The sequence below is a fragment of the Psychrobacter sp. 72-O-c genome (assembly GCF_904846605.1).
Lineage (GTDB): Bacteria > Pseudomonadota > Gammaproteobacteria > Pseudomonadales > Moraxellaceae > Psychrobacter.
The window spans coordinates 1-50,384 of the sequence record NZ_CAJHBI010000025.1 but is presented as its reverse complement, the minus strand read 5'-3'; the positions used below and the strand labels follow the sequence as shown (position 1 = coordinate 50,384).

Annotated in this window: 36 protein-coding genes, 6 pseudogenes and 1 CRISPR repeat array; of the genes and pseudogenes, 30 read left to right on the top strand and 12 right to left on the bottom strand. The window is 44.2% G+C overall.

The features are described from left to right. Positions 1–211: 211 nt before the first annotated feature. The 3 genes and pseudogenes from JMX97_RS10035 to JMX97_RS10025 all read left to right on the top strand — a co-directional run. A pseudogene (locus JMX97_RS10035) lies at positions 212–436 on the top strand (type II toxin-antitoxin system RelE/ParE family toxin); the annotation flags it as partial. A 10-nt stretch (positions 437–446) separates the two neighbouring features. After that, the gene (locus JMX97_RS10030; RefSeq protein WP_201557723.1) at positions 447–800 is read left to right on the top strand and encodes a HigA family addiction module antitoxin; all 354 of its coding nucleotides are present in this window, start codon (positions 447–449) and stop codon (positions 798–800) included. A 98-nt stretch (positions 801–898) separates the two neighbouring features. Next, entirely contained in the window at positions 899–1,069 is a 171-nt protein-coding gene (locus JMX97_RS10025) for a hypothetical protein (protein WP_201557735.1), read from the top strand. Here JMX97_RS10025 and JMX97_RS14040 read toward each other — a convergent pair. Both JMX97_RS14040 and JMX97_RS14035 read right to left on the bottom strand, forming a co-directional pair. After that, a pseudogene (locus tag JMX97_RS14040) lies at positions 1,047–1,130 on the bottom strand (IS5/IS1182 family transposase); the annotation flags it as partial. The gene JMX97_RS10025 and the pseudogene JMX97_RS14040 sit on opposite strands and share 23 nt — an antisense overlap. Before the next feature lie 166 nt (positions 1,131–1,296). Next, positions 1,297–1,485: pseudogene (locus JMX97_RS14035) on the bottom strand (transposase); the annotation flags it as partial. Between the two features lie 49 nt (positions 1,486–1,534). On the opposite strand from JMX97_RS14035, the gene JMX97_RS10015 reads away from it, so the two are divergent. Further along, positions 1,535–1,840 (top strand): ankyrin repeat domain-containing protein, encoded by a 306-nt coding sequence (locus JMX97_RS10015; RefSeq protein WP_201557725.1) that lies wholly within the window; start codon positions 1,535–1,537, stop codon positions 1,838–1,840. A gap of 299 nt (positions 1,841–2,139) precedes the next feature. Here the strand turns inward: JMX97_RS10015 and JMX97_RS10010 are convergent, their stop codons facing one another. After that, positions 2,140–3,087 (bottom strand): EamA family transporter, encoded by a 948-nt coding sequence (locus tag JMX97_RS10010; protein WP_201557722.1) that lies wholly within the window; start codon positions 3,085–3,087, stop codon positions 2,140–2,142. A gap of 190 nt (positions 3,088–3,277) precedes the next feature. Between JMX97_RS10010 and JMX97_RS10005 the strand changes: the two are divergent. Continuing rightward, a pseudogene (locus JMX97_RS10005) lies at positions 3,278–3,819 on the top strand (transposase); the annotation flags it as partial. Positions 3,820–4,273: 454 nt separating this feature from the next. After that, positions 4,274–9,104: a CRISPR direct-repeat array (repeat unit 28 nt; unit sequence TTTCTAAGTCACCTGAGCGGTGATGAAG). 44 nt (positions 9,105–9,148) lie between these two features. Here JMX97_RS10005 and JMX97_RS14030 read toward each other — a convergent pair. Continuing rightward, positions 9,149–9,268: pseudogene (locus JMX97_RS14030) on the bottom strand (subtype I-F CRISPR-associated endonuclease Cas1); the annotation flags it as partial. Between the two features lie 456 nt (positions 9,269–9,724). Here JMX97_RS14030 and JMX97_RS10000 point away from each other — a divergent pair. From JMX97_RS10000 to mmsB, 8 genes are all read left to right on the top strand, one after another. Continuing rightward, a complete protein-coding gene (locus tag JMX97_RS10000; RefSeq protein ID WP_265089453.1) occupies positions 9,725–10,903 on the top strand; it encodes an MFS transporter in 1,179 nt (392 codons plus the stop codon). A 250-nt stretch (positions 10,904–11,153) separates the two neighbouring features. Next, on the top strand, positions 11,154–12,824 hold the full coding sequence (locus JMX97_RS09995; protein ID WP_201557720.1) for a fatty acid--CoA ligase: 1,671 nt from the start codon (positions 11,154–11,156) through the stop codon (positions 12,822–12,824). 219 nt (positions 12,825–13,043) lie between these two features. Beyond that, positions 13,044–15,086, top strand: a complete 2,043-nt coding sequence (locus tag JMX97_RS09990; RefSeq protein ID WP_201557719.1) for a propionate--CoA ligase — start codon at positions 13,044–13,046, stop codon at positions 15,084–15,086. A gap of 378 nt (positions 15,087–15,464) precedes the next feature. Then, positions 15,465–16,949, top strand: a complete 1,485-nt coding sequence (locus JMX97_RS09985) for a CoA-acylating methylmalonate-semialdehyde dehydrogenase (RefSeq protein WP_201557717.1) — start codon at positions 15,465–15,467, stop codon at positions 16,947–16,949. Between the two features lie 256 nt (positions 16,950–17,205). Further along, the gene (locus JMX97_RS09980; protein ID WP_201557715.1) at positions 17,206–18,366 is read left to right on the top strand and encodes an acyl-CoA dehydrogenase family protein; all 1,161 of its coding nucleotides are present in this window, start codon (positions 17,206–17,208) and stop codon (positions 18,364–18,366) included. A 78-nt stretch (positions 18,367–18,444) separates the two neighbouring features. Beyond that, positions 18,445–19,227 carry an enoyl-CoA hydratase gene (locus JMX97_RS09975; protein WP_201557712.1) on the top strand — a complete coding sequence of 261 codons (783 nt, stop codon included), beginning with the start codon at positions 18,445–18,447 and terminating at the stop codon, positions 19,225–19,227. Positions 19,228–19,292: 65 nt separating this feature from the next. After that, positions 19,293–20,540 carry an enoyl-CoA hydratase/isomerase family protein gene (locus JMX97_RS09970; protein WP_201557710.1) on the top strand — a complete coding sequence of 416 codons (1,248 nt, stop codon included), beginning with the start codon at positions 19,293–19,295 and terminating at the stop codon, positions 20,538–20,540. Positions 20,541–20,689: 149 nt separating this feature from the next. Beyond that, positions 20,690–21,682, top strand: a complete 993-nt coding sequence (gene mmsB / locus JMX97_RS09965) for a 3-hydroxyisobutyrate dehydrogenase (RefSeq protein ID WP_201557708.1) — start codon at positions 20,690–20,692, stop codon at positions 21,680–21,682. Between the two features lie 189 nt (positions 21,683–21,871). On the opposite strand, the gene JMX97_RS09960 is transcribed toward mmsB, so the two are convergent. Beyond that, complete coding sequence (locus JMX97_RS09960; protein ID WP_201557699.1) at positions 21,872–22,630, bottom strand: IclR family transcriptional regulator; 759 nt, start codon at positions 22,628–22,630, stop codon at positions 21,872–21,874. A gap of 635 nt (positions 22,631–23,265) precedes the next feature. Between JMX97_RS09960 and JMX97_RS09955 the strand changes: the two genes are divergently transcribed. Then, positions 23,266–24,072: a hypothetical protein gene (locus tag JMX97_RS09955; protein ID WP_201557697.1), complete on the top strand. Its 807-nt coding sequence runs from the start codon at positions 23,266–23,268 to the stop codon at positions 24,070–24,072. Positions 24,073–24,201: 129 nt separating this feature from the next. Here the strand turns inward: JMX97_RS09955 and JMX97_RS09950 are convergent, their stop codons facing one another. The 3 genes from JMX97_RS09950 to JMX97_RS09940 form a co-directional block, all read right to left on the bottom strand. Continuing rightward, positions 24,202–24,945 (bottom strand): 4'-phosphopantetheinyl transferase family protein, encoded by a 744-nt coding sequence (locus JMX97_RS09950; protein WP_201557695.1) that lies wholly within the window; start codon positions 24,943–24,945, stop codon positions 24,202–24,204. Between the two features lie 234 nt (positions 24,946–25,179). Beyond that, complete coding sequence (pal, locus tag JMX97_RS09945; RefSeq protein WP_201557687.1) at positions 25,180–25,731, bottom strand: peptidoglycan-associated lipoprotein Pal; 552 nt, start codon at positions 25,729–25,731, stop codon at positions 25,180–25,182. A 326-nt stretch (positions 25,732–26,057) separates the two neighbouring features. Further along, positions 26,058–26,681: a DUF6231 family protein gene (locus tag JMX97_RS09940; RefSeq protein ID WP_201557685.1), complete on the bottom strand. Its 624-nt coding sequence runs from the start codon at positions 26,679–26,681 to the stop codon at positions 26,058–26,060. A 463-nt stretch (positions 26,682–27,144) separates the two neighbouring features. Between JMX97_RS09940 and pepN the strand changes: the two genes are divergently transcribed. Then, the gene (gene pepN, locus JMX97_RS09935) at positions 27,145–29,802 is read left to right on the top strand and encodes an aminopeptidase N (protein WP_201557684.1); all 2,658 of its coding nucleotides are present in this window, start codon (positions 27,145–27,147) and stop codon (positions 29,800–29,802) included. 208 nt (positions 29,803–30,010) lie between these two features. Here the strand turns inward: pepN and JMX97_RS14025 are convergent. After that, a pseudogene (locus JMX97_RS14025) lies at positions 30,011–30,130 on the bottom strand (helix-turn-helix domain-containing protein); the annotation flags it as partial. Between the two features lie 443 nt (positions 30,131–30,573). Between JMX97_RS14025 and JMX97_RS09925 the strand changes: the two are divergent. The 9 genes from JMX97_RS09925 (at position 30,574) to JMX97_RS09885 (ending at position 38,108) form a co-directional block, all read left to right on the top strand. After that, positions 30,574–31,086 carry a Na+/H+ antiporter subunit E gene (locus JMX97_RS09925; protein ID WP_201557676.1) on the top strand — a complete coding sequence of 171 codons (513 nt, stop codon included), beginning with the start codon at positions 30,574–30,576 and terminating at the stop codon, positions 31,084–31,086. Further along, positions 31,083–31,367 carry a monovalent cation/H+ antiporter complex subunit F gene (locus tag JMX97_RS09920; protein ID WP_265089452.1) on the top strand — a complete coding sequence of 95 codons (285 nt, stop codon included), beginning with the start codon at positions 31,083–31,085 and terminating at the stop codon, positions 31,365–31,367. The genes JMX97_RS09925 and JMX97_RS09920 overlap by 4 nt, the downstream gene beginning before the upstream one ends. Beyond that, a complete protein-coding gene (mnhG, locus tag JMX97_RS09915) occupies positions 31,354–31,653 on the top strand; it encodes a monovalent cation/H(+) antiporter subunit G (protein ID WP_227671546.1) in 300 nt (99 codons plus the stop codon). The genes JMX97_RS09920 and mnhG overlap by 14 nt, the downstream gene beginning before the upstream one ends. Beyond that, on the top strand, positions 31,641–32,591 hold the full coding sequence (locus JMX97_RS09910; RefSeq protein WP_201557673.1) for a hydrogenase subunit MbhD domain-containing protein: 951 nt from the start codon (positions 31,641–31,643) through the stop codon (positions 32,589–32,591). The genes mnhG and JMX97_RS09910 overlap by 13 nt, the downstream gene beginning before the upstream one ends. After that, a complete protein-coding gene (locus JMX97_RS09905) occupies positions 32,591–32,905 on the top strand; it encodes an NADH-quinone oxidoreductase subunit K (protein ID WP_201557671.1) in 315 nt (104 codons plus the stop codon). The genes JMX97_RS09910 and JMX97_RS09905 overlap by 1 nt, the downstream gene beginning before the upstream one ends. Further along, a complete protein-coding gene (locus JMX97_RS09900) occupies positions 32,902–34,353 on the top strand; it encodes a complex I subunit 5 family protein (RefSeq protein WP_201557670.1) in 1,452 nt (483 codons plus the stop codon). Before JMX97_RS09905 ends, JMX97_RS09900 begins: the two co-directional genes overlap by 4 nt. Beyond that, positions 34,350–35,861 carry a complex I subunit 5 family protein gene (locus JMX97_RS09895; protein ID WP_201557669.1) on the top strand — a complete coding sequence of 504 codons (1,512 nt, stop codon included), beginning with the start codon at positions 34,350–34,352 and terminating at the stop codon, positions 35,859–35,861. Before JMX97_RS09900 ends, JMX97_RS09895 begins: the two co-directional genes overlap by 4 nt. A 128-nt stretch (positions 35,862–35,989) precedes the next feature. Further along, complete coding sequence (locus tag JMX97_RS09890; protein ID WP_201557668.1) at positions 35,990–37,819, top strand: Na/Pi cotransporter family protein; 1,830 nt, start codon at positions 35,990–35,992, stop codon at positions 37,817–37,819. A 1-nt stretch (position 37,820) separates the two neighbouring features. Beyond that, positions 37,821–38,108: a hypothetical protein gene (locus tag JMX97_RS09885; RefSeq protein ID WP_201557666.1), complete on the top strand. Its 288-nt coding sequence runs from the start codon at positions 37,821–37,823 to the stop codon at positions 38,106–38,108. Between the two features lie 72 nt (positions 38,109–38,180). Here the strand turns inward: JMX97_RS09885 and JMX97_RS09880 are convergent, their stop codons facing one another. Further along, complete coding sequence (locus JMX97_RS09880; RefSeq protein ID WP_201557664.1) at positions 38,181–39,263, bottom strand: 3-deoxy-7-phosphoheptulonate synthase; 1,083 nt, start codon at positions 39,261–39,263, stop codon at positions 38,181–38,183. A 406-nt stretch (positions 39,264–39,669) separates the two neighbouring features. On the opposite strand from JMX97_RS09880, the gene lpxB reads away from it, so the two are divergent. From lpxB to JMX97_RS09865, 3 genes are all read left to right on the top strand, one after another. Next, positions 39,670–40,971: a lipid-A-disaccharide synthase gene (gene lpxB, locus JMX97_RS09875; protein WP_201557662.1), complete on the top strand. Its 1,302-nt coding sequence runs from the start codon at positions 39,670–39,672 to the stop codon at positions 40,969–40,971. A 30-nt stretch (positions 40,972–41,001) separates the two neighbouring features. Continuing rightward, entirely contained in the window at positions 41,002–41,886 is an 885-nt protein-coding gene (locus tag JMX97_RS09870; protein WP_201557660.1) for a ribonuclease HII, read from the top strand. Positions 41,887–42,259: 373 nt separating this feature from the next. Continuing rightward, positions 42,260–43,474 (top strand): CAP domain-containing protein, encoded by a 1,215-nt coding sequence (locus tag JMX97_RS09865; RefSeq protein ID WP_201557658.1) that lies wholly within the window; start codon positions 42,260–42,262, stop codon positions 43,472–43,474. A gap of 28 nt (positions 43,475–43,502) precedes the next feature. Here the strand turns inward: JMX97_RS09865 and JMX97_RS09860 are convergent, their stop codons facing one another. After that, a complete protein-coding gene (locus tag JMX97_RS09860) occupies positions 43,503–44,186 on the bottom strand; it encodes a DUF924 family protein (protein ID WP_201557656.1) in 684 nt (227 codons plus the stop codon). A 167-nt stretch (positions 44,187–44,353) separates the two neighbouring features. Between JMX97_RS09860 and nspC the strand changes: the two genes are divergently transcribed. Together nspC and JMX97_RS09850 are read left to right on the top strand one after the other, a co-directional pair. Next, positions 44,354–45,610, top strand: coding sequence for a carboxynorspermidine decarboxylase (gene nspC / locus JMX97_RS09855; protein WP_201557654.1), 1,257 nt, complete (start codon positions 44,354–44,356; stop codon positions 45,608–45,610). A 261-nt stretch (positions 45,611–45,871) separates the two neighbouring features. Then, a complete protein-coding gene (locus JMX97_RS09850) occupies positions 45,872–47,155 on the top strand; it encodes a saccharopine dehydrogenase family protein (protein ID WP_201557653.1) in 1,284 nt (427 codons plus the stop codon). Positions 47,156–47,421: 266 nt separating this feature from the next. Here the strand turns inward: JMX97_RS09850 and JMX97_RS09845 are convergent, their stop codons facing one another. Further along, positions 47,422–48,060 (bottom strand): DJ-1/PfpI family protein, encoded by a 639-nt coding sequence (locus tag JMX97_RS09845; protein WP_201557652.1) that lies wholly within the window; start codon positions 48,058–48,060, stop codon positions 47,422–47,424. Positions 48,061–48,301: 241 nt separating this feature from the next. Between JMX97_RS09845 and JMX97_RS09840 the strand changes: the two genes are divergently transcribed. After that, positions 48,302–49,981 carry a GMC family oxidoreductase gene (locus JMX97_RS09840; RefSeq protein ID WP_201557650.1) on the top strand — a complete coding sequence of 560 codons (1,680 nt, stop codon included), beginning with the start codon at positions 48,302–48,304 and terminating at the stop codon, positions 49,979–49,981. Positions 49,982–50,384: the final 403 nt, after the last annotated feature.

Sequence of the window (50,384 nt, the reverse complement as noted above, 5' to 3'; positions counted from 1 at the left end):
TTGGATTTGTTGTTCTATATTGGTTTGGATCTGTTTAACCCGTCTTGCCAGACAAACAAAGAGAACGGTATATCAATTAAAACATGGCTTACTTGATAACTACCTCTGCGAGCAGCTGCGCTCGCCTGGGTTGTTGGTTGCGTAAGTCCTAATTATGATTGCCTAATTTGCTAATAAGGCAACTGTAGCAGTTTATTTTGGTAAAAGAGCCAAACGTATTGTCCCCGATATTTATAGTCGTGCAAGAGCAAAATTGCATGCATTAGATATCACAGACAATCTTGACGACTTGCGACTACCGCCGAGCAATCACCTTGAAAAATTAACAGGTGATCGTAATGGTCAATATAGTATTCGCATCAACCAACAATGGCGCATCTGCTTTGAATGGCATGATGGTCACGCTGAGAACGTCGAGATAGTCGATTACCACTAAGGAAACCCTCATGTCCATCACCATGCAAGAAGCTAAAAATATGGATTTTAGTGATGTTGCTGATACAACGTTATCTAACATTCCATTGTTAACACCGGGTGAATATCTCAAAACCGAATTCCTAGATGAACTGGGTTTATCAGCATATGCGCTTGCTCGTGCTACTCATATGCCTGGCTCACGATTGAGTGAAATCATCAATGGCAGACGGGCGATTACAGCAGATACAGCACTACGTCTAGCAAAATACTTTGGTATGTCTGCGCAGTTTTGGCTTAATCTACAAAGCCATTATGATCTTGAATTGACCCGCCAAGAAGTGGCAGACGATATCGATAATATCGAACCTTATGACATGGCATAGCTCATACCATAAGCTTTGCTGTTTGGCCTAACATTTCAGTTTACGCTGGCATAAAAATCTATAAATAACCTGCTTATCTAACTGCTAAAGGTTGCATGATGAAACTCGTTTATAAAATGAGCACGTCAGCTATCATGGCTGCCATGCTATTAACTGGTTGCTCTAACGTGAGTACCAACAGCGATACTAGCACAACGCCTGTGGTACAGGCAGATCAAACGGCACCTATCCCCCAAACTGGCTATCGTATCTGGTGGCTACTGCTCTGAACCGTTTTAAGTGTGCAAACGCATTTTCAACTAAGTGGCGAGCTTTGTACAAGTCCCAGTCCATATGATTGTTATCAGATTTTGTATTCTTTTTTCTAGGAAAATTATCACAGCTCCCTGCTTGATATGCTCTCGTAGCGCGTCAGAGTCGTAGCCTTTATCGGCACATAAAATATCCGTATCGCTTAAATTGATCTTATCGACTTATTACTGCGAAACTAGCGCTAATAAGCTTTGTAGACGGTGTTAGGCTTGCCAAAATAAGCGGGTAGATCACGCCAAGGACAACCGACACGCATTCGGTACAGTAAGCCTTCAAAGGTACGTCGAGGATTTCCTTTGTCATAGATGTTAAGTTCTAGTAGTATAGGTTTTAGTCTTGTCCAGTTCTCATCTTTGAGCATTGTACGAGGCATAGCGAACGGTATCTTTGTTGTGTGAGAACTCAAAGGTTACCGCTTCGCTATTTTTTTTGCCACTCATTTATTACTGTTATTTCACCAATGTTCAACAGACTCTAATGTAGTCAAAAAAGTATACAATTTATTAAATGCTGAAAATCCGGTAGACTTAAATGACCAAACCCAAGAGAGCGATTGTGAAACTATAATTATGGTTGCCGCTAGTAATAACCGAATTGAAACTGTGAAATACTTACTATCTAAAGGCGCTAATCCCAATTTGGTTGCTACGACTAACGATAAGAGTAAAGGGTCTTATAACCAAGGCGCTTATTCATATGCGTGTACACGTGGTCATGTGAAAATGTAAAAGCTACTGGCATCAAATGGTGCTATTAGACATCGTACTGGTAAGGCCAGCTGTGAATAAGCGTTTTAATGGCGTTAAAAAGAAGAGTTAATCATAAGGCTGCTAATATTAATAGTGGCCTTATTTTTTTGTTTAAATTTAAGTCAATATTCCAGCTATTAGCAAATCCTATTTAAAGGTGAGCAAGGAGAAGTAAGTGTCTGGGAGACACTTACCCGCAGCGCAAGGCGAAAAGCTATGCTTTGAGTGTGAACTGCTCATCTAAAATTGGCATGATTACCCAGATAATGACGTGCTAATTAGGGCTTTCTACCCAAACCTATCTTCACATTTGCCAGTAATAATCCTGACAAGATCAAGATCATCGCCAACATCTTCCACCATGTCACCACTTCCCCTGTGAGCAGCACTGACGTTACCATACCAAATATCGGCACCAGTAGAGCAAACGGCATAACTTTGGAGGCAGTATTTTGACTAAGCAAATGCGCCCACAATCCAAAGCCAATAAGGGTTGAGGTGTACACGATAAATCCAAGCGCCAGCCAAGACTTGAGCGATGCCTCCGTAAACGTCGCCAACTGCCATGCGTCGGTCTCAAATATCAGAGAAGATAGGGTCAAAATCACACAAGCGATCAGGCCGCCCCATACCACCAGTGCTAGAGAAGACAACGCGGATGCCTTATTCTTCCCAGTGGTAGGCGAGACAATAGACACGCCAGATCTCTGCTGCGTTGCCTTTATGGCGGCTTGCATTGACGCCTGCTTTGATGCGATGTTGCCAAAGCTCCAGCCTATTGCCGCAATTAAGATGCAGACAAACCCAACCAAAGGCATGTCACCGCCAAGATTTAGCACGATCACGCCTAGCCCTAGCACGCCGACTAGCATACCGACAATCTGTATACGACTCACAGCCTCCCCCAAAATGACATACGCCAGCAATACGGTGATAAAAATCTGAAGTTGTAGCACTAGCGCCGTCAACCCTGCCGACGCACCCAAATGCATGGCGGTGAATACAAAGGCATACTGCATAACAAACGTACCGATGGCATAGATAAATAACGTACGGTTAAACTTGGGTGGCTTGAGAAACAAAACCAGTGGCACGGCTGTAAAGAAAAAACGTAGGGCAGTGAGCATCAGCGGCGGAAAGCTTTCAAGCCCCCACGCAATAAAGGTAAAGTTCACGCCCCAAATAAAGGTAACTAATACAGCTAATGCGGTGTGTAAAGGGGTCATATAGTTGGCCTAGAAAATCATGACTAATTAGTACATTTATCAATTGGTTGGGTTATAGTGAATTTCATATAACACTGATACGGTATTAGCCTCCCTCACAGTATGAGCTATGCTGGAGAAACCGTAGAGGTAAACCTGGTAAACTAACGACTCGACCAGGAGTTTACCATGACTAATAAAAAGCAGAGCTATAGTACGGAATTCAAAGCAGAGCTATAGTACGGAATTCAAAGCAGAAGCAGTCAAGAAGATAGCAGACAATAACGGCAATCTGAGTGCAACTGCTCGGCAGTTAGGAATAGCAATGTAAACGTTATCTAATTGGCAGAACAAAACCAATCAAGGCAAGCTCAAAGGCACAGAACAATATGATCCTGAGCTTATGGCGGCTCTTGGAGAAATAAAGCAGCTCAAGCGACAGCTTAAGGTAGCCGAAGAGGAAAGAGAGATATTGAAAAAGGCCACCGCGTACTTTGCCAAACACAGCTCGTGAAGTACGTTTTTATAAAAACCAATCGGCAGATCTTTACCATAATAGGCATGTGCAGAGTATTAGCTGTCAAACCATCAAGCTACTACGACTGGATAAATCGCAGCATCAGTAATCAGCAGATCCATCGCAATCAGTGTGAGTTGCTAGTCAGAGTAGCTCATGATGAGACTAAACAGCACTATGGCTGTGAGCGACTACATGCTCACCTTGCAGAGCAAGGCCATCATATCAGTCAATACTGAGCGGTGATGTGAGACGAGGGTATTCTGAACATTTGGGAAATGTTCAGCTCGTTGCAAGGGGAAATCTATGATTTTCCTATTCTAATCTTTAGCAAATCCTATTTAAAGGTGAGCAAGAAGAAGTAAGTGTCTGGGAGACACTTACCCGCAGCGCAAGGCGAAAAGCTATGCTTTGAGTGTGAACTGCGCCCCTAAAATTGGTATACAATTTTTTAACGGTGCTCATAAGTCACCTGAGCGGTGATGAAGACATGTTGTAAGCCTTTTAGATAGTAGTTAATTTTCTAAGTCACCTGAGCGGTGATGTGAGACGAGGGTATTCTGAACATTTGGGAAATGTTCAGCTCGTTGCAAGGGGAAATCTATGATTTTCCTATTCTAATCTTTAGCAAATCCTATTTAAAGGATTTACTCTTGCGCATCTAAAATTGGCATGCAATTTTTTAACGATGCTCATAAGCCACCTGAGCGGTGATGAAGCTCATTTCGCTATAATCCTTTTATTGGTTATGTTTTCTAAGTCACCTGAGCGGTGATGAAGATCTATCGTAAGTCTCGTCCTGCATTTGGCCATTTCTAAGTCACCTGAGCGGTGATGAAGATTATTGATAAAACAGCGTATGACAAGCAAAATTTCTAAGTCACCTGAGCGGTGATGAAGGAGATTTTGGGTGCGGGTGTCGATTGGGTCATTTTCTAAGTCACCTGAGCGGTGATGAAGTCGCAGTGACCAAGGCAGGTGATTTTGTCATTTTTCTAAGTCACCTGAGCGGTGATGAAGCCGTGTGCATAGTTCAAATACCAACCATGCACTTTCTAAGTCACCTGAGCGGTGATGAAGTTAAGTTGTTGGTTTTGGAGTAGAGAGCCGCATTTCTAAGTCACCTGAGCGGTGATGAAGAAGTATGGCTTTACGGGTAATGATGTCAATCATTTCTAAGTCACCTGAGCGGTGATGAAGGCTTCGAGCTTCCATCTTGGTAGTGCCTTGCTTTTCTAAGTCACCTGAGCGGTGATGAAGAGTAGTTTCTTGATTGCGTGCTGTAAGCAGCCTTTCTAAGTCACCTGAGCGGTGATGAAGAGACACTAGATGACATGATGGCGGAGCTGCAATTTCTAAGTCACCTGAGCGGTGATGAAGGAGCTCAATACTTCGGTTGCACTGGCTGTAATTTTCTAAGTCACCTGAGCGGTGATGAAGGTCGAAATCGTTATTGGTTTGATGATGAGTATTTTCTAAGTCACCTGAGCGGTGATGAAGTTGTCAGCATCGTGCCTGTCCAGTGCTGTATTTTTCTAAGTCACCTGAGCGGTGATGAAGTTTGGTTACGCACAAGCAGACCCAAATACTCTTTTCTAAGTCACCTGAGCGGTGATGAAGATGTCCGGTGGCTTAATCGTGAAAGGTACGGATTTCTAAGTCACCTGAGCGGTGATGAAGGAAGTTTATTCAGCGGCTACCACTCGTGACCATTTCTAAGTCACCTGAGCGGTGATGAAGATACACATTGATGCTGTGCTGTTCTGCACACTTTTCTAAGTCACCTGAGCGGTGATGAAGTTATTTGCTTTGACATAGCTTATGCGACCACTTTTCTAAGTCACCTGAGCGGTGATGAAGATCTCATACCGATCAAAACTATCAACCACATATTTCTAAGTCACCTGAGCGGTGATGAAGCATAGCACCAAGCGTATGACTGTCAGCATCAGTTTCTAAGTCACCTGAGCGGTGATGAAGGGGTAAGTTTGCGGTGATTATTACTTATTTGATTTCTAAGTCACCTGAGCGGTGATGAAGGATAACCTGCGCGTGCAAATGGCCCATCATCATTTCTAAGTCACCTGAGCGGTGATGAAGAGCCTTCAGAAATTCTATTATCAGATGATGGTTTTCTAAGTCACCTGAGCGGTGATGAAGGGGTTCGAGTCCTTCATGGCATACCAATTATCTTTCTAAGTCACCTGAGCGGTGATGAAGCGTCCGTCACGCCACTGGTTGACGTGTAAAGGTTTCTAAGTCACCTGAGCGGTGATGAAGAGCAAGACTGATACCGTTTACCGCGCATTTAATTTCTAAGTCACCTGAGCGGTGATGAAGCCTCTAAGCTGGCTTTCAAGCTTTTGCTTAATTTTCTAAGTCACCTGAGCGGTGATGAAGTATTTGCTAAAGTATTTATTGGGACGTTTACATTTCTAAGTCACCTGAGCGGTGATGAAGTGGTGGTGGTGCTGGTGGTTCGTGGGGTTCTATTTCTAAGTCACCTGAGCGGTGATGAAGGCACGTCTTTAATCTGCGTGCTGCTTAGCTCATTTCTAAGTCACCTGAGCGGTGATGAAGCACCAACGATCACTAAGTCACCATCTTGTATCTTTCTAAGTCACCTGAGCGGTGATGAAGGGTTAAGTGATGTTATTGATTCGGGCAACAATTTTCTAAGTCACCTGAGCGGTGATGAAGTCTAATAACGTGCGCTGCTATCTTGTCGTAATTTTCTAAGTCACCTGAGCGGTGATGAAGCATTTAATTCACGTATTGCTTCACAAGCTACATTTCTAAGTCACCTGAGCGGTGATGAAGAGGGTTTACAGATTGATCGTGCAGACCGTGACTTTCTAAGTCACCTGAGCGGTGATGAAGCGCACACTAGGATTAACCGGCACACAGTATCATTTCTAAGTCACCTGAGCGGTGATGAAGTCAACTGTCTAGTATCAATGTCAACGTATCGTTTTCTAAGTCACCTGAGCGGTGATGAAGCTGGGGTTTTTTGTGTGCTTGTTTTAAATTAGTTTCTAAGTCACCTGAGCGGTGATGAAGACTTTGCCCTCTATAGCTGTCAGCATTGAGCTTTTCTAAGTCACCTGAGCGGTGATGAAGATACGTTTTCCGCTGCGACCGGGTCAAATGCTTTTCTAAGTCACCTGAGCGGTGATGAAGCCAAGATTGTTGGTGCTGGTGGCGACACATTATTTCTAAGTCACCTGAGCGGTGATGAAGACTTATCTATTGCTGCAAAGTTAATCCAATCCTTTCTAAGTCACCTGAGCGGTGATGAAGTTACACGTGTAGGATTTAAGCGGGATTAATTGTTTCTAAGTCACCTGAGCGGTGATGAAGACCAATTGGGATTGGTCATGTCAGTTCGATGATTTCTAAGTCACCTGAGCGGTGATGAAGGATAAGGGCGCAGAACGATTAAAACTTAATATTTTCTAAGTCACCTGAGCGGTGATGAAGACGTCTGTTATCAATACTAAAATCTCTAGCTATTTCTAAGTCACCTGAGCGGTGATGAAGCAGGATCAGCCTCACTGCTGCCATACTTGGTATTTCTAAGTCACCTGAGCGGTGATGAAGAAATACAAGTGTTGGTGCATCTCTTGCTCTTTTTTCTAAGTCACCTGAGCGGTGATGAAGAGCCCCTTGGTCATCATAGCGCCATCAACACGTTTCTAAGTCACCTGAGCGGTGATGAAGCTTACTCCTTCGACCGCTTAGGCATTGCCAGTTTTCTAAGTCACCTGAGCGGTGATGAAGGAGTAATTTATGATCACTAAGAGAGATATCGTTTTCTAAGTCACCTGAGCGGTGATGAAGTTGCGAACACGCGTAAAGGCGCTAACTTCTGCTTTCTAAGTCACCTGAGCGGTGATGAAGCCACCGCTGTACTGATGCTAAGAAAGTCAGAATTTCTAAGTCACCTGAGCGGTGATGAAGACTACATTAAAAGAGAATTACAACCACGCGCTTTTCTAAGTCACCTGAGCGGTGATGAAGATGACTGATCTATAAATGTTCTTTCAAATATCTTTCTAAGTCACCTGAGCGGTGATGAAGAGTAATCGAAAATCAAGCGCGTTATTTTTTAATTTCTAAGTCACCTGAGCGGTGATGAAGAACAGTAGTACTATTGATAGCGCGTTCGATTATTTCTAAGTCACCTGAGCGGTGATGAAGCTACAGTCTTTGAGTAGCTTTCCGCTGGTAGTTTTCTAAGTCACCTGAGCGGTGATGAAGACCACGGCATCACCGCTCAAGAGTTGGTTCAATTTCTAAGTCACCTGAGCGGTGATGAAGCAGAAGCAAGTCTATTAGCAAGTGTAGCTGATTTTCTAAGTCACCTGAGCGGTGATGAAGCTTCAACTTCATTTACGGCCTTTAGAGCAGATTTTCTAAGTCACCTGAGCGGTGATGAAGGCGTAGCGCTTCAGTAGCTTCTTTTTCTCTTTTTTCTAAGTCACCTGAGCGGTGATGAAGGAAACTCTATCGTTTGACTATTCATCACTGACTTTCTAAGTCACCTGAGCGGTGATGAAGTTCAAGCTGAATCTTGGTAGTTTCTACTTGCTTTTCTAAGTCACCTGAGCGGTGATGAAGGCGGTAAGAATGAGCCTTGCAGTGTTTATTTGTTTCTAAGTCACCTGAGCGGTGATGAAGTTTCTAATTATTGATTGCACATATTTTTTGTTTTTCTAAGTCACCTGAGCGGTGATGAAGCTTGCATAGCCTTTAGATCGTCGGATTGCAGCTTTCTAAGTCACCTGAGCGGTGATGAAGACATTGCTCTAGCTTGTTCTGCCATCGCTCATTTTCTAAGTCACCTGAGCGGTGATGAAGAACTATACAGCCTGAGAACCGTAAACGCTCATTTTTCTAAGTCACCTGAGCGGTGATGAAGAGACGCAAAATAACTTTGATCGCAAGTACAATTTTCTAAGTCACCTGAGCGGTGATGAAGATTCTTTGTATGCTGAATAACTGTCTTCCATGTTTCTAAGTCACCTGAGCGGTGATGAAGGCTTGATATAAAAACCGCTACTTGTAATCAGTTTTCTAAGTCACCTGAGCGGTGATGAAGGGTTTGGTGTTTTGGTTTGGTGATAATTGGCATTTCTAAGTCACCTGAGCGGTGATGAAGGACATAAAAAAGCCCACGCTATTACTAACGTGTTTCTAAGTCACCTGAGCGGTGATGAAGCGTTAGTCTTACCTGCTACCCAGCCCTTCGTATTTCTAAGTCACCTGAGCGGTGATGAAGTAGAGCGCAAATTTTGGGAACTTGAGGTTGTATTTCTAAGTCACCTGAGCGGTGATGAAGCGTGATGGTGAGATCGAGCCAAGACGTAGTGATTTCTAAGTCACCTGAGCGGTGATGAAGCACGCCCACATACCAACCGCAGTGACTCATTCTTTCTAAGTCACCTGAGCGGTGATGAAGGATGGCGCATACTTCGGATCTCGACTATTCATTTTCTAAGTCACCTGAGCGGTGATGAAGAGAGCAGGAGCTAGGCAGCAAAGAAGCTTCATTTTCTAAGTCACTTTTTGCATGACGCGACAATGGGAGAGGTAGTAGATATTGGCACGTTTTGAGTGCAAGATTGTCTTAAGGTCTGAGCTGTCAAAAGCATTGTTGGTATAAGGATTACTAGGCTTTGCCACGTTGACTCCATAACCAAACGCTAACGTATACGCTTGATGTTGTATAATAAGGTGATGGGTTTGTTTTTTTGACAAACTTTTATGTTTGACTCAAAAACAACAACCAATTAATGTCTATAAAATTACCGTCTAATACCAGTGTAAGAAACCAATCAATAAAAAACAAGGGTCGAGTCTATCACGACGACAACTGCTGTCGTGACAGGTTGGATTTTTATTCTTAACGATTAAACTTACACCACACTTTGCGCCATAAGTCTGCCACTCAATGTGCTACCATAACAAGCTTATTGTCATGAATATAAATGATGATAAGTGTCGGCGTTTATCGCTCTATTTCTATCACCCACGCCCAGCTAAATCGCGTCTAACTGCTGTGGCACAACCAAAATAGTCAGCCTCCTCGTGAATAACTCTATAAACCAGACTCAAGATTCCGCTTCACCATCTTCATCCCTGCAGTCCAACTCGCCCTCATGGTTATTAAAAATAACTATCGGCTTAATTGGCATGTTTGCATTTTTACAGGTGTATTCGATCCAAGCGGTGTTGCCCGTACTAATGACGGATTTTTCTGCCACCGAAGTGCAAGCGGGTATGATCGTTGGGGCGACGGTGATGGCGATTGCTATCATGTCACCATTTTTGGGCATGCTCTCTGATGCTGTGGGGCGTAAGTCCTTTATCGTCGGGGCGTTACTTTTCTTAGCGATACCCACCGCTTTGATTGCTCAAAGCCCAAGTATGGGCTGGCTAGGGTTTTTTCGGTTCATGCAAGGATTGTCTGTTCCCGGTATTACCGTGGTGACAATTGCTTATATCGGCGAAGAGTTCGAAGGGCGTGCCGTTACCGATCTGATGTCATTTTATGTTTCAGGCTCAGTGTTTGGCGGCTTTATGGGGCGGTTTTTACTGGGTCATTTACATGAGTTTATTGGCTGGCGGCAGGGCTATTATGTGATGGCAGCAATGACACTGATCGGTGCTATCTGGGTCGGTAAGATGTTGCCGTCGTCACGCTGCTTTGAGGCCAATCCGAACTTTCGCTCAGCCATACAGACGCTTGGCGATCATCTGACCAACCGTTACGTGGTCACTACCAGCTTGCTTGGCGCCTGCGTATTATTCTCCTTGGTAGGCTGCTTTACCTTTATTAATCTACATCTTGCCAAGACGCCATACGAGCTGAGCACTGGCCAACTGGCCAATATCTTTGCGGTTTATCTGATTGGGGTTGTCATCACGCCACTATCGACCACGTTGCTACGCCGATTTGGTGCTGCGCGGACAGTTCGGGTGGCGGTGATTGTCTCGATGATAGGGGTGCTCTCAACACTCGTGACGCCGCTATGGGGTATCATTGTTGGGCTTGCCATCATGTCCACAGGTGTATTTATTACCCAAGCGGCGACTATCAGTTATATCGCAGTCAATGTCAAAAAAGGCCGCTCATTGGCCTCCGGTTTATATTACATGGGCTATTACGCTGGCGGTACCTTGGGCGCATGGCTGTGCGGATTGGCCTATGCCCGCGGAGATTGGCAATTAACCGTTTGGCTACTATTAATCGTACAAGTATTGGCATTATTGGTGGCAAGCTTTGGGATGATTAAAACAAAAACTCGCGCAACTTAAAGCAGCTTTGACATAGCACAATAAAGCGAGCAGTTAAACGCTAGATATCGAACGGGTAGGCCTACTACACTTACGTAAGCACGCTTTACATGGTACTGGTTTTTTCTTACTATCCATAAGCACGTTATCAAAAATATTTGTCTGTATGACAATAATCCGTTAGTCTTAAAACCAATTACAATGACTCAAAAGTTACTTGTCTATATTTTTATAACGTTACTCTTATAACATTCACAAGGAAGTCCAACCTATGTCAAACACTTATCCCAGTGCGCCGTCCGCCTATGAATTCCCACTACTTATTAAGCAATTATTAAACCGTGCCAAAACGGTATCGCTCGACCAAGAAATTGTTTATGCAGATAAAAAACGCCTAACTTATGCTGAGCTGTTTACCCGTATCAATCGTTTGGCCAATGTATTGGCAGATCTAAATCTTGATGCAGGAGACGTGGTTGCGGTCATGGACTGGGATAGCCATCGCTACCTTGAGTCGTATTTTGCCGTACCGATGTCACAGTATATCTTGCAGACCGTTAATATTCGTCTGTCGCCAGAAAAAGTCCTTTACACCATCAACCATGCGAAGCCTAAAGTTTTAATGCTGAACTCTGAGTTTGCTGAGCTGGTGAAGAACTATCAGTTTGAAAATTCTAGTATTGAACATATTATTTGGCTAGATGATAATGGCATGACCGTTGAAGGGGTGTTTGGTGGTAACCAAAGCCGCGTGGTTGGTGAGTATGAGGCATTATTAGACAATGCTGATGACACCTTTGATTTTCCTGACTTCGATGAAAATACCATTGCCACTACCTTTTATACCTCAGGTACGACCGGCGATCCTAAAGGTGTTTTCTTTAGCCATCGCCAATTGGTACTCCATACTATGGCGGAAGCGGCGTCACTCGGTATGTTGCCGAATAAGCAAGGCGTCAGTTATGGGGACGTGTATATGCCTATGACGCCGATGTTCCATGTACATGCATGGGGTTTCCCGTTTACTGCAACCATGACTGGTTTGAAGCAAGTGTATCCGGGCCGCTATGCGCCTGACACTTTGCTCGACTTAATTATCAATGAAAAGGTGAGTATTACTCACTGCGTACCAACGATTTTGCAGATGGTGCTCAAAGAAGCGCAAGACCGTGATGCCAGCTTTAATGGGCTGAAAATGATTATTGGCGGTTCAAGGCTGACCGAAGGCTTAGCAAAATCGGCATTGGCACAAGGGATTGAGGTGTATACTGGCTACGGTATGTCTGAGACCGCGCCACTGATTAGCTTGACCGACTTTAGTCTCGATGAGCCTGAGATGAGCGAGGAAGAAGATATCAATCGCCGTTGCATGACTGGCAAGCCGGTTCTAATGGTCGATGCGCAAGTTTGGGGCGAAGACAATCAGTCGGTTGCTACCGGTAAAGACCATACTGGTGAGCTGGTATTGCGCGCACCCTGGTTGACCCAAAGCTATCTCAAAAATGACGATGCAGGTATTGAGCTATGGGAAAATGGCTATATGCACACCCAAGATATTGCCTATATGCAACCTGATGGCACTATAAAAATTACGGATCGTCTCAAAGACGTGATTAAATCGGGTGGCGAGTGGATATCATCGTTAGAGATTGAGACCATTTTATCCTTGCATCCAGCGGTAGCTGATGTGTCGGTGATTGGGGTTCGTGATAAGCAATGGGGCGAGCGTCCGCTAGCGCTAGTAGTGCTTAAGCCTAACTGCCAAGATACCAGCACTGATGATATCAAGGCCATTGCTGACCAAGCGGTTAGTAAAGGCATTATTCCTAAATATGGCGTGCCCAGTCAGTTTAAGTTTGTCGATGAACTGCCTAAAACCTCGGTTGGCAAACACGACAAAAAAGTCATGCGCGAGATGTATGCCAATCAAACGGAAGTGTAAGTCATTAGTATTCTATAGGCTTAACAGTTGACCTTTATTGCTAGCTCTGCTACATTTTAAACCGATACATAACGTATCGGTTTTTCCAATTTTGGCATGGATAGCCAAAGTTCCATTATAATAAAGTTCCATTATAATAATGCTACGATGTCATTTAACAAGATTGTATTGCACTATATTTCATTTCGTTGTATTTCGTTTACGCTAAGGATAGCCACTATGAGCGAGCAAGCCACCAATCAAGTCTCTAATCAAACCTCTGAAAATACAGTAACCGCTAAGCAAACGCCCACCTTTGCTGATATCTATCAGTCATCTATCAATGATCGCGAGCACTTCTGGGCTGAGCAAGCAAAGCGTATCTATTGGCATAAAGAGCCAGAGCAAATCCTTGATGACAGTAACTTGCCGTTTGCCCAGTGGTTCGTCGGTGGTGAGACCAATTTATGCTATAACTGCGTCGATCGCCATCTGCCTGATCGTGCTGAGCAAGATGCTTTTATTTGGCTGACATCAGAAGTTAATCAAGAATTAATAGAGACTTATCCAGCGATTGTTGATGCCTTTAATGATTTAGGTAACAACGTTGAGTTTTATACCGATTATACCAAGCGCCGTCTGACTTATAATGATCTATATAAAGAAGTAAATTACTTTGCTGACGTGTTGCAAAGACAGGGCGTTGGAGAGGGTGACCGAGTCATCATCTATATGCCGATGATTTTAGAGGCCGCTTATGCCATGTTAGCTTGTGCGCGGATTGGTGCCATCCATTCAGTGGTATTTGGCGGCTTTGCGGCGCACAATTTAGCCATTCGCATGGATGATGCCGAGGCAAAAATGGTCATCACCGTTGATGCTGGCCTGCGCGGTGGTAAGGTCATTAATTATAAAAATCTGGTCAATCAAGGGGTAGAGCAAGCGACGGTCAAGCCTGAGCATGTACTGGTCGTTGATCGCGGTATTTTACCCTTTAAACCGCAAGCGCTCGATGTCGATTATGCGACTGAACGCCGTATTAGCTGCGAGGCCAATGCCATTGTCGATCCAGTGTGGCTAGAGTCCAATACCCCGTCGTATTTGCTTTACACTTCTGGCACGACCGGTACGCCAAAAGGGGTACAGCGTGATACAGGGGGTCATGCCGTGGCGCTGACTACTTCTATGGACTATATCTATGATGGTAAGGCCGGCGAAACCTTTTGGGCGATATCGGATATCGGCTGGGCAGTGGGTCACTCTTATACTATTTATGCACCGCTGTTGGCAGGCATGACTAGCGTCATGTATGAAGGGTTACCGCATCGTCCGAATCCGGGTATCTGGTGGCGCATTGTTGAGGCCAATAAGGTCAATATCTTATTTACCGCACCCACGGGCGTGCGCATGCTCAAAAAGCAAGATGAGACTTGGATGACACGTTATGATGTCTCCAGTCTCAAATCCTTCTTTTTAGCCGGCGAGCCACTTGATCAGTCCACAGCAGATTGGTTAAAGAAGCATCTGGGCGTACCAATTTTAGACCATTATTGGCAAACAGAATCGGGCTGGCCGATTCTGAGTAACACGCCGAAATTCGATCATAAACCGCACAAACAAGGCTCACCCGGTTATCCGATGTATGGCTATGATGCGCACGTGATCAATGAGGAAACTGGTGAGCGTTGCGCTGCGGGCGAAAAGGGCTTGCTGGCCATTACTGCACCCTTACCTCCTGGTTGCTTGACTACCGTGTGGCGTAATGATGAGCGCTTTATTGACAGCTATTTTAGCTTGTCTGATGGCAATGAGTACTCTACTTCAGACTATGCGGTAACTGATGAGGACGGCTACTTTTATATTTTAGGTCGTACCGATGATGTCATCAATGTCGCTGGTCATCGTATTGGTACCCAAGAAATCGAAGAGGCTATCAGTACCCATCCAGAAATGGCAGAATGTGCGGTTGTGGGTATTCATGACGAGCTTAAAGGCGAATTACCTATCGCGTTTTGTGTACTCAGAGATCATGATCAAGTAACGACGACCGAAAACCGCTTTCGCCTTGAGCAGCAAATTATTGGCGCAGTCGTCAAGTCGCTTGGGGGGATTGCACGTCCAGCAGCGGTTTATTTCCCGCAATCAGTACCAAAGACTCGTTCCGGTAAAATCCTACGCCGTGCTATTCGCGCTTTGGCTGAAGGCAAGACCACAGGAGATATGTCAACACTCGACAACCCTGCAGCGATCGATGCGGTGAAGCAGTCTATGAAAGATTATTAATTAATCATGAAAGCTTATCCTAACGATTAACAGTAAACATCTAAGCTCATGGGCAACCATGGGCTTTTTTATTAGCTTAATATTTTTTGACGTAGTTCACTTCAAATAAATTAGCCACTCTGTTGATAACAACATTGATAGCAACGTTGCTATTTATAAATGATCTACTTTACTAAAACTTCAACAAAGCACTTGACCCTAAAATTGGTTTATTGTTATAGTCAATAACGATACGTATTAAATCATTTTAAATATAGTTGATAATAAGAAAATCAGTTGTTAATAAATGATGTTTTACTCACCTTTTAATGAATAAAGAAACTGCCCTATAAGCGAAGTAGCTTAGCGGCAGTCTCGCAGACAAGATAAGGATATCTTATGCATCACGTCCAGCAACTCATCAATGGCCAATTCACCAAATCAAGCACTAATGAATGGCTTGATATCACTGATCCAGCGACCCAAGAGGTCATTGCGAAGGTGCCACAAACGACCGATGATGAGATTAATCAAGCGGTAGCCGCCGCAAAAGTAGCCTTTCAAACGTGGCGTAAGACGCCTATCACTACTCGTGCGCGTATCTTTTTAAGATACCAAGCCCTAATTCGCGAGCATATGGATGAGCTGGCAGAAATCTTAACCGCCGAGCAAGGTAAAACGATTGCCGATGCGCGCGGTGATGTGTTTCGCGGTTTAGAAGTGGTTGAGCATGCGGCTGGTATTGCTAACTTACAGATTGGTGACTATGTCGAAAACGTCGCTTCAGATGTCGATACCTATAGTGTTTGGCAGCCTCTTGGCGTCTGTGCTGGTATCACCCCGTTTAACTTCCCAGCGATGATTCCGCTATGGATGTTTCCGATGGCGATTGCTACTGGTAATACCTTTATCCTGAAACCTTCTGAACAAGATCCTATGGTCACTATGCGCTTGGTTGAGTTAGCAGTAGAAGCGGGTGTTCCTGAAGGCGTGTTGAACGTGGTCCATGGCGGTAAAGCGACGGTCGATGCTATTTGTGATCATCCCGATATCGAAGCGGTATCTTTTGTGGGCTCTACCAAAGTCGGCAAACATGTCTATGAGCGTGCCAGTCAGTCAGGTAAGCGCGCACAATGTATGATGGGCGCCAAAAATCATGCGGTTATCTTACCGGATGCCAATAAAGAACAGACCCTCAATCAATTGGCAGGAGCTGCATTTGGCGCTGCTGGTCAACGTTGCATGGCCCTATCAGTAGTAGTATTGGTTGGCGCAGCTGGCGAATGGGTTGATGAGATTAAGGCAAAAGCCGAAGGATTGATAGTTTCCGCTGGCAAAAATGATAAAGACTTAGGGCCACTGATATCACCTGCTGCCAAAGAGCGCGTTGAGCACTTGATTGCCACTGGCGTAGAGGAAGGCGCAAGTTTAATGCTTGATGGCCGCGGTCTTACCGTCGAAGGCTTTGAAAAAGGTAACTTCGTTGGGCCAACTATCTTTGATAACGTCACTAGCGATATGCAAATCTATCAGCAAGAAATATTTGGCCCGGTATTATGTATCATGCGTGCCGATAGCCTTGATGACGCGATAGAGCTGCTCAATGCCAACCCCAATGGTAATGGCACCGCCATCTTTACCCAGTCAGGAGCGGCTGCGCATAAATTCCAACAAGATATCATGGTTGGTCAAATCGGAATTAATTTACCGATTCCTGTGCCACTACCGATGTTCTCTTTCTCAGGCTCACGTGGTAGTAAGCTTGGCGCTCTCGGCCCTTATGGCAAGCAGGCGGTACAGTTTTATACCCAAACTAAGACCGTGACTGCGCGCTGGTTTGACGATGAGGCAAGCCGTGGTGTAAATACTACTATTTCAATGTAGTATCAACTCCAAAAAATAAACTAATTAACGCCAATGTTGTCAGACTTCGTAAGCCTACTTATAGTAGTGCTTACGCCAGTTTCCTTAGCTGTCTTTAGCTTTTAAAAATGGTATAAGATTATCTCACTATAGTTTCGGTACGGTGTCACCTCCGGTGTCGTCATACCGATTCTATATTGCAATAAAAATTTATTACACTATGCATTATACTTAGCCTTCTACTTATGTACCGTGCCTATAGCACAAGGATAACCCCATGGATTTTTCATTAACTGACGATCAAGTTGCCTTCAGACAGACCGCCCGACAGTTTGCTTTAAAAGAGCTTAAGCCCAACGCTGCTGAGTGGGATCGCACCTCGCACTTCCCAGTCGATGTGATTAAAAAAACTGGCGAGCTTGGTTTTTTAGGGCTATATACCAATCCAGAATATGGTGGCTTAGGGCTACCGCGCTTAGATTCAGCTATTGTCTTTGAGGAGTTGGCATGGGGTGACACTTCCGTAGCTTCTTATATGAGTATCCATAATATGGTGTCATGGATGATCGGTGAGTACGGCAGCGCAGAATTATGCGAGCAATATATACCTAAAATGGTCAGCGGCGAGTGGCTGGGCAGCTATTGTCTAACCGAAGCTGGCGCCGGTTCTGATGCTGCCTCTTTGCGTACCAAAGCAGATAAGCAAGGCGATCATTATGTACTAAACGGTGAAAAAGCATTTATCTCAGGCGCTGGCGAGACCGATGTATTGGTAATCATGGCACGTACGGGTGATAGTGGACCAAAAGGCGTCTCAGCATTCGTCGTCGATGCGCATAGCGAAGGCATCGAATACGGTAAAAACGAACATAAAATGGGCTGGAAAGCACAGCCAACGCGCACTATTAGTTTTAAAAACGTCAAAGTACCCGCGTCCAACCTGATAGGCGAAGAAGGCCAAGGCTTTCGTATCGCCATGAAAGGCCTTGATGGCGGGCGTATTAATATTGGTATTTGTGCGGTGGGTACGGCACAAGCAGCGCTAGAAACCGCAACCGATTATGTCAAAGAACGCAGCCAATTTGGCAGCCCGATTGCCGAGCTACAGTCGGTACAATTTAAGCTTGCTGATATGCTCACTCAAACGATTACCGCACGGCAAATGCTATATCTAGCGTCTAGCAAAGTTGATCAGAACGATCCGCAAGCCTCGGCCTATTGTGCCATGGCCAAGCGTTTATCAACCGATCTTAGCTTTGATGTCGCAAACCAAGCCTTACAACTGCATGGTGGCTATGGTTATCTGAATGAATACCCACTTGAGCGTCATGTTCGCGATTTGCGTGTCCATCAAATACTAGAAGGCACCAATGAAATTATGCGAGTGATTATCTCGCGCCAGCTGTTACAAGACGATGGACTCAGCAATTTGCGCTAGTGCTATTTTCTCTAAGGCCAGCGACCGCCTTAATACAATAAGCCATAGTAAGAATAAAGAAAAAATAAAGGATTATTTATGACGGATTATACTAATTTAAATTTATCCATTGATGGGCACGTCGCCACTTTGACACTGAATAACCCGCCTGCACATACTTGGACAATGGACAGTCTTCAAGCGCTTAAGCAGTTGATGAGTGACCTCAATGCTAATGATGAAGTTTATGCGTTAATCATTCATGGCGATGGCGAGAAGTTCTTTTCAGCTGGTGCAGATCTCAATAACTTTTCTGATGGTGATAAAGGTCGCGCAGTCAGTATGGCGATTGCTTTTGGTGAGGCATTTGAAGCCTTGTCGGCTTATCGCGGGGTCAGTATCGCAGTCATTAATGGCTATGCCATGGGCGGCGGGCTCGAATGTGCGCTAGCTTGTGATATCCGTATTGCTGAAGATCATGCACAAATGGCATTACCAGAGACGGGCGTTGGTTTATTGCCTTGCGCTGGCGGCACCCAAAACTTAGCATGGCTGGTCGGTGAAGGTTGGGCAAAACGCATGATACTGTGCGGTGAACGGATAGACTCAGCGACGGCGCTGCGTATTGGTTTGGTTGAAGAAGTGGTTGATAAAGGTAAAGGTTTGGAAGCGGCACAAGCTTTGGCTCAAAAAGCGGCTAAGCAGTCACCAGTTGCTGTCAGTCATTCTAAGGAATTGATTCAAGCCGCTAGGTATACGCCGCCAGCGCAAAACCTCATTAAAGAGCGCGAAGCGTTTGTTAAGTTATTCGATACTATGGATCAACGAGAAGGGGTTCAGGCCTTTTTAGACAAACGCGCGCCCAATTGGCAAAATAAGTAGCATCCGTTTGTAAATACTTAACACAGCAATACTTTTTGATTGTTCATTATTGATAGGTCACTACTATGACAGCAGCCGACAATACCAAGCAAACCACGCAACAACCATCCACCGCGCCAGAAGCGCCAGTTCTCTTTAATACGGAAGCAACTGATTGCGGACATCTCATTGGGATCATGACCTTAAATACGCCTAAGTCTTTGAATGCTTTGAGTGTTGAGATGTGTCAATTGTTATCGCATCAGCTTGAGCAGTGGCAAAGCGATGAGCAAGTGGTGGCGATATTATTAAAAGGGGCAGGTGATAAGGCATTTTGTGCGGGCGGTGATATCCGTAAGCTTTACGACAGTATGTCAGAAACCGCGCCGCTACCGAACCCTTATGCAACCGAGTTCTTTAGTCATGAGTACCGTTTATACCGCCAAATGCACTTTTATACTAAGCCCTTAATATTATGGGGTGATGGCATTATTATGGGCGGGGGCATGGGTTTGATGTCAGGTTGTAGCCATCGTCTGGTTACTGAGCGCACGCGTTTTGCGATGCCTGAGGTCACTATTGGCTTGTTCCCTGATGCCTCCGGCAGCTGGTTCTTGCAACGTATACCGGCCAAGATGGGTCTGTTTTTAGGCCTGACTGGCGCGCAGTGTAATGGTAATGATGCTTTACTGGCCAATCTTGCCGAATATGCAGTAGCCAGCAGCGACTACGATGCCATCATACAACGCTTAATCCAGAGCAATTGGCAAGCGGCGGTTGATACCAATCAAGCTGATACCGCGTATAGCATTACCAGCCATGCGTTGGCATCCCAACCAAGAGCGGACCTTCCCGATAGTAAGTTGGCGCTATATTGGCAGCCTATTCAGAAGTTGATGACTAGCGGCGGCTTGGCAGATATTGATGCCATGATGCGCGATGATGATGCACTGACGCAGCTCGATGCTGACTTTGCTCAGGATAGCTGGACGCAACGGGCGGTGGCTACCTATCGTCATGGCTGTCCAGTGACTGTAGCTTTGACCTATGCGCTATTCCATAAAGTAGCTGATCTTTCAATAGAGCAAGTCTTATATCTGGAGACTAATGTTGCTGTACATTGCGCCGCGAACCCTGATTTTAGGGAAGGCGTTCGTGCCTTACTTATGGACAAAGATAAAAATCCGCAGTGGTCGCGCTCATTAGTAGATTGCTTGAGCGTAGAAGGGCGTAAGTATATTGAGCAGCATTTTGACAACCCTTATTCTGAAGGTGAACATCCGCTCTCTGACTGGTTAGGCGCTGAGTCGTTGGCTGTTCAATATGTGCGTTAGATATCAATATGTATGCTAGATATCGATGATAGCGTTATAAATCTAATAAAATAAAGTAGCATACCCAAAATTATAAACACCCTCTAATAGTTTTTACTACTCAGTACAGATAAGCAGTGCTGACCACATAATCATCAAGGAGTGATGAGATGAGCGCAACGGAAACGGCAAAAAACAACGATAATAGCAGTGCCACAGCTAACGAAGGCACTAAGCCTAATATTGCCTTTATCGGTCTTGGTAATATGGGTGCGCCGATGGCAGAGAACTTACTCAAGGCGGGTTATACGCTAAGTGTGTTTGACTTATCTGATGCAGCGACGCAGCGTTTACAACAAGCAGGCGCACGCGTTGCCGACAGCCCCAAGGCCGCAGCTGCCGATGCTCAAGTGGTTATCAGTATGTTGCCCGCTGGCAAGCACGTACATTCTGTTTATCTAGGGAATGATGGTTCAGATGCGGCAGATGGTACCGCAGCCAGTGGTTTGTTATCGGACTTGCCAAAAGGCACACTAGTCATCGATAGCAGCACCATTGCCGCAGAGGACGCTCTTGTGGTCGCGGACGCTGCTACTAAGTTGGGCGTCAATTTCTTGGATGCCCCGGTTTCTGGTGGTACAGGCGGCGCTATTGCGGGCAGCTTAACCTTTATCGTTGGCGGTAGTGCTGAGGCATTTGCGAAAGCTGAGCCGATATTAGCGACAATGGGTAAGAATGTCTTTCATGCTGGTGATCATGGTGCCGGACAAGTAGCGAAGATATGTAATAACATGCTACTCGGTATTTTGATGGCTGGAACTGCAGAGGCAATCAACTTGGGTGTCAAGAATGGCCTAGACCCCAAAGTGTTGTCAGATATTATGCTACAAAGCTCAGGACGTAACTGGACGCTAGAGGTTTATAACCCTTATCCGCAAGTGATGGATAATGTGCCATCAAGCAACGGTTACCAAGGCGGATTTATGAGTAAACTGATGCAAAAAGATCTCAATCTTGCGATGAAAAACGCACAAGATACTGAGGTCGATACGCCGATGGGTGCTAAAGCCGCTGAGCTGTATGAAGAGCATGCTATCGAGCATGGTGATAAAGATTTTTCGAGCATCATGGCGCGTCATGACCGTTCAGTATTACCTACGTAATAGAGTGGTTTTCTTTAATCAACGTTAGCATTAAAGTAAATGAGCTTTAAAAACTTCAGCCTTGAGATTTAACCCTAAGATAATGGCCCTAAAAAAGTCCGCCTGCTCTATTGACCTTATTAAGGCTATAGCGCAGGCGGACTTTTTATAATTAGGATCGGTTTATTATTTTAGCCTATCACTTAACATTTAATTCTGTAATTCATAAACCAATGTTTGAATGTCTTGCGCGGCGGTACGTAAGCGCGGCACATGTGTTAGTAGCTCATCTAAAGACACTCGTATCGTCGGGGCATGCAAATACAGCGATGCCAAATAGCGTGACTTTTTATCTAATATAGGCACTGCTACTGCCACCATCTCAGAGATGAACTCTTCATTATCAATACCTATACCGGTTTCGGCAATATGGTCAAGCTCAGCATTTAAAGTATCAATATCAACAATCGTATTTTTGGTAAATTTACTTAGCGGTAAGCTCTGTAGCATTTTACGGCGATTGGATACGGGCAATTGGCTAAGATAAAGCTTACCAGTGGCTGTACACCACATAGGCGATTTTGCCCCAACGGGTAAATAAATCTGTAGTGGTAAGGTCGTTTGCGCGCGGTTGGTATAGATCATATCCATATGGTAAGGAATGCCAATACCACAAGTCTCCTTAGTTTCATCAACCAGCTTTTGCAAAATCATTTGTCGCTCATTAAAGAATAGCCGCTGCTGCCAAAGCTCGACGCTTAGATTGCGCACCCGCTTACCCGGAATGATACCGCCACCAATCTCAACCGCTACAAACCCTTCATCGACTAAGTTTTGAATTAACCGGTGGATGGTTGGCTTCGGAATCTCAAGTGTTTGTGATAGCTCAAGCGGTGAGATGGGTTTTGAGGCATAGGTCACCGCTTCTATAATCTCTAACACACGGGTAATTGATGATACTTTAGGCATATAAACAGCTCAATAAGAATAAAAAGAGAGACGCGGAAAACAGTGACAAGCAATAAACAATGAATTAATGGCTACTAGGAACCAGTGTTGAAAAATAAGCACTATTGAACAGGCACTATAAGAATAAAATGCTAATAGTTAGTTTAGCATAATGTGAACTTCAGCATCCTATCCAGTATAACTAAACTGTAGTGTGTATTGGGTGATTATAGTGCTATTGCTTCGATTGGCGAATTTTGTTTCTATCAGCAACTAATGATACATCAACTCACAAACCACAACAAACTGTAATAATAAGCCATATAACTGTCATTGAGTAATTTTGAGGGTTACGTCATTATGATGACATATTTTGTAATATCCTTACATGAACATTAAGCTTTTTGATGTTCATGTTTATGCTGTTTAGTTACTTTGAGAGTATTATGTAACTGAAAGACAGTTTTATACAGATTGGTGTAGCAATTATTACAATACCTACGCAATCTTTACATAATGGCAAACAAAAAACGCGTCCATAGGGGTGACTTTTTGAGCCAAAGTTGTTTTAATCTTCTCATCAAAATGATGGTTCTAAAAAATCTAAATTATCATTTTTATGGGCAAGTTATTTCACATATTTTAGGAGAGTAAGCATGAAACTTATCAAATTAACTGTACTATCTGCCGCTGTTCTAGCGTCAACTGCTGCTTTGGCTGCTGATCCTATCGTTGTTGTTGACAATGATAATGCAATGTCATACGAAACGGCTCCTGCTAGCCAATATAACAGCGACGCTGGTATTATCCGTAATACTACTGGTGCTATTTTTGGTGGTACTAAGACTCTATTCAATACAGCGATCAATCCAGCATCGGTTAGTGCTGAAGTAGGTTCTCTAGGTTATGGTGCTAGCGTAGGTTATTCACTTAACGACAAAGTCGAACTACAAGCTGGTTGGGCAGGTGGTGATGTTGCTGATTTATTCGGTGGTAACTTTGATGTAGAAGACGTTGAATATGATGTTGATTCTGACTTCAGCAACCCGTACTTGGGTGTTCAGTTACGTCCTGCAGCAAATTGGTTCACTGTGGGTGCTGGTGTTATTGTACCTGACAACGAGATTGACATTGAATCGAATGGCGATAACGGCAATTTTAAAATTAACGACCAAGAGTATCAGAATGTCGGCACATTGAAAGGTAGCATTAAGCATCGCAATGAGCTAGCACCTTACTTAACTGTAGGCTTCCGCCCTAACATTACCAATAACTTCGGTGTGTTTGGTGAAGTTGGTGCTGCATACTTAGGTGACGTTAACGCTAAGGTAACAGCTAGTGGAAATGGTGCTGGTCCTAATGGCGCCGCCGCCGCCGCCGCTGCTGCTAACAAAGAATTAGAAAATGAAGACTACTTAGAGTGGTTACCAATTGTTAAACTAGGCGCAACTTACCGCTTCTAATTTACAGAAGTCATTAAATTCTGTAAACAGTTCAGTAAGCTAAAAAAGAACGGCCCCTTCGGGTCGTTTTTTTTATGTGCAAAATAAAGTGTCGATTAACAATAAAAATACTAGGCTAATAAAAGGCCTTTAAAAAACAATCACCGTTTGTTGAAAAGGTAAAATGGCGATTTGATAACCTGTTTTGCTAGCGTTAATTATGATGGGTGAACGGCTCTCTTGAGTAAAGCTATTTATCAGCGCAGGAATAAGACACGTATAGTCCATTCCTAAGCCTTGCGCCAATTTATAGTGATATACCTTAATAAAGCTCTCTTTGATTTGCCATAAATATTTAGAGATGATAATTCGTTGTTCTATAGATAACTCAGCTAAAATAGCAATTTCAGATGGATGATAAAAGCGCTGAGCTACCTGCCATGCAACATCTTGGGTTTCGATATCGATGCCAACCGGGCGTCGGTGACTAATAACGACAGCGACTTTGTCATTTAGCCGACTGTTCACTGAATGACTGAAGCACACATAATATCTGCTATTTTTGAGTCGGTAAGGGAATTGGGAGTCATCCAACGTGTCAATGATAGCGAGCTTAGAGAGTAGGTTTTGCAGCAGCAGGCGAACACCATTACGTTGTTGTTGTCGCTTATTGGCGGCATCTTTTATCGCTGATAATGGGGTTTGAAAAGGGCAGTGTCGCCAATAGAAAGAATGGAGCTTGATAGGGTAGGAGTATAATATATTTGGTGCTAATGGCTGCTGTGGTTTAGACCCTAGTCTCAGCGGTAACTGTGAGCTAACTTTCGCAGTTGCGCACCACGTTGTAGGGTCAAGCTGGGTATAGTGGATATGACGTAAGGTCAAATTTTGCATAAGTTGTTTATATGAGTAACTATAAGGATTGTTGAGAAAAGGTTGTTGGTAGCTTCATCATTTTATTATGTTTGGTAAGCAATCATCAGAGCTTTTAAATATTTTGAATGAGGCCGAGTAAGAGCCAGTTGTTAAAAATAATAACTCATTAAAAGTGCTTAACTTAAAAAGCCCAGCAATACTTATATTGCTGGGCTTTTTTGATCAATATGCATTACCTGTGCTTAATAGCTATTAGTAAGACAGCTCAGCACGGCGGTTTTGTGCATAGGCTTCTTCAGTATTACCGGTAGCAACAGGACGTTCTTCACCGTAGCTAATCACACGAATATTACTAGCAGATACGCCTTGGGCAGCAAGGTAACCACTGACAGACTGTGCACGGCGCTCTCCCAATGCCATATTGTATTCACGGCTACCGCGCTCATCGGTATGACCAGCGATAAGCACGCCAGCATTTGCGTTTGAGTTTAACAGACTGGCGTGTTGATTCAGTATGCTTGCTGATTGTGAGGTAATCTCGCTGCTATCAAAACCAAAATATACCACAGCTTGTAAATTATCAGCGGCAGTAATAATGGCATTTGGATTATCCACAATAACAGCGCCCGTATATCCTACTTGACCACTTGGAATACCTAAAGGCGCAATGACAACCTCAGAGGTTGCACGCTTGGTAGCACAACCCGTAGTTAGCGCCACAGCACTTGATAATACGGCAAGTGCAGCAATTTTAGCGAAACGATTCTTTGACACAGGGTTAGATAAAACGACTTGAATAGACATGACGAGCTCCTAAATTTTTAAGCAAATTTGTTATTTTTAAACTGAATATAGAATATAGTAAAACTTGGGCAATTCCTACTCATAGTAGAACTAATGTTACGTTATGTAAATAGCATTACTGTAAATGATGTCAAATTTTGTCTATTATTACCCTATACAGTTAGTAATCTATATTAGGTCTGATTACCCTTCTAATTATAACGCTGTCCAGCGCTTATCATTCAAAGAAGGTTTTGCTTTGTTAGACTATCAATCTAACGAGAATAAAGAGAAAAAACAAGGTTTACTAGCAGGGATCATCAATTAGGGGTCATCAATAAAAACGACTACCAGCGACGTTTGTCCCAGTTTTCAGGATTGGCCCAATAATCAGCATTAAGCCAATTTGGCAGTTTTTTATAATCGTATAAATTAAACTGCCAAAGCGTCAATGATTTCGACGATTCCATGGGGTTAGTGGCATTATTTAACATTGCAGGTTGCTCGCTTAAGATATCAAACGGAGTAAGACCATAAGCCCGTAAGTCTATTGTACTGTCGAGGGCGATAAGCAGATGCGTAGCATACAGATCACGATAGCCCATCAGTAGCGGAATATACTGCTGTAGTAGCTCCTCTGATAGCGTGGGCAACCAAAAACAGGCAAGCTCATAACGTTCAAGCACAGGTTGTTGAGCAAGGGCTGGCAAGGTGGATAGATGCGAGCTACTCGCCTCACTGTCATTTTTATCATCTGTGTTTTGAATCAGCTGCGCGCGCCGCGCTAACACCTCAGCTTTGTCTTGTACGACCCACAACAGCTCTGCAGCGTTATCATGCTTATTATTAATCGTGTCTGTATGGTCGCCAGTATCTATTGGTATTTTGGTGATTGATGGCAGTAGTACCTCAACGTAGGCTATCAGTAATGGCAAAGTAATATTGGGACAGTTAGTAGGGTGGTTCATCATAAAATAGGCCGTTTATTCAAGGTGGGTCACCAGTAAGTCTATTAAATCACTTTAAGCTTTATAAACCAATGAATAACACACACTAATATTATCCTCATACTTTATGGTTATCGTCTCGATGTAGTTGATTTGCTTTAAAACAGAGACAGTGTGGCTGGGACAAATTAACACACCCATTTTATTAGCTACTATCTATACTAAGCCACTGCAGTTGTTTGTGGGGTTCAACGTATCGACACCTGGAACGTATCGAAACTTGAGTTGTCAGCGGTATAATAGCCAATAAGTTCGATTTTGTTGATGTTTGCTCTTGAAAATCTCGCAACTTAGGTCAAGGTAGCGATAAGGCTAACTATAATTAAACTTAGCTTATAAGCCAAGTTCATATAACTTTCATACGCTAACAGCCCTTTTTTCTTAATACAAAACAATTCTTTGCTAGTACACAATAATAGGAATAACCATGTCTATCGCTGAAAACGACGCCCAAATTATCAATCCTGAAATGCCTGATGCACCGCTACATGCTCCTAGCGAAATGAATAGTAAAATTAATCTACAAGACTATAAACCCCCCAGCTTTGATGTAGATACGGTTGATTTAGATATCAAACTGTTTGACGACTATGCGCAGATAGACAGTACCCTGAAAATGGTGCGACAGACAACTGGTGATCTGGTACTTCATGGTGATGAAGAGATGGAGTTGCTGACGATTATGCTGGATGGTGCGCCGCTTGCGCCTGAGCGTTATCATCAAGAAGCAGGCAAGCTGACGATTACTGATGCGCCTGATAGCTTGACCTTACAGCTGCAAGTAAGAATCTGCCCGCAAACCAATACCGCACTAGAAGGTCTCTATATGGCAGGCAGTGGTAGCGACACCATGTTTGTCACTCAGTGTGAGCCAGAAGGCTTTCGCAAGATTACCTTTTATCCGGATCGTCCTGATGTGTTAGCGATATTTACCACTCGTATTGAAGCCGATAAACGCTATCCAACGCTTTTGGGCAATGGTAATTTAGTCGAGCAGGGCGATGTGCCAGGTACCTCAGACCGCCATTATGCGATTTGGCATGACCCCACTAATAAGCCGAGCTATTTGTTTGCCTGTGTGGTTGCCGATTTAGATGTGCTGACTGATTCTCATACTACTAGCGAGGGTCGTGAAGTCACTCTAGAGCTGTATGCTAAATCAACCGATATTGATAAATGTCAGGTCGGTATGCAAGCATTAAAAGATGCGATGGTCTGGGACGAAGTTAATTATGGCCGTGCGTATGACTTAGATCGTTATATGATCGTGGCGGTCAGTCAATTTAATATGGGTGCCATGGAAAATAAAGGCCTTAATATCTTTAATACCGCTTGTGTATTATCGAGTCCAGAGACCACCACCGATGCGCGCAGCTTTAATGTGAAAGCAGTGATTGCCCACGAGTATTTCCATAACTGGACGGGTAACCGTATTACCTGCCGCGATTGGTTTCAATTATGCTTAAAAGAAGGCTTTACCGTTTTCCGTGATCAGTCCTTTTCAGCGGACCAGCAATCCAGTGCGGTACAGCGCATCGATGATGTGGCCACTTTGCGCGCGCATCAGTTTGCAGAAGACGCTGGGCCGCTGGCACATCCGGTACGTCCTGAGAGCTTTGTTGAGATTAATAATTTTTATACCACTACCGTGTATGAGAAGGGTGCAGAAATTGTGCGTATGCTGGCCAATACTCTAGGGCCAGACAATTTCCGTAAAGGCACAGATGAGTACTTTCGTCGTTATGATGGACAAGCGGTAACCGTTGAGGACTTCTTATCGGCGCTAAGCATTACCGACAGTAAGATTGAAGACTTTATCGATTGGTATCGTCAGCCGGGAACGCCAATGGTATCTGGTCATCAAAACTATGATAATGAAACCCAAACTTTAACCATTACTCTAAGTCAGCAGACCCGCCATGTTGCTGGGTTTGATGCACCAAAGCCGCTACCGATTCCAGTGGCGACTGCGCTGTTTGATAAAGGGACGGGCAATATTATCACTGAACGGTTGTTGATGTTAGATCAAGCTGAGCAAACCTTTAGCTTTGATAATGTCGCAAGCGAACCTGTGGTATCACTGCTACGCGATTTTAGTGCGCCGGTACAGCTGAATTATGATTATCAAGATGAAGATTTGGCATTTTTATTGACTCATGAAACCAGTGGATTTAACCGCTGGCAAGTGACCCAAATGCTGGTCAATCGTATTTTGTTACCAAGCCATGGTTCCAAAAGCAGCCCTGAGGTATATCTGCAAGCTTTGGCTGAGACCTTGCCAAAACTGGCTGCTGATGATGCTATGCTGGCAGCGCGCTTGCTTGACATTCCATCACCACAAGAGCTAGCATCGGCCATTCATCAAAATTATGATCCTGTGCTGATTAAGCAACAACGAGAAGGCTTGTATAAAAAAGTTGCTGATTCGCTAAAAGATCAGTGGACCGTATTATATGAGCAGCTACCGCTACAGTCCTATGAAGACAGCTCTGAAGCTCGTGGTACCCGCGCCCTGCGCAACGTAGTGTTAGATATGGCACTAACCGCGAAAGTAGCGGCCGCACCTAAATGGGCGCAACAGCAGTATGACGCCGCAAGCTGTATGACTGAACGTTTTGGTGCCCTAAAAACCATGGTCAATCATCAAGTTGCAGGTGCGAACGAATACTTAGCAGATTTTTATAACCGCTTTCAAGCCGATGATTTGGTCATTGATTTATGGTTCAGTGTGCAAGCTTCGGCAGACCACGTTAGCACGGATACTATTGAATACTTACTTGCTCATGCTGACTTTGACTGGAATACGCCCAACCGCATACGTTCAGTGATTAGTGCCTTTACCGCGCAGCCAGCAGTACTATGGACGCCAGAGGGTTTGGACATCTACATCAGTGTGATCAAAAAGTTGGATGAGGCTAATCCAGTCGTCGCTTCACGGCTTTTACAAGTGTTGGCACGTTGGTACACCTTAGTTGAGCCCCGTCGTCAAATGGCGCATGATCATCTGTTAGATTTGCAGCAGAATGCCACTTCTAAGCATGTTCTTGAAAGCTTAGATAGTGTGTTGGGTGCAGTAGGTAACTAGCATAAGCTGCTAACGTTGTATAATTAATAAACATAAAAAAGCCCATCTACGAAGATGGGCTTTTTGGGTTTTAGCCAGCGTATCTTTAACTTGCGTGACAGCGTTTTCATCATAGACTGGACATTTTTCTCAGTAATTATATAGATAGTATTCGATTTATTTATCATTTTTTCGCATTCTTTGTAAGGTAGAGCGTCTTTAACCTATGCTATGAAGTTTTTTTAAAAGCTTTTTGTACCTTTTCATCTGCTTTTGGGTACTGGCTACGGGCACTTATCCCGCTCATACCGATACGTTTTAACATCTCGTAAATACCGTTAACGGTATGGCGAACGCTATAGTGTTATTTGGCAATGTCGTTAGTGGCTTTGCCCATGCTATATTGATATAGAATGAGTAGACGTTAACGAGCTCTGGGATTACTCTCGGTCTTCGAGAGTTTGCCAAAGCCATAATCTTTTAGGGTGTATGTTTGTATAGCCATGTTTAAATTATACTGTATATTTTGGGTTTGGTATTATTTTGAATCTTTTATACTATAGGTGGTTCACAATAAAAAGGAGTCGTATATAGCAACGTGCTACTGGTATAAATTTTTCTGGCGTGCTGCGTGCTTCTAGACAGAGGCTGCAAAAAATTCATTCCAGCAACACTGTATCCTTTTCAAACTGAATCGACTATACGCGCTGTATGGTAGGTCACGTTACACGACCAGTGTTAATACAGTGGCGATATTTTTGAATGAATCATCCTAAATTGGGAATAGATTGCATGAGAATAAAGGGTCAAGAAATTGATGGTTCAGCGGTTGTATCGCGGCTTCTGCTATTTTCAATTATGTGGTGGGTGCTCTCCGGCGGTGAGGCTAGTTCATGGGTGATTGGTGCGCCTGCAGTTCTCTGCGCGGTGGCGGTCAGCATTGCGTTGTTGCCACCAGTGAGGGTTGTGTGGTGGCGATTGGTAGCGTTTATACCTATTTTCCTTTGGCAATCATTAAAGGGTGGTATAGAAGTCGCGCAACTGGCGTTTCAACCGAGCATGTCCTTAGCGCCGGAGCTTATTGAATATCCGTTGCGGCTGTCCTCAGGTTTGGCGCAAGTGGCTATGATCAATATAACAAGCTTGCTACCTGGCACGCTGAGCTCTGAGATCGAGGGAAATATATTAAAAGTGCATATACTTGATAGCCAAAGTAATTATTTAGCTGAGTTGCAACGCTTGGAGCAACGTTTGGGGCAGATATTTCCAAGCTTGTCTGAGCAGACTGGACGGGAGGATTCTTGACTATACAGAACTTATGCCTAGTACTAGCCTTGTTCCTGCTGCTGAATTTGGGCGTTGGAATGTGGCGAGTGTTGCGCGGACCTACCGCCGCTGATCGCATGTTGGCAGCGCAACTATTTGGTACTACCGCTGTGGCTATTCTATTGTTACTTGCTGAGGCCTCAAGCAGTGCAGCATTACGTGATGTGGCATTGGTATTTGCGCTGCTGGCGACGGTCACAGCGGTCGCTTTTGTACGCCGTGCTTGGGTATTTTTGGAGAATGATAATGACAGTAAGTGACTATTTTTCTGCATTCATGCTGCTCATGGGCGGCGTGTTCTTTTTAGCGGGCACGCTAGGTTTATTGCGTTTCCCAGATGTTTTTACCCGGCTTCATGCCCTTACTAAGGCCGATAATTTAGGGCTGGGCTTTATAGTGATAGGGTTGGCAGTACAAGCAGAATCTTGGCCTGTAGTGGCAAAATTAGTACTGGTTTGGCTACTAGTGCTGCTTGCTGGCGCGAGCGTATCTTATTTGGTTGCGCACGGGGCGTTGCAACGGGGTATTCGACCATGGAGACGCTGATTGGTTCTGCCATTGACATCGTGATTGGACTGATAGCGCTAGGGTTGGCTTGGGGGGCACTTAGCAGTGCCAAACTGTTTAAGGCTATTGTGCTGTTTATTGCCTTCGGACTGATGATGGCGTTGGCTTGGGTACGCTTAAATGCGCCAGATGTGGCTTTGGCTGAAGCGGCTATTGGTGCCGGTTTAACCGGAGCATTATTACTAACGGCTTACAAAAATTTGCATGCCAGTACATCAGTTACCAATTTGGAAAGCATAGAGCTTGGCAACCGTTTTAGCAGTGTCCGTACGCTCGCAAGTTTAGCGATTGCGGTGCTTGTCGCGACAGGACTGGGATATGCCGTTTGGATGTTACCACCGGAGGCTGCTGGACTCAGTATCAGTGTTGCTGCCGATTTAGGTAATAGTGGGGTCACTAATCCGGTGACAGCCGTACTACTGAATTTTCGTGGTTATGACACTTTGCTTGAGTTATTTGTACTGTTGCTAGCGCTGCTTGGCGTGTGGTCATTAGGTTTGCCACTACCACGACAAGAGACAGCACCAGGATTGGTTCTGGATACGCTATCACGACTGTTAGTGCCCTTACTAATTATGGTGGCGGCGTATTTACTTTGGGTGGGCGCTTATGGTCCCGGCGGCGCCTTTCAAGCCGGCGCTGTGCTGGCAGCTGCAGGGGTGCTGATGCTGTTGTCAGGCTCGCGGTTACCTGATGCATGGGTCGGTTGGCCTCTACGCTTGCTGCTGGTATTAGGACCGGCAACATTTTTGCTGCTGGGCATTATTACTGGGCTCCTAGAAGGCCGATTTTTACAGTTGCCAATCGAGTGGGCTGGAGTGCTTATATTAGTCATCGAAACGGCGGCTACACTTTCTATTGCAGCCGCGCTTATTGCGTTGTTTATGGGCACGCGCCCGAGTAAGGAGAAATGGTGATGAGCGCGGCGTTAATATATGGGCTGGCAGGTGTGGGGCTTTTTGCAATTGGCTTACATGGATTATTACGCTATCGTCATCTGCTGCGTAAAATTCTGGCGCTGAACATAATGGGTAGTGGGGTGTTTTTGTTGCTAGCAGCATTAGCCACGCGCACAGGCACTGCCATACCAGATCCGGTGCCCCATGCCATGATCATCACTGGTATTGTAGTGGCAGTTGCAGCCACCGCGCTGGCGCTGGTACTTATGCTGAAACTGACAGCAATTACCGGTCAGCCAGTGCTACCAAACAAGGAAGCAAACTCAGAATGATCGATATTTTATTGAGTATTCCATGGGCGATGATGCTAATTATTTTGCCGCTTATCACGGCGATGATGGTATTTGTGTGGCCACGTACAGCGCAGACACTGGTATTAACCTATAGCTTAGTGATGATAATCGCAGTGGCTGGTCTAGGCTTACAGATTTGGCAGCAGGGTGTGTTTCAGCATTCGTTGGGCGGCTGGGATGCGCCCCTAGGTATTGAGTTGTATGCCGATGGCTTAAGCCTAGTGATGCTGATGGCGACCGCTTTGGTTGGAGCCGGCTGTAGTATCTACGCTTCGGCGTATTTCAATGCCGAGCAAGCGCATCGGTTCTGGCCTATTTGGTTATTGTTGCTAGCGGCGTTAAACGCTTTATTTCTTTCGGCGGATTTATTCAATCTGTACGTCACGCTAGAATTAATGGGATTGGCAGCTGTAGCCTTAACAGCATTGTCTGGCAGCCGTGACGCCCTTGCTGGTGCCATGCGTTATCTGTTATCAACGCTGGCTGGGTCTATTGCCTATCTGTTGGGCGTTGTATTGCTGTATCACACCTTTGGCAGCGTAGATATCTCTATCCTGGCAGAGCGCATAACACCAGAGCCAGCAGCATGGGCCGCCTTGGTTCTGATGATAGTTGGATTAGCACTAAAAACCGCGCTATTTCCGTTGCATTTTTGGTTGCCACCTGCTCACGCCAGTGCCCCATCCCCTGTAAGTGCGGTGCTCTCAGCGCTGGTGGTGAAGGCCTCATTCTACATTTTGGTACGTTTATGGGTATCGCTGTTCGGGCCTATCTCTGGCGACATTGTGGCAGTGCTTCTTGGCGTAATGGGTTCGGTGGCTATTTTATGGGGTTCTGTTCAGGCCTTGCGTCAGACTCGCTTAAAGCTGCTGGTAGCCTACTCCACGGTGGCACAGATAGGCTATTTATTCTTAGTGTTTCCGCTAGCAGCTGCAGCGGGTGCGTGGCATGCGGCTGCAATACTGGCACTTTCTCATGCTCTGGCAAAAGCGGCTATGTTTTTAGCAGCCGGTAACCTTCTGCACTTTGGCAGGCATGATCGCATCAAAGATCTTGATCGTGTGGTGCAGCGCCTGCCACTAAGCGCTTTTGCGTTCGCTTTAGCTGGGGTTAGTATTATGGGTTTACCGCCCAGCGGCGGATTTATTGGTAAGTGGTTAATGCTAGAGGCTGCATTGGTGCAGGGGCGTTGGGACTTGGTGGCGGTAATGCTTATTGGTGGGCTGCTTGCCGCACTTTATATATTCAAAGTATTGGGGCGCTGCTTTACACAGGCTGAAGTGACCCACGAACCATCAAGGATACCTGCACGTATGGAATGGGCAGCATTACTATTGGCGCTCGGTGCTATTACGCTGGGCTTTTTGGCGGTACCCTTTTTGTCACTATTGCAGATTGGCGCACCTTTTAGTGGGAGTGGGTCATGAACTTAAGCGCTCTTTTGCCGTGTTTGGTGGTGTTGGGCTCACTGTTACCGGCAATTATCATTTTTAAGCTACCTGAAAAAAGCGTGCGTATTCGTACCGTGCTTAACTTGGCCGGTGCTACCTTAAAGCTTGTGCTCGTAGGTTGGATGCTATGGGGGGTTACCCAAGGTTATAGCTATGAAGCGCGATGGGTGCTACTACCAGGTATCGAGCTGGTATTGCGAGCTGATCCACTGGCACTGTTTTTTGTCACCTTATCCGCTTGCCTGTGGCTACTTACGACAATTTACGCTATAGGTTATTTGGAAAATGAGCCCCACCGTAGTCGCTTCTTTGGCTTTTTTAGTTTGTGCGTTACCGCCGCAATTGGCGTGGCCATGGCTGGTAATCTGCTAACATTTTTAATTTTCTATGAGCTACTGACCCTAACGACGTATCCGTTGGTGGTACATCGCGGTACTGAGGCGGCGCGCAAAGCTGGGCAAACTTATCTGATCTATACCCTCGGCGGCGGTAGTCTGATGTTGCTGGGAACGGTATGGCTCTATACCCTGACCGGCAATTTGGAATTTACCGAAGGTGGTTTTTTGAGTGGCTTAGGCGCGGAGCATCATACCTCGCTGGTTATTATTTTTATTCTACTAATGATTGGATTGGGTGTAAAAGCAGCGTTGGTGCCACTGCACGGTTGGCTACCAAAAGCCATGGTGGCACCTGCACCCGTTAGTGCTTTGCTGCATGCCGTAGCGGTAGTAAAAGCCGGCGCCTTTGGTATCGTCCGTGTGGTTTACGAGGTGTTCGGGATAGAATTCGCTCAGCAGCTAAAGCTGTTATTGCCATTAGCTATTTGGGCGTCTATAACTATCGTATGGGGTAGTTTGCTCGCTGTTTTCCAAGAAGACTTAAAAAAACGACTAGCGTATTCTACCGTGAGTCAAGTGTCATACATTGCCTTAGGTACTGCCTTGTTCGGTCCTGTTGGAACCATTGGTGGACTGGTGCATCTAGTACATCAAGGTGTTATGAAAATAACGCTATTTTTTAGTGCGGGTAATTACGCTGAAACGCTTGGTGTTTATAAAATTCGTGATATGAATGGAGCTGGCCGGCGCATGCCGCTAACTAGCATATCCTTTAGCATCGCCGCTTTAGGGATGATGGGTGCGCCCTTGACAGCAGGTGCTGTCACCAAATACTGGTTAAAAAATGGTGCTATAGCTGCGCAAATGGACTGGGTGGTTTGGGTACTATGGATTTCAACGGCGCTGAATGCCATATACTTCCTACCTATCTTATGGCGCCTTTGGTTGCTACCAGCACCGGCTCAGTGGCCGAGCAAAGTTACCGCCAAGAATCCTTGGCCAGTAACGCCTTGGCAATTACTGCTACCACCAGCGCTAACTGCCTTTGCAGTGGTCGCCTTTGGCATATTAGCAATGTACGATGTTGGTCCAATTGCTTGGGCGCAGTTTATTACTGATCGTGAGTATTTCAACACTGAGCCGTGATGATTTTGACTTAAATCTCTGGGTATAAGTGCATTTAAAGCGGCTGGGATTCTAATGGCTGGTGTGCCTGTTGTTAGTATCATTTTCTGAACATAATTGTTTTATCACTAAAATGGATAATCAATCGAATGTATAGAAAAATAATACTGTTAACTGTTTTTATTATCCTATCTTATGGCTTTTGGGTCAGTCCAAACCTAAAGCAGATCGCTGCGGGTGTGGCGATGTTTCTGCTGGGAATGTTAGCGCTGGAAGAAGGTTTCAAAGCTTTCACTGGTGGACTCCTAGAAAAAATTCTAAAAAAAACCACCAATAACTTATGGAAAAGCATGAGCTTTGGGATGGTAACGACCACTTTGATGCAATCGAGCTCTTTAGTTTCTATCATTGCTATCTCTTTTTTGTCTGCAGGCTTGATTACTTTGGCGTCAGGTATCGGTATTATCTTTGGTGCAAATTTAGGAACGACGACAGGCGCTTGGCTGGTCGCAGGTTTTGGCCTTAAAGTTGATATTTCGGCCTATGCGATGCCGATGTTGGTGTTTGGGGTCATTTTAATACTGCAAAAATCTAAAGAATTAAAAGGCATTGGCTATATATTGACCGGTTTAGGATTTTTATTCCTAGGTATCCATTATATGAAAGAAGGCTTTGAGCTGTTTCGTGAGCATATTGATTTAACCGCTTACGCTATGACCGGTCTCAAAGGATTGCTGATATATACCCTAATTGGTATTGTGGCAACGGTAATCATGCAATCTAGCCACGCCACATTGGTATTGATTATTACCGCCCTAGCAAGTCAGCAAATAACTTACGACAATGCTTTAGCACTGGCAATTGGCAGTAATGTAGGGACGACTATCACCGCGATAATTGGCGCGATGAGTGTGGGTGTCAACGGCAAACGGCTGGCGGCCGCGCATCTGGTTTTTAATGTGATTACCGGATTGGTGGCTATCGCCTTAATCTCACAATTAATGATTGCAGTTGATTGGTTGTCTGAGCGCCTAAACATAACTGCTGACAACTACACCCTTAAATTGGCTGTTTTTCACACCTTATTTAATTTACTGGGCGTTGTCTTGATGCTGCCTTTCATCAAGAAGCTAGGGGACGTCATCACCAAACTATTACCCGATAAAGACTATGACATTGCAGAACCTATATATCTAAAAGACTCCGCTTTAAACCTACCTGAACTTGCCGTAGAGGCGATACTTAATGAAACTCTTAATCTATATAATTACTTCTTTGGCATCCTCTGTCATGGCTTGAGTTTTAAAGTTGAAGACATCTATTCAAATACACCTATTAGAGAAGTTGTAGACTCTTTTGAAAAACCTATTCCCGTAAATCTTAATGAGGAATATACTAATAAAATCAAAGGACTCTATACAGAGATAGTCAACTTTATCGGGCGAACTGCTCACGAGAATATGTCTCAAGAGCAAAATAATGAGATGTTTGAGCTGCGCTCTGCTGGCAGAAGTATGCTAACTGGCATCAAAAATACCAAACATCTACACAAGAACTTATCCAAATATTTAAATGGCCCTAATCCCTATGTGCGCGTTGAGTACAATAAAATTCGCTATCGCTTAGGCGTTATCCTTAGAAGTCTTGCTGAAATGCAGGATGACCCAGATGAGCTGAGAACGATGATTTCGACCATTGAAGCGCTGAGAGTTGGTGTCACCCAAGCAGACCAGCAATTTATAGTCGATATCGATCAGCTCATTCGAGATAAAAAAGTCACGGGTGCTATGGCGACGTCTTTGATGAACGACAATAGCTACACCAATAACATAGCCAATCAGCTATTAGAAATTGCCGCGATTCTATTTAAGAGTGCTGATGCCAATATACATGAAGTCGAGCAAAGCTTAATGTTGGATGATCAAGAAATAGCGGATGCTATTGCCACTCGTAAAATCAAAGAACAAGGGAGTATCTGATATGAAAGCCAATGAATTGATAAAAATAGCAGAAGAATATCTGGGAGTAGAGAACAAGAAGTGTAAAGCAAAGATTAAGTACTTAAAGCAAGTCCTTAAGAAATTAAGCAAACGTGAAAAAGAGTTAGAGGTAAAGTTTGCAGAAGGTAATGGCAATAAAGAAAAAATATCTAACGAACTCGCCTTAATTCATGCGCACAGAAAAAAAGGCTTACAGCTGTTAAAACAACTTGAAGAAGAACGTAAGAAAGACAAAAAGGTTAAAAAAGAGAAAAAGTTAGAAGAATAGACCACAAAAAGCCCATCTATGCATAGACGGGCTTTGGGTTTTTCATAAAACTTATAACGGATGATTAGCTAACTAACGATTGGGCAATACATCTTTTACCATATCACGTAGGTTATGTATCGCAGTAACAGTACTATCCCAGTCGAGGCAACCATCGGTGATAGACATACCGTATTCTAAGGCATCCAAATCAGCGGTTAATTTTTGGCTACCGCCTTTAAGATGGCTCTCAATCATCATACCGATGATAGATTTATTACCGTTCTGAATTTGCTCAGCAACGTTGTTAATGACCATTGGCTGCAGGTAGGGGTCTTTACCAGAATTAGCATGACTTGAGTCGATCATAATCTTGCCACTGGTTTTGCCTTTAGCTAGTGCGTTTTCTACTTCTTCAACAGCCGTTTCATCGTAGTTAGGTTTGCCATTACCACCGCGCAATACTACGTGGGCGTAAGGGTTGCCTTTGGATTTGATGATACAAACCTTACCGTCTGATGACAGACCCAAGAAGCTATGGCCAGCTTTTACCGCTTGCATAGCATTGACAGCGACGGTCATGCCACCATCCGTACCATTCTTAAAGCCTACGGGACAAGATAAGCCTGAACTCATTTCACGATGAGTTTGGCTTTCAGTAGTACGTGCACCAATGGCTGACCAGCTGATCAAGTCTTGCATGTACTGCGGGGTATTGGGATCCAGTGCTTCGGTCGCGCAAGGCAAGCCTTTTTCATTCAAATCAATCAGTAGCTTACGAGCGGTACGCAGACCTTTTTCGATATCAAAGCTGTCGTTCATATCAGGGTCATTGATCATGCCTTTCCAGCCGACCGTGGTGCGCGGCTTTTCGAAGTAGACGCGCATCACTACAAAAATAGTGTCTTCAACCTCTTTTGCCAATATGGCCAAGCGGTCAGCATATTCGTGTGCTGCCTTAATGTCATGAATAGAGCAAGGGCCAATCACCACAAACAGCCGCTTATCTTTACCATCCAAGATATCTTGAATGGTATTACGGCCTTTTAAGACAGTATTATAGGCAGGTTCTGTCAGGGGCAGCTCAGTTTTTAGCTCAGCGGGAGTAATCAAAGGGATGAATTGTTCAATATTCACGTCATCAATATCTGCGTTATGAGTAGCTGGTGTGGTCATGATTATACGTCGTTTAGCTAATTTATAGGAATATTCATTATGCGGTGAAAAAGGCCAGTTGACAAGGGTAGTCGGCCAGTTAATTAACTGATAACTGGAATGAGGAAACTAAATTTTCGTTATGCTTGTTAGTTATTGGAACGTTTAGTCAAATTTTCGACTGTTATTTTCTGCTTGATTCGTTGACTGTCCATTATCTATTGAGGGGCTTTTTAAGCGGTCATCGGTTGCCCATAACCCTGCAATTTGGCTATTTGTATCGTCGTCACGTATGATGGCGATATAAACAGCATGACGCTAAAATAAGCAGTCATGCTTAGGGTAATATTCGTTATCGCCTAACAACAAACTGCTTGTGCTATATTTTATGTTGTCCATTATGCTTTGTTACTATTGAGAGCTTGTCATGACAGATTCTACTACCCCTCACAAACCTACTGATTTAACCTACCAAACCCATGCTCATGATGACCTGCAGCAGGTAACCGTCACGCCGCTAGTGATTGGAATTGTCGCAGGTGAAGTGTCAGGCGATAGCTTGGGTGCAGACTTTATGCAGCAAATGAATAATTTGCGCGATGATATCGTTTGGGTAGGCGTTGGTGGTACGAAAATGCAGGCACAAGGTCTACAAAGCATTTTCCCGTTATCACGCTTAGCAGTGATGGGCTTAGTGGAAGTATTGGCGCAATTACCTGACTTGCTTAAAGCCCGCCGTGAGTTGTTAAAAGCTTTTAAGACCGCTCATATCGATTGGTTTGTCGGTATTGATGCGCCTGATTTTAATCTACGAGTCGCCAAAAAACTCAAGCCCCAAGGCGTGTTCTGTGTACAGTATGTCAGCCCGTCAATATGGGCTTGGCGCGAGTCACGCATACACGGTATTAAGGAAGCGACCAATTTAGTGCTGTGTCTATTTCCATTCGAGCTATCGGTATACGAGCGTTATGACCATCCGGCGATATGTGTTGGGCATCCGCTACTAAGAACTATTGATCAACAATTAATAGACACACCAACCAATCAGCTGCGTAGTGAGCTGGTCTGGCACAACGATGGTCTGCAGCAATTTTTTATTGAGCGTTTCGATGAAGTTAGCCAGCTGATTTGTGTTATGCCGGGGTCACGGCGCGGTGAAATCACAGCTATCTTGCCACTGATGCTCGATGGTATCCAAAAGCTGATATTACTAGATCCTAAACTGTGTTTTATCATTCCAACCGTTGATCAAAATCACCAATATATCGTCCAAGATGTGATAGATAAGCGCTCAGAAAAATTGCGAGCGGCTATTGTCGTGGTCTATGATGACAGTCAGCCTGCCTTTAGCCAACAAGCGATGGCAGCATCAGATATGGTTATGCTTGCCTCGGGTACCGCCACACTTGAGGCCATGCTCCTTGAACGTCCGATGGTAGTTATTTATCAGCTAAATCAGCTGACCTATCAAATCGCCAAACGCTTGGTAAAAGTGCCCTACGTGGCGCTACCTAATATTCTAGCGGGTAAGGCGATTGTTCCTGAGCTTATCCAAGAGCAGGCGAGTGGCGAAAATATCTGCCGGACGGTTATGCAGCTGTTGCAGCCGCGCGCTTATATGGAGCAATTAAAAACCCTCGCTAGCACCAAACAAACACTACAGCAGCAAAGTAACCACGATCCTGCTAACAGCGTGATCGAGCAATGGTTTATTCAGAACAGTCGTTAATTAAATTAATAAACAAGAAATTATAAAGTTATGAGTATTGAGACCTGTCTAGAAAATCGTATTATTTCCATTAATAATGTTATTGAACACCTTGATATTAAAGGGCAGTATATTAATTTAGCAGCACCTATTGATCTGATTGGTCAACTAAACGTCTCTGAGCTGCTATCTGAACATCAAATAAACACAGATCCAAGTTTAGATAGACTAGCGCTACAAATTGGTGTCGATGAGGCAGGGCGCGGACCTTTGCTAGGCAGCGTAAATGTTGCCGCAGCGATATTACCTAGTGCTTGGTCAGGACTGATTGAAGCACAGCCGCTACAAGACACACCGCTTGCTATTCTCACAGATTCTAAACAGCTGAGTGAAAAAAAGCGCGATATCCTTTATCCGTTAGTGCAGCAGCATGCGATAGGCTATGTCGTTGCTGAGATTCCAGCGGCGGTGATTGATCAGGTGAATATCCTACAAGCAACTATGCTGGGCATGCGTTTATGTACTGAAGCGTTATTAGAGGCGATGGCCAGTCAGTTACAGTTAGCTAGTGTTATCAATGATGCGGCAGATGCGTCTAGCCAGATGCAAGCGCAAGTACTGTACGATGGTAATCGCTGTCCGGAGCTGGATTATTCCAAGCTAGCTACATTAGGCATTGAAAAATCCGCTATTGACTGCCAAGCCTGGGTAAAAGGAGATGCGCGTCATACCAGTATCGCTGCCGCCAGTATCTTAGCAAAAGTCAGCCGTGATCAGACTATGTATGAGCTGGACTCTCAACATCCACAATATGGTATTGCTAAGCATAAAGGCTATCCAACAAAAGCGCATGTGCAAGCTATCGATGATTATGGCGTCTTACCTGAGCACCGTCGTAGCTTTGGTCCAGTCAGAAGAGCGCTAGAGAATAAATAAAGTGCACCAAATAAATAATAAAATGTAAATAGAACACGGATTAAGATAGATAGCCTAAGCATATTTTAATAGTTTAAAGATAATTAACTTTAATATAATGCTTAAACATATTATTGTTTATAGGCAATTTTTTATTGAAAATGGATAAGAAAAATTTTATTATCCGTATGAAAGTATGAAAGTATGAAAGTATGAAAGTATGAAAGTATGAAAGTATGAAAGTATGAAAGTATGAAAGTTTAATAGATGATAGTCTGTCCCATATTCCTTAATGTAGCTCATTACATCACGGTATGACGCTAACTCATATCATCATGGTCAGTGTTATAGCAGTCTGCTAATAGAGGCCAAACAAAAACTAAGAGAATAGTCCATGAGGTCACTTTCATCAAGAAAAATCCTTGCCACTCTAATTTTTTCAACCATGCTATTGAGTGCATGCGGTGGAGGTTCAGACAGTGGCTCAAGTGATGTCTCTACTCCGCCAGAATCTAATGAGCCCGTAGTTCAACCTAACCTGCTGAAGCCGGATGTTGTTTTGCCAGTAAGAGATCCTGAGGTAAATATCAGTAGCGTTGATAGTAAAAACTACGATCAAGCGGCGCTAGTAGGTTCAAATTTAATTAGCCGACAAAGGCAGAGCTGCGGGCTTGGTGGGGTCGAGTATAACGAGGAGCTGACCAAAATTGCGACTCAACATGCTCAGTATATACAGTATGTGTTTTCCAACTCGACACCGACCATATTTGATGCGCATTCCGAAAATGAGATTGCCGACATCAAGAACTCGACTGGAACGAACAACCCGTTCTTTAGCGGTGTCAGTTTTGAAGAGCGCTTGCTCAAAGCCAGTTATCCCAATCTAGCTTATGGTGTCACTGAAAACATTGCACACACTAGGTCCGAAAGTTCTGCCGGTAGGGTGATATCACCTGAGTATGCCTCACATGCAATGACAAAATCACTATTGGCCGCGCCTTATCATCTGCGCATACTTATGACCCCTAATCTCAGCCAAACAGGGTCAGGTATGGTGGCGTATACTCCTCACAATAAGGCTGCAGATAAGTACCAAGGCTATGTTTTTGTCAACGCTTCAGCCGCGACCGAAAGCAGCGAAAATAATGCTGCCAATAATTTATTCACTTATCCTTGTGCTAATGTAACCGACACTAATACTGCGCTATATAATGAATCACCAAGCCCCGTCAAAGGAACAGGACGCAACTTACGAACAGATCCTATCGGACAGCCTGTCTATATCAGAATGCCAGCAGCCAAAACGATCCGTGTGAGCAATATTAAGTTTCACGATGTTCAGCGTAATGTAGATGTGCCAACGAACTTGCTTGATTATCGCCAAGACCCACATAAAGGCACTACCTCTGAGCTACCAAAAAACGAAGCATTTATTCTACCGCTTACCGATGCGCTCGAAAGCTGTGAAATCAAACGCACTACAGATCAAAGCCAGCAATGCGGGCTTTATGGCAATAGTGAATATAGAGTCAGCTTCGATGTCCTAGTAGATAATAAGGATTCGATTAATAAATCATTTACCTTTAAGACTGGCAATGTTAATTATTAAATAACGGCGCATTAGCTATTAGAAGTGTTTAAAAAGATGAATCCGGCTGCTCTAGAAACTCCTTTTCTGCAGCAGTCGAGGTTCGATTAAGTGCCGCATTACGGTGCGGATAACGTCCAAACTGCTCAATAATTGCTTGGTGAGCATGAGCAAAGTCCATTGAAACGGTATCATCTAGCTGCTCAAATAGAGATAAATAGCGTTCCTGAATCGCTGCTGATTCTGAATGCATAAATGGCATAATCATAAACTGACGCCATTTCCATGGTAGGTCGTTAAAGGCAGTCTGATGAATGGCTTCTTGCGCTAGTACTAATGCCATCTTATCTTGCCCAAAGGCCGATGCTTGCCCCCGACATAGATTACGCGAAAACTGATCTAACACAATAATCTCCGCTAAGCGTCCGGCTAAGTCAGTAGTCAAATCATCAGTATTGGTATAAGCTTCGATTTCTAACTGCCCCTCAGTACGCCGCCAATGTACGCATTCGCCCTGAGATGCTGCCTGCCATATCTCGCCAAACTTATCAGCGATTTTCTGATCAAACTTATCGTCTTTTAAAAACCAATAGGGCTCATTATCTTTATCGAACCAAAAGTCTAATACAGCGCGAGCATCAGAATGAAGGTAGTCTAAGTTGAGATCAGTTGAATCAAGCTGGGTTGAATCAGGCTGTTTTATCGAGGTAGAGTAATCGGTTGATAGAGACATAAACTATTCTAATGACGATGAATTTGTACTACTATAGCGCAATTATCTAGTCGCGTCATAACGCCGCCAATTATTGTGTATACTTCGTGAGTTTTCGCTTGTCTTTATCATCACTACTACGACAGTTATGCCTCTCATCAATATAAAAAGCTATTAGGTTATTCATTATGAATTCATCATCTACTGTAAAACGGATAAACGTACCAACCCCTTATTATTTGCTTGATGAGGCCGCAATTGTGGCTAATATGCAGATTATTGCTCGTCTATGTGAGCTATCCGGTGCGAAGGCGTTATTGGCGCTAAAATGCTTTGCTACGTGGGGCGTTTTTGACGTGATGCAACCGTATTTACATGGTACGACTTCATCGTCCCTTAATGAAGTGCGCCTAGGATATGAGACTTTTAGCAAAGGCAAAGACACAGGTAGTGACAGTGAGGATAAAAAAGAAACTCATGCCTACAGCGTGGCTTATAGCGAGGATGAAATCCCTGAAGTGCTCAGCTATGCTGATAAGATTATTTTTAATTCTATTTCACAATTAAATGCTTTTAAAGACCAAGCGAAGGCGAAAAATGTTCCAGTAGGGTTGCGGTTGAATCCTAAAACCAGTAATTCATCATTTATCATTGCTGATCCTGCGCGTCCTTTTAGCCGTCTTGGTGAGCATAACAAAGACAGTATCGCAGCGGTGCTGAAAGACATCACTGGAGTTATGATTCATAACAACTGCGAGAACGACAGTTTTGAATCCTTTAGTGACAGCTTGGCTGATATCGAAGCTAAGTTTGGCGACATTTTACAGCAGTTGGACTGGGTCAGCTTAGGCGGCGGTATTCACTTTATCGCCCCTGATTATCCACTTGAACACTTAGCACAGCGTTTGAAAACCTTTAGCGAAAAGTATAGCGTGCAAGTCTATCTAGAGCCAGGTGAAGCCAGTATTCATGGCGCTGGCACGTTGGTCACGACGGTTTTAGACGTTTTGCATAATGAAAAAAATATAGCAGTAGTGGATTCTTCTATTGAAGCGCACATGCTCGATTTGCTGATTTATCGCGAGTCCGCACCGATAGGGGCTATTAACGGTAAGCCAATTAGTATCGCGCCTATTGACATTGACCATAATAATAGTGCTCATACTAATAATATACCAACAACTGATCAAGCTAAGTCAGCTGATAGTACAATTATCTGTGGTCGCTCTTGCTTGGCAGGTGATATCTTTGGCGAATATGCATTGCAAAAATCCTTACAAATTGGCGATAAAATTTCCTTTGGTAATGCTGCTGGCTATACGATGGTTAAGAAGAATTGGTTTAATGGCGTCAATATGCCCGCGATTGTGATTCGTCGCCTTGATGGCAGTATTAAGGTTCAGCGTGAGTTTAATTATCAAGATTACAAGGCCAGCTTGTCTTAAGATTTTCTTAGCTTAAGGTTTTTTTAAAATTATCAGCTTTGTGACTTTCGCAAATAGCAAGGTTTCACTGATTTGCTAATTATTGCCGAAAGATGGGTAAAAATTGTTATAATTGCTACGGGCAAAAGCAGGTGAAGTTGCTCGTCGGGTGCGTGGGTTTTCCTCGGTCTTCCTTTTTAATTCACGCATATCATTCACTCGTTTCTGTTTTGAATAGCCAAGACCATGGTGGTGACAGGGACACAAAGGAGGATTGTTGTATTGAAATCAACTCAACATACCAAGAATACCAATCAAGCTAAAAAAGACGTACTCATTATCGGTGCTGGCGGCGTCGCACAAGTGGTCGCACATAAATGTGCGATGAATAACGACGTACTTGGTGCGATTCATATCGCCTCACGCACGCAAGCCAAATGCGATGCTATCGCCAAAAGTGTACGGGATAAAAATAGCTTTAAGCAATCCGCTACCTTACATACACACCAAATCGATGCCATGGATATTCCAGCGCTGACACAGCTGATTCAAGATACGGGTATTCAAATCGTGATTAATGTTGGTTCGCCTTTTATTAATATGAGCGTACTAGAAGCCTGTATAGAGACTGGCGTCGCTTATATCGATACTGCTATCCATGAAGATCCGCGCAAAATTTGTGAGACCCCGCCATGGTATGACAACTATGAATGGCAGCGTAAACAGCGCTGTGCGGATAATAATATCACCGCCATCTTAGGCGCAGGATTTGATCCCGGCATGGTTAACGCTTATGCCAGACTCGGCTACGACATGATGGATGCAGGCTCGGTCACTGACATTGATATCATCGACATTAATGCCGGCGACCACGGAAAATACTTCGCGACTAACTTCGACCCTGAGATTAATTTCCGTGAATTCACGGGTACGGTTTACTCATGGCAAGACAGTAAGTGGCAATCCAACAAGATGTTTGAAGTTAAACGTACGGATGATTTCCCCGTCGTTGGCGTGCAAAATAGCTATCTAAGCGGTCATGACGAGATTCATTCATTATCAGCCAATTTAGATGTGCCAAACATTCGCTTTTGGATGGGCTTTGGTGAGCATTATATTAATGTTTTCACTGTCCTTCAAAGCTTAGGTTTATTGTCCGAACAGCCCGTAACGACCGCTGAAGGCTTAGAAGTCATCCCACTAAAAGTCGTCAAAGCAGTCCTACCTGATCCAAGCTCACTGGCGCCAAACTATACGGGCAAAACCTGTATTGGTGACAAGGTTAAAGGTAAGAAAGACGGAGTTGATACTGAGGTATTTATCTATAATATCTCAGATCATAAAGAGGCTTTTGAGGCAATGGGCAGTCAAGGCATCTCTTATACTGCTGGCTTGCCACCGGTTGCCGCTGCCATACTTGTCGCTACTGGTGAGTGGGATGCGGGCAAAATGGTCAACGTTGAAGAGCTTGATGCCAAACCGTTTATTAATCTATTAAATGAGATTGGCTTGCCGACTCGTATTCAAGATGTGGATGGTGATAGAGCGCTGGCGTTTGATATTTAAGTAACTAGCTATAAGTAACTAGCTAATCGGTATAAAAAAAGCCTGTCTGACTTAATATAGAAGTCAGATGGGTTTTTTATGGATTTTCCTTAAGGTATAAGTTTTTAAAATAGGATAGGGGAGCCAATCTCGCCATCCGCTATTATCTACTTAGCTAGGCGGGAAGTGACACGGTTTGCAGTTTTTATATTGGTTCTAGCAGAAACGTCGTATTACTTTTCATGCTTGTCATGTTTCAAACTCTTTCACATACATAGTGGGTTGCGCTATGACTGTACCCACGCTATAGACTCTAACTTTTGGTCCCAATCAAATTCCATTCGATCAGCAGTAGCGTAAGCTGTCTGTGCATCAACTAACTTTTCTACGCAGTATAAACTTGCATGAATACCCGAACTAATACCTCCTGAAGTCACCAAACTAGATTTTTCATCACTTGCATCTACATAGCGTTTGTTAGCGATGACTTTGATATCAGGATAGGCCGTATTTAAATGATCTAAATCCATCCAATGCGTTGTCGCTTTTTTGCCCGAAAGCAATCCAGCCTCAGCCAATAAGAATACTCCTGTGCATACTGAAAGCGTGAGCTCAACATTGTTTGATTGGGCAGCTATCCAGTTAATAACAACAGGATTCTTTATTTCTATGGTTTCAGCTCCATAGCCGCCAGGTATGATCAGTACATCTAAAGTTGGATGAGTGTCAAAAGTATAATCGGGAATTACTTTTAGTCCGTTTCTAGCGCTTATGGGTGTTTGATATTGAGCAATAGTAACGACCTTAAAAATTTTTCCCCCTAATTCCGCATTCTCCACTAGTGAAAACACTTCGAATGGCCCTGCAAAAGCAAGCACTTCTACTTCATTAAATAATAGAATACCAACGGTACGTTTTGATTTCATAGTAGATCCTAAGTGAATGAATAAAGAGTTATTAATGAATGGGCAGCGACCTGTACTGTACTGAGAGGGACAATGTCTATTATATTTTTTTAATTAAGCAAATATAGTTGATAATGTCTGCTATAGTTAACTAAGAGTTGAGTTAATTTAGCTAAGCCATTACTATCAAGAATATCACTATCAAGGATGATAGTAGCGTGTCATTGAACTGATACTATCTATAAGCAAGGAGCTTTTATTTATGGAATTTGATTATATTATCGTTGGCGGCGGATCAGCAGGATGTGTCTTGGCAGGCCGCTTGTCAGAAGATCCCAGTATCAATGTCTGTCTATTAGAATTTGGCGGTGACGGCAAAGACCTTGCAGTGCGTGTTCCTGCAGCCGTTATTATGATGATGCGTGACAAGCCGGTGAAAATAAACAACTGGTGCTTTAGTACGGTGCCGCAAACTCACCTTAATAACCGTCTTGGCTATCAGCCGCGTGGGCAATGTCTGGGTGGCTCATCAGCTATTAATGCAATGATCTACACCCGAGGTAGCCACAAGGATTATGACCGCTGGGCTGACTTGGGTTGTGACGGTTGGGGGTATGATCAGTTACTCCCTTATTTTAAAAAATCAGAAAACAACGTTCACGGCGCAGATGAGCATCACGGCGATAGCGGACCTCTGCATGTCACTGAACTACTCAGTCCTCGCCCTATCTCTAGCGCCTTTGTTGATGCGTGCGTCGCCAATGGAATTGACCACAATACTGACTTTAATGGGGCCAAGCAAGACGGTGCCGGTCTGTATCAAGTCACCCACTTTCATGGGGACAAGCAAGGGGAGCGTTGCTCAGCTGCTGCTGCCTATCTGCATCCCTTTGAGGATCGCCCGAATCTTACTATTGTTACGGGCGCAATGGCATCACATGTCCTAATAGAAGATCAGCGGGCAACAGGCATGGTCTATCATAAGAGCGGCGAAGAATACACCATCAAAGCCCGTTCAGAAGTTATCTTGTGTGCAGGAACGTTTGGCTCACCAAAGATATTGATGCTATCAGGTATTGGCCCTAAAGATCATTTGCAAGAACACGGCATTAAGGTGGTCTATGACTCGCCCAATGTCGGTGAAAACTTGCAAGATCATCTCGACGTGGTCTTTGATTATGAGGTGAATACTAAGGATGTGTTTGGACTTGGCTTTGGTGCAGTGGGTAAATTGTTAAAGGCCTCGAGTCATTGGAGGAAAGACGGTACTGGGCTGTTGTCAACCAACTTTGCTGAGTCAGGTGCTTTTTTTAATGCTAAAGATGAGACACCAGAGGGTTGGCCAGATACCCAGCTACATTTTGTTATTTCTCGAGTGATTGATCACGGACGTTCACTGAAGTGGGGTTATGCCGTCTCTATCCATAGCTGTTACTTGCGACCTGAAAGTCGGGGTACAGTCAAACTGGCCTCTACAGACCCCAGCGCGGCACCACTAATCGATCCCAACTATTTGTCTCATCCAAAAGATGTTGAGTATATGATGGCAGGTGCCGAGCGCACCCGTGAGATTATGACGGAGGCACCGATGGCAAAATACGTCACCGAAGACTACGCGGCGCCTTATATTGAAAAGGACGGTTTGTTAGGCTATATACGGAACAAATCGGATACTATTTATCATCCAATAGGGACGTGTCGCATGGGTTCGGACAGCCAGTCGGTTGTGGATATAGACCTCAAAGTCAGAGGCGTTGACGGACTACGTGTGGTTGATGCTTCGATTATGCCCACGCTAATCAGTGCCAATACCAATGGCCCAACCATCGCTATTGCCGAAAAAATGGCTGACCAGATTAAGGCTGAGCATGCGGCTATTGCTCGCCCGACGAAGGATGAACACGCTAACTCGGTCAAGGTTAAAGAGCCTGCTTTTGCATAATGTTATTTTATGAGAATGGATCAATTTTCAAGATTTAGATTTAAAAAAAGCTTTCCAGTATCTCTATACAGAACTGGAGAGCTTTTTTAATTCAGTTTTGTATATTTAGTACCGTCTCACTTTATATAGGCTAATGAGGTATAAGACAGTCACTCTTGATAGTCCTAACCTACAGTTGACTTCAATATCAAAGGTCTGACATTCATAAAATCAAACAGACTGTTTGATATACTAATAAGTCGAGAAACAATCTATATTTACATTAAGGAGGGGGTGTTATACCAATCCCAATAATTAAAGTTGTGCCCAAGTTCGAGTAGTCAAGGAGCGAACCCTCTCTGGCTGCTCAAGCAACTTATTCCAAGCACAGCAAGCCGCATCAACAATAGACTCATAGCTCTCA

Excerpts from the sequence above, each read along its gene's own strand:
- JMX97_RS09885 (WP_201557666.1), top strand. The coding sequence starts at position 37,821 with ATGAAAGCCAATGAATTGATAAAAATAGCAGAAGAATATCTGGGAGTA.
- JMX97_RS09990 (WP_201557719.1), top strand. The coding sequence starts at position 13,044 with ATGAGCGAGCAAGCCACCAATCAAGTCTCTAATCAAACCTCTGAAAAT.
- lpxB (WP_201557662.1), top strand. The coding sequence starts at position 39,670 with ATGACAGATTCTACTACCCCTCACAAACCTACTGATTTAACCTACCAA.
- JMX97_RS09985 (WP_201557717.1), top strand. The coding sequence starts at position 15,465 with ATGCATCACGTCCAGCAACTCATCAATGGCCAATTCACCAAATCAAGC.
- JMX97_RS10030 (WP_201557723.1), top strand. The coding sequence starts at position 447 with ATGTCCATCACCATGCAAGAAGCTAAAAATATGGATTTTAGTGATGTT.
- JMX97_RS09910 (WP_201557673.1), top strand. The coding sequence starts at position 31,641 with ATGGAGACGCTGATTGGTTCTGCCATTGACATCGTGATTGGACTGATA.
- JMX97_RS10010 (WP_201557722.1), bottom strand. The coding sequence starts at position 3,087 with ATGACCCCTTTACACACCGCATTAGCTGTATTAGTTACCTTTATTTGG.
- JMX97_RS09840 (WP_201557650.1), top strand. The coding sequence starts at position 48,302 with ATGGAATTTGATTATATTATCGTTGGCGGCGGATCAGCAGGATGTGTC.
- JMX97_RS09975 (WP_201557712.1), top strand. The coding sequence starts at position 18,445 with ATGACGGATTATACTAATTTAAATTTATCCATTGATGGGCACGTCGCC.
- JMX97_RS09980 (WP_201557715.1), top strand. The coding sequence starts at position 17,206 with ATGGATTTTTCATTAACTGACGATCAAGTTGCCTTCAGACAGACCGCC.
- JMX97_RS09940 (WP_201557685.1), bottom strand. The coding sequence starts at position 26,681 with ATGATGAACCACCCTACTAACTGTCCCAATATTACTTTGCCATTACTG.
- JMX97_RS09960 (WP_201557699.1), bottom strand. The coding sequence starts at position 22,630 with ATGCCTAAAGTATCATCAATTACCCGTGTGTTAGAGATTATAGAAGCG.
- pal (WP_201557687.1), bottom strand. The coding sequence starts at position 25,731 with ATGTCTATTCAAGTCGTTTTATCTAACCCTGTGTCAAAGAATCGTTTC.
- JMX97_RS09860 (WP_201557656.1), bottom strand. The coding sequence starts at position 44,186 with ATGTCTCTATCAACCGATTACTCTACCTCGATAAAACAGCCTGATTCA.
- JMX97_RS09845 (WP_201557652.1), bottom strand. The coding sequence starts at position 48,060 with ATGAAATCAAAACGTACCGTTGGTATTCTATTATTTAATGAAGTAGAA.
- JMX97_RS09880 (WP_201557664.1), bottom strand. The coding sequence starts at position 39,263 with ATGACCACACCAGCTACTCATAACGCAGATATTGATGACGTGAATATT.
- JMX97_RS09925 (WP_201557676.1), top strand. The coding sequence starts at position 30,574 with ATGAGAATAAAGGGTCAAGAAATTGATGGTTCAGCGGTTGTATCGCGG.
- JMX97_RS09955 (WP_201557697.1), top strand. The coding sequence starts at position 23,266 with ATGAAACTTATCAAATTAACTGTACTATCTGCCGCTGTTCTAGCGTCA.
- JMX97_RS09890 (WP_201557668.1), top strand. The coding sequence starts at position 35,990 with ATGTATAGAAAAATAATACTGTTAACTGTTTTTATTATCCTATCTTAT.
- JMX97_RS09865 (WP_201557658.1), top strand. The coding sequence starts at position 42,260 with ATGAGGTCACTTTCATCAAGAAAAATCCTTGCCACTCTAATTTTTTCA.
- JMX97_RS09950 (WP_201557695.1), bottom strand. The coding sequence starts at position 24,945 with ATGCAAAATTTGACCTTACGTCATATCCACTATACCCAGCTTGACCCT.
- JMX97_RS09895 (WP_201557669.1), top strand. The coding sequence starts at position 34,350 with ATGAACTTAAGCGCTCTTTTGCCGTGTTTGGTGGTGTTGGGCTCACTG.
- JMX97_RS09905 (WP_201557671.1), top strand. The coding sequence starts at position 32,591 with ATGAGCGCGGCGTTAATATATGGGCTGGCAGGTGTGGGGCTTTTTGCA.
- JMX97_RS09870 (WP_201557660.1), top strand. The coding sequence starts at position 41,002 with ATGAGTATTGAGACCTGTCTAGAAAATCGTATTATTTCCATTAATAAT.
- mmsB (WP_201557708.1), top strand. The coding sequence starts at position 20,690 with ATGAGCGCAACGGAAACGGCAAAAAACAACGATAATAGCAGTGCCACA.
- pepN (WP_201557684.1), top strand. The coding sequence starts at position 27,145 with ATGTCTATCGCTGAAAACGACGCCCAAATTATCAATCCTGAAATGCCT.
- JMX97_RS09900 (WP_201557670.1), top strand. The coding sequence starts at position 32,902 with ATGATCGATATTTTATTGAGTATTCCATGGGCGATGATGCTAATTATT.
- JMX97_RS10025 (WP_201557735.1), top strand. The coding sequence starts at position 899 with ATGAAACTCGTTTATAAAATGAGCACGTCAGCTATCATGGCTGCCATG.
- JMX97_RS09995 (WP_201557720.1), top strand. The coding sequence starts at position 11,154 with ATGTCAAACACTTATCCCAGTGCGCCGTCCGCCTATGAATTCCCACTA.
- nspC (WP_201557654.1), top strand. The coding sequence starts at position 44,354 with ATGAATTCATCATCTACTGTAAAACGGATAAACGTACCAACCCCTTAT.
- mnhG (WP_227671546.1), top strand. The coding sequence starts at position 31,354 with ATGACAGTAAGTGACTATTTTTCTGCATTCATGCTGCTCATGGGCGGC.
- JMX97_RS09970 (WP_201557710.1), top strand. The coding sequence starts at position 19,293 with ATGACAGCAGCCGACAATACCAAGCAAACCACGCAACAACCATCCACC.